44 protein-coding genes and 3 pseudogenes are annotated in these 55301 nt (G+C 41.2%); 23 read left to right on the top strand and 24 right to left on the bottom strand.

Annotation, left to right across the window (positions count from 1 at the left end):
* Window positions 1-93: 93 nt before the first annotated feature.
* Window positions 94-843 (top strand): annotated as a pseudogene (locus V7K89_RS21230) (serine/threonine protein kinase); the annotation flags it as partial.
* Between the two features lie 97 nt (window positions 844-940).
* Here V7K89_RS21230 and V7K89_RS21225 read toward each other — a convergent pair.
* Window positions 941-1681 (bottom strand): SDR family oxidoreductase, encoded by a 741-nt coding sequence (locus tag V7K89_RS21225; RefSeq protein WP_335190603.1) that lies wholly within the window; start codon window positions 1679-1681, stop codon window positions 941-943.
* Between the two features lie 270 nt (window positions 1682-1951).
* Here V7K89_RS21225 and V7K89_RS21220 point away from each other — a divergent pair, with 270 nt between their 5' ends.
* The gene (locus tag V7K89_RS21220; RefSeq protein ID WP_335190601.1) at window positions 1952-2908 is read left to right on the top strand and encodes an aldo/keto reductase; all 957 of its coding nucleotides are present in this window, start codon (window positions 1952-1954) and stop codon (window positions 2906-2908) included.
* Between the two features lie 86 nt (window positions 2909-2994).
* On the opposite strand, the gene V7K89_RS21215 is transcribed toward V7K89_RS21220, so the two are convergent.
* The 3 genes from V7K89_RS21215 to V7K89_RS21205 form a co-directional block, all read right to left on the bottom strand.
* Complete coding sequence (locus V7K89_RS21215; RefSeq protein WP_335190599.1) at window positions 2995-3651, bottom strand: class I SAM-dependent methyltransferase; 657 nt, start codon at window positions 3649-3651, stop codon at window positions 2995-2997.
* A 526-nt stretch (window positions 3652-4177) separates the two neighbouring features.
* Window positions 4178-4345, bottom strand: a complete 168-nt coding sequence (locus V7K89_RS21210; protein ID WP_335190598.1) for a hypothetical protein — start codon at window positions 4343-4345, stop codon at window positions 4178-4180.
* A gap of 239 nt (window positions 4346-4584) precedes the next feature.
* Window positions 4585-4914: a hypothetical protein gene (locus V7K89_RS21205; RefSeq protein ID WP_335190595.1), complete on the bottom strand. Its 330-nt coding sequence runs from the start codon at window positions 4912-4914 to the stop codon at window positions 4585-4587.
* Between the two features lie 470 nt (window positions 4915-5384).
* Here V7K89_RS21205 and V7K89_RS21200 point away from each other — a divergent pair, with 470 nt between their 5' ends.
* Window positions 5385-6467, top strand: coding sequence for a peptidoglycan-binding domain-containing protein (locus tag V7K89_RS21200; RefSeq protein ID WP_335190593.1), 1083 nt, complete (start codon window positions 5385-5387; stop codon window positions 6465-6467).
* A gap of 448 nt (window positions 6468-6915) precedes the next feature.
* Here V7K89_RS21200 and V7K89_RS21195 read toward each other — a convergent pair whose 3' ends face one another.
* A complete protein-coding gene (locus tag V7K89_RS21195; RefSeq protein ID WP_335190591.1) occupies window positions 6916-7056 on the bottom strand; it encodes a hypothetical protein in 141 nt (46 codons plus the stop codon).
* Window positions 7057-7327: 271 nt separating this feature from the next.
* On the opposite strand from V7K89_RS21195, the gene ftsH4 reads away from it, so the two are divergent.
* Window positions 7328-9193 (top strand): ATP-dependent zinc metalloprotease FtsH4, encoded by a 1866-nt coding sequence (gene ftsH4, locus V7K89_RS21190; RefSeq protein ID WP_335190589.1) that lies wholly within the window; start codon window positions 7328-7330, stop codon window positions 9191-9193.
* Window positions 9194-9284: 91 nt separating this feature from the next.
* On the opposite strand, the gene V7K89_RS21185 is transcribed toward ftsH4, so the two are convergent.
* The 3 genes from V7K89_RS21185 to V7K89_RS21175 form a co-directional block, all read right to left on the bottom strand.
* On the bottom strand, window positions 9285-10484 hold the full coding sequence (locus V7K89_RS21185; protein ID WP_335190587.1) for an MFS transporter: 1200 nt from the start codon (window positions 10482-10484) through the stop codon (window positions 9285-9287).
* Between the two features lie 138 nt (window positions 10485-10622).
* Window positions 10623-11795 carry a molybdopterin-synthase adenylyltransferase MoeB gene (gene moeB / locus V7K89_RS21180; RefSeq protein WP_335190585.1) on the bottom strand — a complete coding sequence of 391 codons (1173 nt, stop codon included), beginning with the start codon at window positions 11793-11795 and terminating at the stop codon, window positions 10623-10625.
* Between the two features lie 140 nt (window positions 11796-11935).
* Entirely contained in the window at window positions 11936-12394 is a 459-nt protein-coding gene (locus tag V7K89_RS21175; protein WP_335190582.1) for a M67 family metallopeptidase, read from the bottom strand.
* Window positions 12395-13033: 639 nt separating this feature from the next.
* On the opposite strand from V7K89_RS21175, the gene V7K89_RS21170 reads away from it, so the two are divergent.
* A complete protein-coding gene (locus V7K89_RS21170; protein ID WP_335190580.1) occupies window positions 13034-13237 on the top strand; it encodes a hypothetical protein in 204 nt (67 codons plus the stop codon).
* Entirely contained in the window at window positions 13179-13712 is a 534-nt protein-coding gene (locus V7K89_RS21165; RefSeq protein WP_335190578.1) for a hypothetical protein, read from the top strand. Before V7K89_RS21170 ends, V7K89_RS21165 begins: the two co-directional genes overlap by 59 nt.
* Window positions 13713-14444: 732 nt before the next feature.
* On the opposite strand, the gene V7K89_RS21160 is transcribed toward V7K89_RS21165, so the two are convergent.
* The 6 genes from V7K89_RS21160 to V7K89_RS21135 all read right to left on the bottom strand — a co-directional run bounded on the left by V7K89_RS21160 (window position 14445) and on the right by V7K89_RS21135 (window position 23003).
* Entirely contained in the window at window positions 14445-15584 is a 1140-nt protein-coding gene (locus V7K89_RS21160) for a peptidoglycan-binding protein (RefSeq protein WP_335190576.1), read from the bottom strand.
* A 217-nt stretch (window positions 15585-15801) separates the two neighbouring features.
* The gene (locus V7K89_RS21155; protein WP_335190574.1) at window positions 15802-16869 is read right to left on the bottom strand and encodes a DMT family transporter; all 1068 of its coding nucleotides are present in this window, start codon (window positions 16867-16869) and stop codon (window positions 15802-15804) included.
* A 280-nt stretch (window positions 16870-17149) separates the two neighbouring features.
* A complete protein-coding gene (locus V7K89_RS21150) occupies window positions 17150-18271 on the bottom strand; it encodes an ABC transporter permease (protein WP_335190572.1) in 1122 nt (373 codons plus the stop codon).
* A 39-nt stretch (window positions 18272-18310) separates the two neighbouring features.
* Window positions 18311-19417 carry an ABC transporter permease gene (locus tag V7K89_RS21145; protein ID WP_335190570.1) on the bottom strand — a complete coding sequence of 369 codons (1107 nt, stop codon included), beginning with the start codon at window positions 19415-19417 and terminating at the stop codon, window positions 18311-18313.
* Window positions 19418-19506: 89 nt separating this feature from the next.
* Window positions 19507-21633, bottom strand: a complete 2127-nt coding sequence (locus tag V7K89_RS21140; RefSeq protein WP_335190567.1) for an ATP-binding cassette domain-containing protein — start codon at window positions 21631-21633, stop codon at window positions 19507-19509.
* Window positions 21630-23003 carry an HlyD family secretion protein gene (locus V7K89_RS21135; RefSeq protein WP_335190565.1) on the bottom strand — a complete coding sequence of 458 codons (1374 nt, stop codon included), beginning with the start codon at window positions 23001-23003 and terminating at the stop codon, window positions 21630-21632. Before V7K89_RS21135 ends, V7K89_RS21140 begins: the two co-directional genes overlap by 4 nt.
* A gap of 115 nt (window positions 23004-23118) precedes the next feature.
* Between V7K89_RS21135 and V7K89_RS21130 the strand changes: the two genes are divergently transcribed.
* A complete protein-coding gene (locus V7K89_RS21130; protein WP_335190563.1) occupies window positions 23119-23760 on the top strand; it encodes a TetR/AcrR family transcriptional regulator in 642 nt (213 codons plus the stop codon).
* Window positions 23761-23807: 47 nt separating this feature from the next.
* The gene (locus V7K89_RS21125; protein ID WP_335190561.1) at window positions 23808-25148 is read left to right on the top strand and encodes a cytochrome P450; all 1341 of its coding nucleotides are present in this window, start codon (window positions 23808-23810) and stop codon (window positions 25146-25148) included.
* Window positions 25149-25694: 546 nt separating this feature from the next.
* Here V7K89_RS21125 and V7K89_RS21120 read toward each other — a convergent pair.
* The 3 genes and pseudogenes from V7K89_RS21120 to V7K89_RS21110 all read right to left on the bottom strand — a co-directional run bounded on the left by V7K89_RS21120 (window position 25695) and on the right by V7K89_RS21110 (window position 29267).
* Window positions 25695-26963: a bifunctional sterol desaturase/short chain dehydrogenase gene (locus tag V7K89_RS21120; RefSeq protein WP_335190559.1), complete on the bottom strand. Its 1269-nt coding sequence runs from the start codon at window positions 26961-26963 to the stop codon at window positions 25695-25697.
* A 234-nt stretch (window positions 26964-27197) separates the two neighbouring features.
* Window positions 27198-28010 (bottom strand): annotated as a pseudogene (locus V7K89_RS21115) (fatty acid desaturase).
* Window positions 28011-28595: 585 nt separating this feature from the next.
* Window positions 28596-29267: a LuxR C-terminal-related transcriptional regulator gene (locus tag V7K89_RS21110; protein ID WP_335190557.1), complete on the bottom strand. Its 672-nt coding sequence runs from the start codon at window positions 29265-29267 to the stop codon at window positions 28596-28598.
* 100 nt (window positions 29268-29367) lie between these two features.
* Between V7K89_RS21110 and V7K89_RS21105 the strand changes: the two genes are divergently transcribed.
* From V7K89_RS21105 to V7K89_RS21090, 4 genes are all read left to right on the top strand, one after another.
* A complete protein-coding gene (locus V7K89_RS21105) occupies window positions 29368-30024 on the top strand; it encodes a DUF3386 domain-containing protein (RefSeq protein ID WP_335190555.1) in 657 nt (218 codons plus the stop codon).
* Between the two features lie 162 nt (window positions 30025-30186).
* The gene (locus V7K89_RS21100; RefSeq protein WP_335190553.1) at window positions 30187-30690 is read left to right on the top strand and encodes a HugZ family pyridoxamine 5'-phosphate oxidase; all 504 of its coding nucleotides are present in this window, start codon (window positions 30187-30189) and stop codon (window positions 30688-30690) included.
* A gap of 306 nt (window positions 30691-30996) precedes the next feature.
* Window positions 30997-31881 (top strand): alpha/beta fold hydrolase, encoded by an 885-nt coding sequence (locus V7K89_RS21095; RefSeq protein ID WP_335190551.1) that lies wholly within the window; start codon window positions 30997-30999, stop codon window positions 31879-31881.
* 276 nt (window positions 31882-32157) lie between these two features.
* Window positions 32158-34467, top strand: coding sequence for an FAD/NAD(P)-binding protein (locus V7K89_RS21090; RefSeq protein ID WP_335190549.1), 2310 nt, complete (start codon window positions 32158-32160; stop codon window positions 34465-34467).
* 11 nt (window positions 34468-34478) lie between these two features.
* On the opposite strand, the gene V7K89_RS21085 is transcribed toward V7K89_RS21090, so the two are convergent.
* On the bottom strand, window positions 34479-37211 hold the full coding sequence (locus V7K89_RS21085; protein ID WP_335190547.1) for a zinc-dependent metalloprotease: 2733 nt from the start codon (window positions 37209-37211) through the stop codon (window positions 34479-34481).
* A 584-nt stretch (window positions 37212-37795) separates the two neighbouring features.
* On the opposite strand from V7K89_RS21085, the gene V7K89_RS21080 reads away from it, so the two are divergent.
* The 3 genes from V7K89_RS21080 to V7K89_RS21070 all read left to right on the top strand — a co-directional run bounded on the left by V7K89_RS21080 (window position 37796) and on the right by V7K89_RS21070 (window position 39743).
* Window positions 37796-37951, top strand: coding sequence for a hypothetical protein (locus V7K89_RS21080; RefSeq protein WP_335190545.1), 156 nt, complete (start codon window positions 37796-37798; stop codon window positions 37949-37951).
* 251 nt (window positions 37952-38202) lie between these two features.
* A complete protein-coding gene (locus V7K89_RS21075; RefSeq protein ID WP_335190543.1) occupies window positions 38203-38586 on the top strand; it encodes a hypothetical protein in 384 nt (127 codons plus the stop codon).
* Between the two features lie 665 nt (window positions 38587-39251).
* Complete coding sequence (locus V7K89_RS21070) at window positions 39252-39743, top strand: orange carotenoid protein N-terminal domain-containing protein (RefSeq protein WP_335190541.1); 492 nt, start codon at window positions 39252-39254, stop codon at window positions 39741-39743.
* Window positions 39744-40059: 316 nt separating this feature from the next.
* Here V7K89_RS21070 and V7K89_RS21065 read toward each other — a convergent pair whose 3' ends face one another.
* Window positions 40060-40839 carry a glucosamine-6-phosphate deaminase gene (locus V7K89_RS21065; RefSeq protein WP_335190539.1) on the bottom strand — a complete coding sequence of 260 codons (780 nt, stop codon included), beginning with the start codon at window positions 40837-40839 and terminating at the stop codon, window positions 40060-40062.
* Between the two features lie 236 nt (window positions 40840-41075).
* Between V7K89_RS21065 and V7K89_RS21060 the strand changes: the two genes are divergently transcribed.
* Window positions 41076-41759: an HAD family hydrolase gene (locus V7K89_RS21060; RefSeq protein ID WP_335190537.1), complete on the top strand. Its 684-nt coding sequence runs from the start codon at window positions 41076-41078 to the stop codon at window positions 41757-41759.
* A 104-nt stretch (window positions 41760-41863) separates the two neighbouring features.
* Here the strand turns inward: V7K89_RS21060 and V7K89_RS21055 are convergent, their stop codons facing one another.
* On the bottom strand, window positions 41864-42778 hold the full coding sequence (locus V7K89_RS21055) for an AraC family transcriptional regulator (RefSeq protein WP_335190535.1): 915 nt from the start codon (window positions 42776-42778) through the stop codon (window positions 41864-41866).
* A 207-nt stretch (window positions 42779-42985) separates the two neighbouring features.
* On the opposite strand from V7K89_RS21055, the gene V7K89_RS21050 reads away from it, so the two are divergent.
* Both V7K89_RS21050 and V7K89_RS21045 read left to right on the top strand, forming a co-directional pair.
* Window positions 42986-43735, top strand: coding sequence for an SDR family oxidoreductase (locus V7K89_RS21050; RefSeq protein ID WP_335190533.1), 750 nt, complete (start codon window positions 42986-42988; stop codon window positions 43733-43735).
* 48 nt (window positions 43736-43783) lie between these two features.
* Window positions 43784-44782, top strand: coding sequence for an aldo/keto reductase (locus tag V7K89_RS21045; protein ID WP_335190531.1), 999 nt, complete (start codon window positions 43784-43786; stop codon window positions 44780-44782).
* A gap of 94 nt (window positions 44783-44876) precedes the next feature.
* On the opposite strand, the gene V7K89_RS21040 is transcribed toward V7K89_RS21045, so the two are convergent.
* The 3 genes from V7K89_RS21040 to V7K89_RS21030 all read right to left on the bottom strand — a co-directional run bounded on the left by V7K89_RS21040 (window position 44877) and on the right by V7K89_RS21030 (window position 48776).
* Window positions 44877-45500, bottom strand: coding sequence for a PadR family transcriptional regulator (locus V7K89_RS21040; protein WP_335190529.1), 624 nt, complete (start codon window positions 45498-45500; stop codon window positions 44877-44879).
* Window positions 45501-46720: 1220 nt separating this feature from the next.
* Complete coding sequence (gene tsaE, locus V7K89_RS21035; RefSeq protein WP_335190527.1) at window positions 46721-47176, bottom strand: tRNA (adenosine(37)-N6)-threonylcarbamoyltransferase complex ATPase subunit type 1 TsaE; 456 nt, start codon at window positions 47174-47176, stop codon at window positions 46721-46723.
* 196 nt (window positions 47177-47372) lie between these two features.
* On the bottom strand, window positions 47373-48776 hold the full coding sequence (locus V7K89_RS21030) for a gluconeogenesis factor YvcK family protein (RefSeq protein WP_334906942.1): 1404 nt from the start codon (window positions 48774-48776) through the stop codon (window positions 47373-47375).
* A 175-nt stretch (window positions 48777-48951) separates the two neighbouring features.
* On the opposite strand from V7K89_RS21030, the gene ruvC reads away from it, so the two are divergent.
* Entirely contained in the window at window positions 48952-49443 is a 492-nt protein-coding gene (gene ruvC / locus V7K89_RS21025) for a crossover junction endodeoxyribonuclease RuvC (protein WP_335190525.1), read from the top strand.
* Between the two features lie 750 nt (window positions 49444-50193).
* Here ruvC and V7K89_RS21020 read toward each other — a convergent pair.
* On the bottom strand, window positions 50194-50571 hold the full coding sequence (locus tag V7K89_RS21020; RefSeq protein ID WP_335190523.1) for a hypothetical protein: 378 nt from the start codon (window positions 50569-50571) through the stop codon (window positions 50194-50196).
* Window positions 50572-51494: 923 nt separating this feature from the next.
* Between V7K89_RS21020 and V7K89_RS21015 the strand changes: the two genes are divergently transcribed.
* The 4 genes and pseudogenes from V7K89_RS21015 to V7K89_RS21000 all read left to right on the top strand — a co-directional run.
* Window positions 51495-51665, top strand: coding sequence for a hypothetical protein (locus V7K89_RS21015; protein WP_335190521.1), 171 nt, complete (start codon window positions 51495-51497; stop codon window positions 51663-51665).
* Window positions 51666-51755: 90 nt separating this feature from the next.
* Complete coding sequence (locus V7K89_RS21010; protein WP_335190518.1) at window positions 51756-51893, top strand: hypothetical protein; 138 nt, start codon at window positions 51756-51758, stop codon at window positions 51891-51893.
* A gap of 236 nt (window positions 51894-52129) precedes the next feature.
* Window positions 52130-52663 carry a translation initiation factor IF-3 gene (gene infC / locus V7K89_RS21005; protein ID WP_012412604.1) on the top strand — a complete coding sequence of 178 codons (534 nt, stop codon included), beginning with the start codon at window positions 52130-52132 and terminating at the stop codon, window positions 52661-52663.
* Window positions 52664-52954: 291 nt separating this feature from the next.
* A pseudogene (locus V7K89_RS21000) lies at window positions 52955-55210 on the top strand (MFS transporter); the annotation flags it as partial.
* Between the last annotated feature and the right edge of the window lie 91 nt (window positions 55211-55301).

Raw genomic sequence — 55301 nt, 5'->3', positions numbered from 1 at the left:
TCCCATCCTTTTGAAATTTGCGAGCGCTTGTGGGTGAAAAATCACCTTGAAGAAGATGAGGAAAAACTACGGGTTTCAAGATAGACATGGTTTAATAATGCACCTGCATACTCAGAAACAGATACTTTATATAAAGCCACAAAAGAATATCAAGCAGGAGATTTGGAAGAAGCGATCGCACTCGCTAAATCAATTCCCTCCCACAGCAATGTTTATCCAGAAGCACAGGCTACAATTGAAGAATGGCAAGAGCAATGGCAAGTAGCTGCACAGCAATACGAAATTGCACAAACAGCTTTTAATGAGAGCAAATGGTCAGATGTTATTCATGCTGCTGCTAAAATTCCAAAGATTTTATATTGGCAATCTAAAATAGATAAAATAGTTCAGCAAGCTTCCGTAAATATTGAAATACAGACGCAAGCTTTATTAGCAAAAGCTTACGAAAAAGCTGCTGAAAAAGATTTTTCGGCTGCATTACAATATTTACGGGAAATTCCTCAAGAAAGTCATGCAGGTGCTTTAGTTCAAGACAAGTTAGCTGAATACAATCGAAAGCGGCAGATTAGAGCAGCTTACTTTTTACAGAAAGCTAATAAACAAGCATCTATTGGTGATTTCCAGCGAGCTGTAAAATTTCTGAGAAATATTCCCCAAGATACTTTAGTTTATACTCAAGCTCAAATCAAATTGAATGAGTATACTCAAAAACAACGCATATTGACTAACAATCAAAATATAGATTCTGGGAAAAAAACAAATTTCTTCCTCCCGAAAAACTTAATTACTAAGGTTAAATATCTTCAAGAAGTAAATTATCTTCAAGAAGTTAATATTCGGTAAATTTAGTAATTCGTAATGATCCTTTTGCTAGCTTGCTTCCCCGTAGAGGTACGATGGGAGATAAGGGGAATAACCCATGTCTAACGCCCTCTAATTTTTACCAAGGAACCACACCATCTTCATCGAAAAAACCTCCGCTAGAACCATCTTCAGGTAGAGTAGCTAGTCTTACTGCTGCGATCGCACCCTGCTCAACAGTGCGATACCCTTGGTATTGATTAATGTCAGTTGCTGTAAAACCAGGATCGGCAGCATTGATTTTAATTGGGGTGTCTTTAAGTTCGGTAGCCAATAAAACTGTGATTGCATTCACTGCTGTCTTTGATGAGTTATAAGCAAGAAGTTTAAAATCAGCAAATTCATAATTTGGATCGGAGTTCTGAGTCAAAGAACCTAAACCACTTGATAAATTAACTATTCGCCCAGCTTTTGATTTCTTTAACAGTGGTAACAACGCTTTTGTAACTGCAAACAATCCAAATACATTCGTTTCATAAGTATGTCGCAATGTTTCAATATCAACTTTACTGGGTGGAAGGCGATCGCCATCACTTAGTATTCCAGCATTGTTCACAAGGATATCAAGTTTTCCAAATTCGCTCTCGATTTGTTTAGCCGCAGAGTCGATTGTTTTTTGGTCGCTCACATCAAGTTGAATTGTTTGGGCATTGACCTGGCTGAAACGAAGTTTATTCGCCGCTTCTTCACCACGTTTTATATCTCTTGCACCAACAAGAACATTAGCACCTCTAGAACCTAATTGGCGGGCAATCTCATACCCAATACCTTTGTTTGCACCTGTAATCAGCGCAACTTTACCTTTTAAATTTTCTGACATATTACTTCTCTATTTTGATCGACACTGACAACTGTTACTATCTTCGAGCAAGTTTAGTGTATGAGTAGTATGTATAACAATGGGGAGGAATGTACTTCATTTACTTGCAAAGTGCTGTATCAACATAACATTTAAGATTTAGTAATCCTACACAAGTAGTGATTGATTGTGATATTTACGCTAGTAGTAAGTCATACTTCAGATAGCTGTTGAGAGAATATTTGCAGCTTAAAGTAGCAGTTGACTCAAAAATTCTTGCAGAAGGTAGATATGCAAACCAAGCAGCTTGGTAATTCAGAGCTTAACATTACCCCAATCGGCTTTGGTGCCTGGGCGATTGGTGGAGGTGAGTGGGCTTTTGGCTGGGGAGAGCAAAATGACCAAGAATCGATCGCAGCGATCAATCGCGCTCTTGACCTCGGCGTTAATTGGATTGACACCGCAGCTGTCTATGGTCTAGGGCATTCTGAAGAGGTTGTTGCTAAAGCACTCAAAGGTCGATCTAATCGCCCTTACATTTTCACTAAATGCTCAATAATCTGGGATGAAAAGGGCGAAATTGGTCATAGCCTGAAGGCGGATTCTGTGCGGGATGAGGTTGAAGCCAGTTTGCGCCGACTCAACATTGAAACTATCGATCTCTACCAGATCCACTGGCCCAACCCTGACTCAGAAATTGAAGAAGGCTGGACGACTCTCGCCAAGCTCAAGGATGAGGGTAAGGTTCGCAATATCGGGGTTTCAAACTTCAATGTTGAACAGTTGAAACGTATCCAGGAGATTGCACCAGTTACGTCATTGCAACCGCCTTATTCATTGGTGAAGCCTGATGTCGAAAAGGAGATTCTGCCTTTTTCTAAGGAAAACAACATAGGTGTAATTGTTTATTCACCTATGCAATCTGGTTTGCTTACAGGAAAGATGACACCTGAGCGGGTTGCTAATTTTCCAGATAATGATTGGCGCAAAAACAATAGTGAGTTTCAAGAGCCACGTCTATCTCGTAACCTGAAGTTAGTTGAGGTGTTGCAACACATTGGTAAACAACATGATCGCTCACCAGGCGAAGTTGCGATCGCTTGGACTTTAAATAATCCGGCGGTAACTGCGGCGATCGTTGGTGGACGCAATCCCAAACAGGTGGAAGGAATCATTGGTGCTGGAGACTTTCGCCTTAATCAGCAGGAACTAAACGATATTGACACTTTCCTGCGCGAGAATCCATAAAATCTCTGCTGGAAAACCTCATAAACCCCACGGCTTTAGCCAGGGGTTTATTTAATATTTTTATTCAGCAACCGCTAAAAGTTCTTTCACTTTGTCGCTACACCGATAATCTGAGTACTAACAATTGGCAATTGTGCATCAAATCGCTCATAATGGATGCTACTAAAACCAGCATTTCCCAATGCTATCCAAATTTCTCTATCTGGATGACAACCATTACCTATCACTTTTGAAATCGGACTAACTGTGTTTTGTATTTGTCGTAATAAACTTCCTTGAGGTGCGGCGACATTTTCAATAAATAAGAAGCGTCCACCTGGTTTAAGTACTCTTAAAATTGCCTGTAATGTATAATCTATATTCGGCACTGAGGACAAAACTAATGTACTAACAACAGTATCTATACTGTTATCTTCGGCATCTAACCATTCAGCATTACCAATGCGGAGGTCGATATTTAAACCCAGTTTTTCTGCTTGTTTTTGGAGAGAGGAATGCGTATGTGGGTTTGGCTCAATTCCTATCCAGTGGATATTTTTAGGATAGTAGGGTAAGTTAGCGCCTATTTCAGAACCAATTTCTAACACTTTACCTTGAAGATTAGCAAAAAGATAACGTTTGCGATCGCTGACAATTTTATCGTATTTGCTGCTACTTGTAGCCATCATCCAAGCAAAGAAACGTTTTCCAAAGTTAGCAAAAATCTGATATTTTGAATCTCCAATAATTTGGTTTACAGTCATTATTTACTTCCTAATTTTTGAGCCGAGAAATTGGGGTGCTAAACAACCATTTCTAGCCTCAAGGTACAATACTTCGTATTTGTTATACCTCACCCATTAGACTCACCTGATAGGATGAATTTAATTAACGTATTACGCCTAGCAACTGACCGCAAGATACCACAAAAAGACCAAAAGGATAGAGGCGTCTATGTATAGGGCGATGAGCGATCACTATGGTTGTATGATTTTGGGTAATCATAGCCAAAGATTTTTGAATAGTCGCTCTGGTTTGACAGAGTGACAAAGGGACGCAAGCAAAGCAAATAGAGGAGTGTAACCGTTTTAAGGTAAAAAAAAGATTAGATATGAATCTAGCTAGAGATATTCGCGCACACTTTTTTGTTGAACAATCTCTCTAGTTAAAAATATAACATCCATGAAGGCATAGGTTAGCTGAGGAAATAGGCAAACAGAATCGCATTGGAATATGGGCTAATCCTAATTCAATTCCACCTTGGGAATGGAGAAAGCAATGTAGAAGAAATTAGAATAAAGGAATTTTACCCAAAACTATTTCTTTTCCAACTAGAGAAAGTATGCAAAAGTCGAAGAAATAGCGATCGTATCTAAGGCGGGTGTCTGAAGTCAGCCAAGTTAGAAAAGCTTTGGGATTGTCATCGACAACAGAGGAAAAAGTTAAAGTTGTTAACAACTTTATGGCTGACTTCAGACCGTGTGTTGAATTGATAAAATACCTTTATTAAGTTAGTATCTAACTGCATCTAAACCCCAACATTGCAGGAGCCAACTTTTAGCTACTGTACCGAAACCTTCTTGAAAAGCGCTTTTCATCTCTTCATGCCACTGGGCTAAGGATTGCCAATAACGAGTAGGGCGCCGAACTTTTGCAGGGTGTGTTTGGATATTATGTTTAGCCAGAAGTTCTAAAACTCATCTGCCTCCTCTGCCACCTTCTCCACTGTAGTTAAGATTGCAACAACCAACAGCAGCTAATACATTAAATTGTAGCAAAGAATTTTGCTCTTTTATAACTAAAAAAATATCTAGTCCCATTAACATTTTTTTATTATCCACATACTCTAAAAGTTCTTTTGCCGAATTATCAGCTAATGTTGAATCAGTAAACCAGTCTGGTAATTTTCCTTTTTCATTCTGTCCTAAAAGTACACATCCTACTATTAATTCTGGTTTGTGTTCAATTAGTGTCAGGATAGGAATGATAGATGGTGTTAACCCTTCAGCAAGAAAAATAAAGTTCATAACGGTACTTAAATTACAGAAAGTTTGAGGTTATTCATCATTGTGCTATGTCTGTTATCCAGTCTGCTTTGTAGCTTCTTTGTCACCCAGTCAGGGCTCCGTTTTCATTATCTACCGCAGAGGTATCCTCATCAAAAATCAGAATTGGCGGATCTTTGACAATAGTATGGGCGATGCCTGCGGTTTTTGCTAGTCTACGCAATTCGCTCTGGCTGACCTCCAGAAAGTTTCTGACCCTGTTAGTCAACAAGTCAAAGAGATTGCTGTTTCTATTTTAAGTATCCGTGAGAAAAGCTAGATAACTACGGATGTTATAATCCAAAGTGGGTTTTGCAAGACAGCGTTTCTTGGACTCCAATCGCTCTAATGAAGTACGAGATACCAAAATTTGCAGCGGTCATAACTGAAATTGTACAACGAATAGTGACAGAAAAATTAACTGAAAACAATTATTTCACTCAATAAAAACTATGAGCTTTAAACTTCAAGCTTTGCAACTTCCGACTCTCCAGAAAAAATCCGAAGGGCTGATTGTAACTGCTTGGCAGAAATTTCTTTTAGATTATGACTTCCCTATTGCTGCCGTTGATGGAGATTTTGGGAATATTACAGCTCAAGCAACTCGTGATTATCAGACTAGTAATGCTTTAACAGTAACGGGAATTGTCGATACTGCTACTTATAAAAAAGCGATAGAGCAAGGTTTTGCAATTTATTTCGCTATCTATACCGATGCCGGAAAAAAATTCTTAACCTATCTTAACTTTGGAGAGAATGAGGTCAAGGACTTACAAAAAAGTTTAACAACGATTGGTCGTTTGAATCCGCCGTTAGTAGCTGATGGGGACTTTGGCCCCAACAGTACAAAAGGACTAGCCGAAACTTATAAAATAAGAGACGTCAATTTTCGAGCCGAGTTAGCTCAACAGCTTTCTAATACAACAAAAACCAAGCTTGGCATTGATTTGGAGTTGGCTTTAGACAACATAACTGAATACGCCAAAAGATTAAGACAACGACTGAGTGGAAAAGCCTGGGTTAATTTTTTCCCAGACAGCGACTTAATTGATGATTTAGCTTCTCCCTTCCGTCAAAAAGTACAAGCTTTTGAGCAAGCCTTAAAAAATGCCGGAGCTAATATCGATATTGCTTCAGTATTCCGCCCATCAGAAAGAGCTTATTTAATGCACTATGCTTTCCGTATTAGTAATAATGAAATTGCTGCCAAAGATGTTCCACCTATGCCTAATGTAGATATTAATTGGCTACATTATACCAATGCTGGTTCTATCCAAGCTGCTAAAGAAATGGTGTCTGCTTATAATATTGCTTTTCGACCTGTTCTTACCTCTCGTCATACCCAAAGATTAGCAATTGATTGGGAAATTACTTGGTCAGGAACCTTAAATATCAAAAACGCTAGTGGAACTACAGTTAATATTAATCAGCCACGAACGAGTTATGAAAATTCTACTTTATGGCAAGTTGGCCGTTCCTATGGTGTGATTAAATTATCTAGCGATCGCCCCCACTGGTCTAATGATGGACATTAATGGATAGAGGAACCGCATATATGGAGAACGCAGTTCCAGAGTTGCAAGTGGAATTATTAGACCTCTTGCACAAATGCAAAATTCGCCCATTCTGCGGGAAGCTCGCTACATCCCCCAACTCTTTCTCCCAAAATTGGGGGGGAGCCAATTTCAAAGTCCCTCTCCCAAGCTTGGGAGAGGGATTTAGGGTGAGGGCTTTTGATTCATACAAGAAGTCTATTGAAGAAGAATCCAAAAGTCAGAATTCAGGAGTGGAGCAAGGAAAGCTCCGCCAAGGCTTCAGAATAACTCTTTGTGGGGGATTTCTATTTGCATCTCCCAATCTCTGCATATTCTTTGAGTACGGTAAACCGTATTTGCTCGTTAGTTCCCAAAGATTAATTAAATTGTTAAGTTTAGTTACATAAATAAACAAAAAAATGCTGCAAACATTGCTAAACGGGGGAAATTATGAGAAGCGGTAGTATCCTTGACGATCAAGACAAGCTGAACAACTTTGTGTCACCGTTAGCAAGTCTTCTCCTTTGGCTCTAGAGTCATCTCCCAAAGGGAGATGCCAAGGGCGATAGCAAGTCTGCGAGCGTCGCAAGCGTCATGAGCGTCACAGCCCATCGTTGACATTGCTTAGATTGGGCGAATATACCAGCATTTTGACCAGTCTTTAATCAAGTTTCTCAAAGCGTTAAGGAAAATGAGAAACAAGGGAGGCTGGGTAAAACCGATACCCAATGCCCAATGACGCCACTTGCTCCACTTGGGGAAACCCCTTGGGGCTAGCCTCTCCCTTTGGGAAAAGACCGCAGTGGTTCCCCCATACACAATTTTCAAATTAGTTTTCATTTTAAGGATTGGTAACATCTATGGGAATTAAAGAACAGCCTAAGTCACCTCGGTTTCGGATGGTTGCTAATATATTACTGGCAGTATCAGGACTATTCCTGCTCTTAAATTTATTTTTGCCTGGTTTATTTGCTTCTGGCCCTGCTGGTGTTCCCTATAGCCTATTTATTCATCAAGTACAGGAAGGGGAAGTCAGCCGCGTTTCCGTTGGTCAAAACCAGATTATTTACCAACTAAAAACAGAAAATTCCGAACCGGGCCAGGTGTTTGCAACTACACCAATCTTTGATTTAGAGTTACCCAAACTGCTAGAAGAAAAGGGAGTTGAGTTTGCTGCTACACCGCCACCCAAAAATACTTGGTTTACAACCCTCTTAAGTTGGGTGATTCCACCACTGATTTTTATTGGTATTTGGCAGTTCTTTGTCGCCCGTGGTGGCGGTGGTGGCCCTCAAGGTGCGCTTTCCATTGGTAAGAGCAAAGCTAAGGTTTACGTTGAAGGCGAATCCGCTAAAATCACCTTTGCAGATGTGGCTGGGGTAGAAGAAGCGAAAACTGAGTTAGTAGAAATTGTAGATTTCCTTAAGACTCCAGCACGGTTTACGCAAATTGGCGCTAGGATTCCCAAAGGTGTGTTGTTAGTTGGCCCTCCAGGTACTGGTAAGACACTTTTAGCGAAAGCCGTAGCAGGAGAAGCAGGAGTTCCATTTTTCAGTATCTCTGGTTCCGAGTTTGTAGAATTGTTTGTCGGTGTGGGTTCTTCTAGAGTGCGAGATTTATTTGAACAAGCCAAAAAACAAGCTCCTTGTATTATATTCATTGATGAATTGGATGCGATCGGTAAGTCTCGTAGTAGTAACGGCTTCTACGGTGGTAACGATGAGCGAGAACAGACCCTCAATCAATTACTAACTGAAATGGATGGGTTTGCCGCTGGGGATACAACGGTAATTGTACTAGCTGCTACCAACCGCCCTGAAATACTAGATCCTGCATTGCTGCGTCCAGGCCGCTTTGACCGCCAAGTGTTAGTAGACCGTCCCGATTTATCTGATCGTGAGGCAATTCTCAAAATTCACGCTCAAAAGGTAAAATTAGGAGATGATGTAGATTTAAAAGCGATCGCTACTCGTACCCCTGGTTTTGCTGGCGCAGATTTGGCAAACTTGGTAAACGAAGCCGCATTATTGGCAGCGCGCAATCTGCGTGAAAAGGTTGCTCAAGAAGACTTTGCCGAAGCAATTGAGCGGGTAGTTGCCGGTTTAGAGAAGAAGAGTCGCGTGATGAACGACACTGAGAAAAAGATTGTTGCATACCATGAAGTTGGTCACGCAATGGTGGGGGCGCTGACAACAGGAAACGGTCGTGTAGAAAAGATTTCGATTATTCCTCGTGGGATGGCTGCTTTGGGCTACACTCTGCAATTACCAACTGAAGACCGCTTTTTGCTGAATGAAGATGAACTGCGGGGTCAGATTGCAACTTTGTTAGGTGGACGTTCCGCCGAAGAGATTGTATTTAACAGTATTACCACAGGTGCTTCCAACGATTTGCAACGAGCAACTGACTTGGCAGAACGGATGGTAACAACTTATGGTATGAGCAAAGTCTTAGGACCATTAGCTTATCAACAAGGACAACAAGCAGCATTTTTGGGCAATGGTGCTACTAATCCTCGGCGGGCGGTAAGTGAAGATACATCCAAAGCCATTGATATCGAAGTCAAGGAAATCGTGGAAACAGCCCACGAACAAGCCCTAGAGATTCTCAGACAGAATCGAGACTTGCTAGAAGCGATCACTACTCAACTCTTAGAAACAGAAGTCATTGAAGGCGAGAAACTGCACAGTTTGTTAAGTCAGGTGAAACCTGTAACTAATTCGTAATTCCTAATTAAGAAAGTTAGGTTTCATCCACAGAGGTACGCAGAGAATAACTTTGCGTACCTACCCTGCAAGAAGTCGAAGCGCCGATGCATTAAACCTCTGTATTACTCTGCGTTTTAGAAATGCCACTCACCGCAATGCAAACACCAGCCAGGAAAAATGCTAATCCACCCCCAAGAGCACCAACAAAAGGTGTTATTTGTTGCAGTTGAGGAAATATAACGCCAAACAAACTCATAGCTAAAGCAAACCCACCAAAATACGTCCCAACTCCTAATCCCACCCACCGCTGGGGTACTAGCCCCAAAGCAAAAGGAATTACCCCGTTGACAATTAAACTAAAGCTAGCAACGATTAATATAATTATCGGAATTTGTGCGCCCACAGATATCATTATCAATAACGAAGGAATGATTGCACAGATTCCACAAAGCATTGCTTGACGATTACCAATTTTGACGGCGAAAATTCCAGCTGGGAGGCTGGCAATTGCGATCGCTATTCCAATCCACACCATCAGCACATCAATATTATCAGTATTCAGTTGGGTCTTGAGTACTTTACCCAAGACATCCATGAGAAATCGGATACCCCACGCAACACCGAAACCAGTTCCTAAAATCAAAGCCAATTTCTGTAAAGGCAACTTTACTGTTTCTGCTTGGTGTCTATCCACTGGTGCTTCTCTCGGATTGACTAACCGCAACATAGCCGCCGCCCCTAGTATCACAAAAGAACCGATCGCAAAGGTATAAACTGGGCCTAAGCTTAGAATAAACTTGGAGCTTATCGGTCTAAAAGCCCCAATTACACCGCCTACTAAAGTGACAAAACTTACTGCTAAAGGTAACTGGGCTGGTGTCGAATACATTCCCAATAGGCACATGGCTGGAGAGCGAAATATTGTCATTGCCAAAGCCCAAGCTACCAATACTATAGGTAAAAGCGATCGCATCACAATAGTAGGCGGGATCAAACTTACAACGCATGGTATGGCAACAAACAAAGCCGATGCAAGAATCATACCTACTGAGATAAAAGGAAACCGAGTTCCTACCCAGCGCCTAGCTTGGTCTGAAAGTCCACCCATCACTGGTTCCAGCACCGCACCCAAAGCATTTTCGACTAGCACCAAACCAACTGCCAATGAGGGCGGAAAACCAAATTGAGTCAGAAGTTGCGGCAAATAGATATTATAAATTAACCACGAGAGGGTAATTGCTCCCTGCACCGCTGCCAACACCCAAACTTGCACCCATAAAATATTGAAATGAGATTTTGAGGTAGTCATAAGGAGATGGGGAGTGTGGAGTGGGGAATGGGAGACAAGGGGGAAGGGGGAAATAAGGGAGAAAATTTTACCTTGTCCCTCTTGTCCCCCTTGTCTTCCTCATTCCCTCATCTACTCTTTAAAGAAAGCGGTGCATTTTTAATACTCCGGAACTGACGGATCAATTTCTTTACTCCAAGCGGTAATTCCACCTTTGACATTTGTCCCGACAATGCCGGCTTCCTTGAGAATGGCGAGGGCTTTTGCCGATCGCCCGCCCATCTTACAATGAGCAATTAAACGATGACCGTTTAATATTTCCTTCACCTTAGCAACGCCATTACCATTTTCAATGTCTGGTAAGGGCACCAACACTGAACCTGGAATTTTGGCAATATCGTACTCATGGGGGTTGCGGACATCCAGCAGTACAAAATCCTTCGCACCGCTATCCAACAACTCCTTCAAATCCTTGACGGTCATTTCTTGACTTTCCATCTGCTGTTTTGCCTCCTCTGCCTTAGCTTGTGGAATCCCGCAGAATTCTTCGTAGTCTATCAGCTTTTCAATCACTGGGCGAATTGGGTTCGGACGCAGTTTCAACTCCCGAAATTTCATATCCAAGGCGTTGTATAGCAGCAATCGCCCGCTAAGAGTGTTGCCTTGTCCCAAAATGATTTTAACAGTTTCAGTTGCCTGGATTAAACCAATAATTCCTGGCAAAATTCCCAATACGCCACCTTCTGCACAAGAAGGAACCATTCCTGGTGGTGGTGGTTCTGGGAAAAGGTCACGATAATTAGGGCCACCTTCGTAATTAAATACAGTAGCTTGCCCTTCAAAGCGTAAAATTGAACCGTAGACGTTAGGTTTATTCAGCAATACGCAGGCGTCGTTAACTAGATATCTGGTGGGGAAGTTATCAGTACCATCCACTACGATATCGTAAGGTTGAATCAGCTCCAGGGCGTTTTCGGAACTCAGACGAGTTTCGTATAAATCAACCTGACAATAGGGGTTAATCTCGTGAATGCGGTTTTTTGCCGATTCAATCTTGGGTTTACCCACCCAGGATGTACCGTGGATTACTTGGCGTTGCAGATTAGAAGTATCGACAACATCAAAATCGACAATCCCGATGCGTCCAATACCCGCCGCCGCCAAGTATAAAAGTAGTGGTGAACCTAATCCACCTGTACCGATACACATTACACTAGCGGCTTTCAGGCGCTTCTGTCCTTCTAGTCCTACTTCCGGTAAAATCAGGTGTCGGGAGTAGCGTTCGTAATCGTCTTTGGTCAACTGGATTTCGTCCAGATTGGGATTAAGCATAGCAGTTATGATGTGGGAAAGCGGAATATTAATCCTATCGAAAAATTGGATCTTATATAGAAATAGGAGTGGGAAAGACGAATTTTCATCTGTGATAGCGGCGAAAACCGTGATGAGTAACTGTCTTTAAACTAAGCCAGTTATTTTATATTTTCAATTTCCTCTGCTTGAAACTGATGAGTATTATCAAGGCTCCAACTTTTGAGTTCTCCAGCTTTGCCGTTTTGGACGGAAACTATTATATACGAGTATCCCTGCCAAGCGTATAAGCGATCGCATTCTGAGGGTATAGCAGGATGATCTGGATGAGAATGAAAAATGCCGATAATGTTCAGTGAGCGATCGCGTGCTTCCCTTTGTGTTTTTAACATAACTTCGGGTGCGATCGTATATTGCCGTCTTTTACTTTCTGTTGTGCGTTCTCCTGAAAACTCAGCAGCCGCTTCTGTATTCCAAGCATTTTCTGTTGGCATGACTTCTACCACAGTTTTGCCCTCATTAGCCAGATAGCCCAAAATTATACCACAGCACTCATCTGGGTAGGTGCTTTCGGCATGGGTGCAGATGGTTTGCAAATGTTCTTGGCTGAGTTGGATCATGTCTGCGTTTGTAATTCTAGTAACCTCTAACGATTCTGGCTTAGATTCAATTGATCTTGAACATAAGGTGTAACCCAACTCAGGCGAACCCAGCGATCGCAACGGAAAATATGTATTTTATATCACTCCTTCAAGTATTTCCCTACTACTTTGGGCTTTCTTATTGCCTATAAACTAAAAGAATATGAAGATTGCACAAAGCTCAGTATTTATATATACATTTCTTGCTAATTAAAGTAGGCAGTCTTGCTGGAGACAGAAGGCTTTTATGTTTTAGTTCAGTTAAAGATTCAGACCCTTCCTGAACAAGAGCTACCAAATTTTTAATTTGGTGGGGGTTTTAAACCCTTGCTCAATGAGAGAGAGGTCGCGACAGAGAGCAGGAAACAGTATTCCTCCTGCCTCCAGCAAGACCGTCTTTCTTGATAATGTGAATATTATGTAAAGATAGTTATTTTGGCATAGACATCTAAGTAGGATAAAGCCAGTCAAAGAGTGAATCTTCAATAAATTTACTGATCCTCAAAGGAGACGTATAAAGTATACAGTTTTCGGTGAATTTTTGTACCTCAAAACAGCACAAACTGCAAATTGACAACTGAAATTACTGAAAAAATCGATTTAGTCAAATAGCAAGTTATGGCAAATATCATTGGAACCAACGGTAACGATACACTAGGGGGCAATAACAACGATACTTTGACTGGTGAAAGCGGCAAGGATATATTTACATTTGTTTCCGACTACGGCGACTACAGCGACACTAATACCATCAGCGATTTCGGTGGCATTGGTAAAGGAACGAACCCAACAGCAGCAGTCATTGCCGAAGTGGACACTTAACTATAAAAATATCGAACAATTAAATATCTCAGGTACATATAACGACGACTTTATTGTGGGAAGTAATGGCAACGATACGATCTCTGGGGGCGATATTGGCAATGATACGATTATTGGCGGTGCAGGTGCAGGTGATGATATCCTTTATGGAGGGTATGAGGGTTATACTAAAACCTTTGGTTTCAATAGTTACAATGAAGGAATTGATACTATTTATAACTTCAAAGCCACTGATGAACTGATTCAGGTATCGGCTGCTGGTTTTGGTGGCGGGTTATCAACACCTTCACTCTCAGCTAATCAGTTTACTATCGGAATATCTGCAACGACAAGCAATCAACGATTTATCTATGACTTCACTACAGGTGCATTGTATTTTGACCAAGATGGCAGTGCAGGTGCATTTGCTCAAGTAAAATTTGCACAATTCTCTGGTAGTGTAACACTAACCGAAAACAATTTTGTGGTTGTTTAATCGAAATCAGCGCTCTGTCATCACTACTAGGGATCGAATGGGAGGTACTTAAAATTGCACTTCTTATTCGATTATTGAATGCAATTACTGTTAACAGGAAGAAGATATTATATCAAGTCCGGCCAATTAGTTATGATTCCCGAATCTATGCATAAACCCAAAAAATCTTCCCCTCTGCTGCCTTAATGATAAGTCTTGAACCGGACATGATATTAGGTTTGCTTCCTTAACTTTCGGCATGGGTATAGAACGAGTGTGACAACAGATATCAGAGCTATTTCGTAATTTTTCCTGATTATATTGTTAGAGAATGTCATAAATTAAAACGATTACTTTTATCAAAAAACGCCTATAAAACCTAGCACGATTAGCAGTTACACTTAAAATTGTAATTTTTACTGTAAATTAACTGTATATTGTTTCATAGTAATATCATGTCCGGCTGATTAGTTATGATTCTTGCATCTGTGCAAAAATCTGAAAACTCTTTCTCCCCCAGCAATAACTGTGTTCTTAATGATAAGCCTTTAACCGGACATGATATAAACCATAGTTAGTAGCTATTAGGAAGATTGCCAACCAATTAAAAAAAGTCTTAGTTCATACAACCAAGACTTCAGGTGGAATTATTCAACTTACAACTTGAACCGAACTTTTTATCCTAAATTGCTTTCTCTCATGAGAGTGATGAAGAGCGTTAAGTCTTTAACCGCACACGATATAACTCCTACTCTATTGTTGTGAATCATTATCCGAATCTTCCTGTAGATTCTGTTGTTCCGGCAAGTCACGTATTCGATTCATCTGAGTTAAAGCATATCGTGCTGTTGCTTGTACATCGGCATCTGGGTCTTCTAGCGCATGGCGCAACATCTGAGTCATTTGACCCATCATGTCATAAACGCGCGTCAAGTCACGGATCGCATTTTGCCGCACTTGTGGACTTTCATCTTGAATTGAAATTGCTAAAGCACGGTTCATCGGTTTGAGTGTGCGGATGCCAATTTCTGACAAAGCTGCTAAAATTAAGCTGCTTTCTTGAGAATCAGCATCAATTATCAGGTCAACTAGATGCTGAATTGCCCGCGAATCTCCCTGCTGACCCAAATCCCAAATAGCCTTGCGCCGCTTCGTTGGGTCAGAACTGCGTAAATCTTGAATTAATTCGTCAACGATATTGAGTTTAGCAAGACGGGAAGTTTTTTCTGGTAGCAGTAATTGTGGGGAAAGTGGTGGTGTAGTTGTTTGTAAACTAGTGACAGTCTCCAGTAAAGGTGGTGTAATCGGGTCTTTGTTAGCTTCACTCAAACTTTTAGGCTCTGATATTTCGGACTTTTGCACTTGCTTGACCTTCTGAAACCACCTCAGTAGATAAATAAGTGCGCCAGTACATCCTAGAACTCCAATGGTAAATAGTAACCACCAGACAAAACCTCTTTCCGTTGGTTTGGGTTTTGTAGAAGTTGGAGCAGTAGTAGAGCTAACAATTGGAGAGGTGACAAACTGCTTTTTAGCTGCCAAAGCTGCTTGCAGTTTCTCTTGAGTGGCCGGGCCAGCAATCCCATCCACTTTTAAACCCTTTACTTTCTGGAATTTAGATACAGCAATTTGCGTATTGGCGTTGTACTCTCCATCTACCACACCACTGTAGTATCCCAACTGCTTTAATTGGGTTTGTAGTCTCTGCACATCTGATTTTCGACGACTACCATATCTCAAAACAGCCGGACTAGCAGTAACTGTCGAACTAGCTTGTGCAAGTTCTAAAACTTTAGGTGCTAGGTTAGGAGTAGCTGCGCTTGAGCGATTTGGGTAAAAACCCACGCAAGAAAAACAGGTAAATATCAGAATTGAGGAATGGCATAGCCTCATATTGCAAGTTTCAGCCTGAACGTGCTTTTCAAATCTTCGATACCACAATAGCTTCTAGACGACCAAATGTTAACTGTCATTTTTAATTGGGAATTGCGAATGGGAATGGGGTATTGGGAAAAAGGAGGCAGGAAGCAGAATTTCTTTAATTTTTAATTTTTAATTGATTTCTCCCTCATTCCCTACTTAATTACTAATTAAAAATTATTTTAACAAGTTAGGGTAATATTTCTGGTTCAGATTCTCTAACTGCTAGGCTTATGGGGTTCAATTTTTTAGCAGATGCTTCTGAAACTGGTTGCTGTATATTAGCTAGTTCGCCGACAGTAACTGTGTCGTTTTGTCCTGCTAAAGTATCACGTTGGTTAATGAGATAGATGCTGATTAAAGTAAGAAATACTCCTACCCACTGCAACGGACTGAGGACTTCTGAGAGGAAAAGATTGCCGAATAGTAGTGCAAAGACGGGTGTCAAGAAGGTGAGAGAACTGAGACTCGTGAGACTGCCACTAGAAGCAAAGTAGAAGAATAACCCATAAGCGATCGCACTGCCAAATACGGTAGCATAACCCAAAGCCATGAAATCAGATACTCCCAGATTTTCCCACTGCTGGGATTCAACAACTGATGAAATTCCCCATAGTGGCAATCCGCCTAAAATCATGTGCCATCCTGTAGCGCTTACAGGGTCAGCATGTCGGCACACAAACCGAATCAACACTGTTCCTACTGCCATTGATAGTGCTGCTAACAGCATTAACCACTCGCCACTAGCAAACAAATCTTGCCAGTTGCCGATTGTCATATTTGCACCTGAGTCGAAAAAATGTAAAATCCACTCATCAGGTAAGCCAATTAAACTAATGCCTGTGATTCCCAAGCCTAGCCCCAGCCATCCCCAAAAACCGATGTGTTCTTGGAATAGCCACAACGACAGCAAGGCAACAGCCAAGGGTTGCGAGTCAATCATCACAGACCCTAACCCTGCACTGGTTTTGACTAATCCCTCTGCCAAAAAGCCTTGAAACAGTGTCCCATCTACTAGGGCAAATAAGGCAATCCACAGCCATGCAGTCCAACCCTTCGGCTGAGGTTTACCCATGAATACTGCTGCAATCAAAATTAACATCCCTGCTGGTATCAGACGCACACCTGCCATGAATAGCGGTGTAGTATGGGGTATCACTCCTTTCATGGCTACCATTGCCGTCCCCCATAGGAAAAAGGGGGCGATTAACAAGAGGGGGGCGAAGGGAAGTCGAGATGCACTGAGTTTCAGTTGCATGGGTTTGCTGATGCCTTTGTTTAACAAGCGCAAAAATTGCTTTACCCAATTTTACCGAATTATGTAGTTTTGTGATCGCATCTGGTGGGTGCTTTGCGCGCTCGCATAGTCTCTTGGAGACAGTGAAACTCTCCAGCCTGAGTACACGGGTAGGGGCACAGCCACTCATCGGTAGTATAATAACATACAAATTATAGAACACTGAATTTTTTTACCAGAGTGATGAAAGAGCTTTATCCACAACAGTGACAGTATCAAAGCAATTTTAAGGACATGTCTTTTAGCTTAACTGACTGCGGAACTTACTAATACTAATAGTTAATAACACAATAGCAAAGGCGACTAAAGCCAAAACATTCATCCACAGTACATCTAAGCCAACACCTTTGAGCAAAATACCTCGAACGATCGCAATGTAATGGCGCAGGGGATTGAGTAAGGATAAGATTTGAAACAAAGGTGGCATGGCTTCAATGGGTGCGATCGCTCCAGAAGTTTGGATCATTGGTAAATTAATAAAGAAAGCTGTCAAAACTACCTGTTGTTGGGAACTATTCACAGTAGCTAACATAATACCCAAGCTAATCCCGACAAATACATATATACTTGATAGGGCGAAAAATAGCAGGAAATTGCCTCGAAATGGTACATGAAATATTACTGTTGCTAAAGTGATAGCTAATAAAACATCTCCTGTTAATAAAAATGCTAAAGGGACAATTTTTGATAGTAATATTTGCCAGTTAGCAGCCGGAGTCATTAATAATTGTTCTAAAGTTCCTGTATCTTTTTCCCGAACAACTGTAATTGCTGATACTAATGTGCCAATTAATGTTAAAACTAAACCCATAACTCCTGGGACAAAAAACCAACTACTTGTCAGTCCTGGATTGTAAAGAAATACGACCTCAGGTGAGACTGGGGGACTTGCTTGACCTTGAGTTAATTGGAGATTATATTGCTGGATAATTTGATTCATATAATTTACTGCAATCCCGGCTGTATTAGCATTTACTGCATCAATAAATACTTGAATTTCTGCTGATTTTTGTGCCAGTTGACGTGGAAAATTGGGAGGAATTATTACCCCAACATCTAGCTTTCCTTCTTCTACCTGACGACTCAATACTTTTTCACTGCTTGGTACAGATTCTAAGGTGAAAATTCGATTTGATGTCATGGCTGAAACTAACTCCCGACTAGCGCTGACGTTGGCATAGTCAATGACACCTAATCGTAAGTTATGAACATCGGGATTAAGGATGAAGCCATACAGCAATAATTGGACTGTTGGCGGGACAACTAAGAGAATAATTAATTGCTTATTACGAAGAATTTGATTAATTTCTTTCCGCATTAAGGCCCAAAATGGACTATCAAATAATCGCTGAATAAATTTCATAAAGTTACTTTTTATCAAACCACAGAAAATACAGAGAGATTAATTTGGTAATTGCATTCGGCTTAAAACTCGGCGTGATACATTGAAAAAGATTAATCCCAAAGCTGCAAGCATGAGTAAATCAAACCAAACTCCGCCGAATCCTGTACCACGCACGAAGGCATCACGAGTGATATCGATGTAATAACGTGCTGGAATTATGTTAGGTAGTAGTGATAAGGGGAAAGGAATATTGTTCAGGGGATAAATAAAACCTGAAAGTAAAAAGGATGTGATAAAGCCCACGAGAGAAACGCCTTGTACAGCAGCATTTTGGTTACTACTGCGGACTCCTAAAAGTAATCCGAAAAAAATACTATCTGTCAGAAATAGTAAAGTGCCAATTATTAATATTATGGGGTTGCCAACTATGCCGAGTTGAAAAATAATTGAGCCTAATATCATCACTACTAATGTTTCAAGGATAGCAATTAATAGATATGCTAATCCTTTACCAAGTAATAGTTCAGTGGCGTTAATACTAGAAGCGTAGACTTGTACAATTGTCCCTTTTTCTTTTTCCCGTACCATTGCGATCGCACAGAGCAATGAAGGAAAAATCCATAGTACAACTCCGTAAGTTCCTGGCACAATATATAGCGATTCTAATCTCCCTGGATTAAACCATAAACGCATTCGTGCTGTAATACTACTAGTAGCAGGTAGCAGTCCATGCTCTTGCATAAAAAAGTTTGTCACTCTTTGAATACTATTTCTAATTACACGGGCATTATTAACATCAGTAGCATCGATTAATACTTGCACATTTGTACTTCTACCTGCTTGAATATCACGGCTAAATTCTGGCGGTATAATTACTGCGGCTTTGGCGATTCCCTTATCTATAACATCGCGAGTGGGATTGCCACCAAACCATTGTTTAGCTACAAATTGATTAGTGGCATACAGTCTTTCAATATAGCTATTACTTAGGTTTGTGCGGTTAAAGTCTTGCACAATTAAAGGAATATCTTTACTCTCTAATCTAATGGCAAAGCCAAAGATTAATAAGGTAATAAATGGCAATAAAAATGCTAGTGCCAACGTCAGGCGATCGCGGCGAAATTGAGCTATTTCTTTGACACATTGAACAAAAATTCGTTTCATATATATTAAGTATGGCTTTGCCAAAAACCGTAACGTTTTTAAACGTAAAAAAGCGCAGAGTAATGCGAAGTTTTTTGGAGTAGAATTCTCTATTGGATACTCTTTTTCTCTTCTTGCGATCGTTGTACTATACCAATAAAGGCATCTTCTAAAGAAAAAGGAATCGGACGTAAAGAATTGATGGTAATTTGATGAGCTTTTAAAAGTTGAGTTAGTTGATTTATTTCCTGTTCGGGACGATCGAGAACAACGTGTAAACTATCAGCAAAAATCGAGATGCGCCAAGACTCGAAGTGTTGTTTTAGGATTTTAGAAGCTACTTGGTTTTGATTGACAATAATTTCTATTAATTGTCCCGGTTGTGAGGCTTTGACAGAACTGGGTGAACCTTCGGCGACGGTTTTTCCTGCAACCATAAAACTCATGCGGTTGCACTGTTCAGCTTCTTCTAGATAGTGCGTTGTCACTAAAATGGCTGTACCGCTGCGGGCAAAATCATTAATCAGCTTCCAAAACTGGCGACGCGCCAACGGATCTACTCCCGATGTTGGTTCGTCTAAAAATAAAATATCTGGTTCGTGCATCACGCAAGCACCGAAAGCAACTCGCTGTTTCCAACCACCTGGTAGCTGCCCAGTAATCATATTTGCTTGTCCTTCTAACCCACAAGTAGCAATTACCCAATCAATTTTTTCCCGTCGAAGTTTGCGAGGTACGCCGTAAACTCCGCTATAAAATTCGAGATTTTGCAGAATAGTTAAATCGTCGTAAAGGGTGAATTTTTGACTCATGTAACCAATCCGTCGCCGTAAGTCTGCACTACGCAGATTTCCTGTTTCACCACCCAAGGAAATCTCACCGCCGCTTGCTTCTAGTAATCCACACAGCATCTTAATGGTGGTGGTTTTTCCAGCACCATTAGCACCTAACAACCCAAAAATTTCCCCATAGCGGACTTCGACATTGACATCTTTAACGGCTTGGAACTTGCCAAAAACACGGCTGAGATTGTGAGCATATATAGCTAAAGCATCTGTCCCCTTGTCCCCCTTCGGGTTCGCCAGTCCCCCAGACGCTCGTTCGTCGCTCTTAGCGTCTCCCTTTGGGAGAAGACTCGCTAACGCTGCGCTATCGTGACGGAGACCGCCAAGACGGGGGCTGGTCTCACCTTGTCCCCTTGTCCCCGTGCCCCTAATTCCCAGTCCTGTTTTGCGATAACGGGGAAATGGGAAAAATTGCGGTGCAGAACCTTGTTGTCGCAGGCGCGTGACAAAGACGTTTTCTAATGTGGGTTCGCCATGTTCAATACTGGGAGAAGGTAACTTATGTTGTTGCAGTAGTTCGCGGACTTGGGTTTCGCCAGAATTTATATCTTTAACGAGGACATCCAAGCGATCGCCAAAAGTTTGCACATCTACTATATTTGTTTGAGTAGTTTGGGAGAGTATTTTTTCTGTCGCTTCCAGGTTGGCTGTTCGCACTTCTAAGCGATGCAAGCCTAAATTAGCCCGTAAATCTGCTGGTGTACCAATTTCATGAATTTGCCCACTGTACATCAAAGCCACGCGGTGACAGCGTTCAGCTTCGTCTAAATATGGTGTAGCAACTACAATTGTCATTCCCTCGGCTGATAATTCTCCTAGCACATCCCAAAACTCTCGCCGGGAAACTGGATCGACACCCGTGGTAGGTTCATCTAATAACAATACTTCTGGTTGCGAAACCAAAGCACAACACAGCGCCAGCTTTTGTTTCATCCCACCAGAAAGTTGTCCCACTAAGCGATCGCCAAATCGCTCTAAATTCATTAATTTTAAATATTTATTGCGCCGTTCCTTTAATAAATCATCTGCTACTTGCCGTAATCCTGCTGCATAACGCAAGTTTTCATCAATACTCAAATCCAAATACAGGGAAAACTGTTGAGTGAGATAACCTGTTATTAATCGGGCATCTCGTGCAGGTTGATTAAATATTTGCACCTCCCCTGCGGTTGCTTCCATCACACCGCCCAAAATGTGAAATGTGCTAGTTTTCCCTGCACCGTCAGGGCCAATTAATCCAAACATTTCACCTTTGTGGACACTCAAATCAATTCCCCGCACAGCAGCTAAGTTTCCATAGTGCTTGTGCAAACCGCGAACTTCAATTGCTGTAGTTGGCAAACTAGATGATGGGGGTAAGTTTAAAGAGAAAGTAGTAATTTGTTGTTTCATTCCCTTCTACCTCCTGCCTCCAAATTAATTTCAGCATCTGCTGGCATCCCCATTTTGGCGCAGGGTAAATCTGATTCACTATAAGGTTTTTCGGGGTTAAAGCAGCTATCAGGGTTTTGAACTTTGATCCGAATTCCTATTACTTGTCTGACTCGATCTTTTTGAAAGTAAATATTTTCTGGTGTAAATGAAGCTTGCGGATCGATGGCAATTACTTTACCTTCTAATGGTTTCTCTGGTGCAGAATCAATGAAGATTTTTGTTGTTTGTCCTAGACGCACTCTGCCAATATCGCCTTCGGGAATAAAACCTCTAAAATAGACTGTTTTCGGGTCAACAATTGTCAAAATATTAGTCTGACTGCTAACTATTCCACCTGGTTCGACACTCCGGGCTGTCACTACTCCATCTAAGGGACTAACTACATTTAAATCTTTTTTGGAGTCTGCAATCTGGGTAAGAATTTGCTGATTTGATGCTTGGGCATCTTTCACTTTGGCACGGGCAGAGTTAACTCTCGCCTGTGCAGATTTAAGTTGAGCATCACTTTGCTGCTGCTTTCTGACTAATGCTATCAACTGGGCGTTGCGAATGTCAGGATTGAAACCTGTAGTTTTGGCTTGAGTTAACGCCCCTGACACCGCACTTAACTGTTGGCGTTCGGCATTAACTGCTGCAACTCGTGCTTCTAGGGTTGCTATTGCTGTATCTAAAGTGGTTTGGGCTTGATCGAATTGTTGTTGATTGATCGCTCCTTCTTTTACCAATTGAGCATAGCGATCGCGGTTGATTTTTGCTAAATTAACTTCTGCTGCTGCCTGTTTTACTTGCGCTTGTGCTTGCACTAGTGTGGCTCTGCCTGCTGCGACATTTGCTTGTGCCTGCTCAATTCTTCCTTGGGTATCTCCTTGAGACTGCCGTAAATTCAGTTTGGCTTCGTTAATTTGGCTGTTAATTTCTTGAATTTCTCTGGTAACTCGCTCTACATCTGAAATTGCTTGCTGTTCATCATACTTAGCAGATGTTACTCTCGCTTGTGTACCAAGTAGTTGTTGTTGCAGCAATTGATCGTCTGTGCCGTCTAACTTAATTAACTGTTGCCCCTTTTTAACTGCTGCCCCTTCCCGCACGGCAATTGTCTCAATTCTTCCAGAACGCTTGATGCCAATCTCCGTTTCATAACCCTCAATCCGTCCACTAACTTGCAGTAGATTTGGTGATACTTGCGGTTGAGAGCGCCATACCGCGTAGCCAATGCCACCCGTCACCAACAGCACCCCAATCGCTAAAAGGATCGGTTTCTTGCGGCTTTGCTGCTTCGATACTGCATCTTTGAGATTTTCCGGGGATGTTGAGATAGTCTGAGTCATAGTAGCACCCTGGATTGTGAAAAATATTTTGTAAATTGAAAATTTTGAATTCAGTGTCATATACTAGACTGTCTAGTATGATAAAACAAGATATACGTCAAAAAATTTACTCTTCATGCCGATAAACCCTACTTTTCAACTAGAAAATCCTTTACCTGCGATCGCTCCCAAGCAGGAGCAAATCTTGCTTGGAGCTATACAGGTATTTTTAAAGGAGGGTTACGCTAGAACAAGTATGGATCGTGTCAGCGCAGCAGCTGGAGTATCTAAGCAAACAATATACAGTCACTTTCAAGATAAAGAAGGGCTATTTAAAGCGTTGATAGAACGATTGACGCTCGCTTGTTTTCAAAGTGTTTTTTGCACAGAAAAATTACATGGTGAACCAACGATTTTTTTGCGTCAAATTGCTGAAATTTATTTAACCGAAGTCGCTGATAATCCCGATTATTTGGCATTGTTGCGTTTGATTATCACCGAGTCACAAAACTTTCCAGAACTAGCCAAACTTTATACCCAAACTGTTGTGCTACGCGGTCGGCAAATACTGAGTCAGTATTTCGCATCTCATCCAGAATTAAGAATCACTGACCCAGAAGCGATGGCTCATATTTTTTTTGGTTCTTTGGTATCCTACGTGATTGTACAAGAAATGTTATATGGAAAAGAACTTACATTTTTATCACGCGATCGCTTGCTAGATAGCTTAATAAATGCAGTCATCAGCCAGTCCATAAATACGGTTACTCAGGCATAATGGGTGTATTTGTTTGAGATTATGAAGTGGCATCACAGGTAAATATTATGCTTAGTCAATTACCGAATTGCATTACTAGCCCTTCGTGGTGGCAACTGATCGGATGGATTGCCGATCCGATTGGATTTCAGCAAAAGTATAGTCAAGAGTATGGAGATATTTTTTCCATGCAACTGGGTGGACTCGGTTTTTATGTAATTCTTAGCCATCCCCAAGCCATTCAAGAAATTTTCAGTCAAGATTCTAAATTTGATATTGGTCGTGGGAATAAACTTGCAGAACCTTTGATTGGGCAAAATTCTCTCATGTTAATAGATGGTGCCCGCCATCGACGAGAACGAAAATTATTAATGCCCCCCTTTCATGGAGAAAAGCTACAGACTTATGCTCAACAAATCTGCTTAATTACCGAGCAAATCGCCAGCCAATGGCAAATCAATCAACCTTTTGTGGCTCGGTCTGCCATGCAGAAAGTTAGTCTAGAAGTAATTTTACAAATTGTCTTTGGTTTAAGTGAAGGGGAACGCTATCAACTAATTTTACCTCTACTTACTAGTTGGTTGGATATGACTGATTCTCCTTTGCGCTCCAGTATGCTATTTTTGCCATTCTTACAACAAAATTGGGGAAAATGGACTCCTTGGGGGCAGATGAAAAGTAGACAAAGCTCTATTCATCAGCTACTTCAAGCAGAAATTGCAGAAAAAAGAATAAAGAACAATCACCAGGGTGATGTTCTGAGCTTGATGATGGCAGCACGGGATGAAAATGGGCAAGCAATGACCGACGATGAATTAAAAGATGAATTGCTGACAATTTTATTTGCTGGACATGAAACTACTGCAACAACGCTAGCATGGGCTTTCTATCAAATTCACCGAAATTCAGATGTTCTTGTAAAATTGCAGCAGGAACTTGACAGCTTGGGAGAAAATCCTAACCCCATGGAAATTGCCCAACTTCCTTACTTAAGCGCAGTTTGCCAAGAAACCCTGCGGATGTATCCTGTCCTGCCAGGGCTTTTCCCACGCATTACCAAATCATCCATAAATATTGCCGGATACCAGTTTGCTCCTAACACAACCTTAATGCCAAGTATCTACCTCCTGCATCACCGGGAAGACTTGTATCCAAATCCTCAACAATTTAATCCCGAACGTTTTTTAAGACGTCAGTATTCCCCTTGGGAGTTCATTCCGTTTGGTGGCGGAAGTCGGCGCTGTTTAGGATATGCCCTTGCTCAGTTAGAAATCAAATTAGTCCTCGCAACAGTTTTATCCAATTATCAACTTACCTTACTGGAAAATAAACCTATTAAACTGCAACGACGTGGATTTACCCTTGCTCCTAATGGTGGAGTTCGGATGATGGCTATTAAAAAACGATAAACTTGCTTGGGAGGAACTTCCGTAGCGATCGCTTTCTCAAGTTTATCCAAATTCTGTTTCAATTTGGATAAGCTTGCGCCCTTGCTTCCTCCGTAATTTTATGCCCTTCTGTCAAAACTATTGCAAGGCTAAGGGTCTCACTTTCACTCCTCAACCGGAAACCGTCGCATCATCTTTTGCCATAGTCCAGTTTTAGATCGATCTTATCAAGCAGTTTCTAATACCAATTTGAAAAAAGAATGCGACAAATAGACCATTTGTAGAGACGCGATTCATCGCGTCTTTACCCAAGGATGTGTTGCAATCATTAATTGAATTGGTATTATACCAATTCTCTAAAATAAGGCAACAGATGTAAGCAGGGATTGCCTTGCTGCATCTAAATTTCTCAATTGCAAATTGCGAATTGCGAATTGCGAATTGGTATTAAATGTTATATCTACGAAGAACTAGCCAGCCGCAGGCATCGCAAATCAAACTTCGCAAAATTACACCCGCTCAGGGACAATTCATGAATTGCCCCTACCTGAAAATCATTCTTTTCGACTATTGTTTGCGTAAGTCCTGTTCATTTTTCGCTGTCCGGCTGAAGACTCGATAGTATAGTGACGTACTAGTTTCCTTTAAGGGAAACATCAGATAAGTGAGAGGATTTATTGTCACAATCATATTTCGGAAGTCGCGCCGTGCCAAAAATAAGATCGCACGAGCAACTTGCTGTGCAGACATTACTCCATAAGGATTCAGTTGACTCTTAAATGGGCCAAGAATTAACTTGCGAATTACACAATCCCCATCCAAACGCTTGAGGGTAACAATATCTCCTAACGCTCTTTTGCTGAGTTCATAAAGTGGACTTAGTGCTGGAGAAACCTCAGCCTCAGAAGTGTTTACCCAGATTTCCTTGGTTGCTTTTGCTTGTGGGCTTTTTACAGTTGTCAAAAATATATCTATCAACCGCAATGCTGAAAAGGTATTTACTTCATAAGAAGAGTTGATAGCCTCCGATGTGCGGCTGGCGTAGACATTGACTCCGTGATTGATAATTAAAATATCTACTTTCTCTAAATTATCCTTCAGATTGGCTTCGTTGCCCAACTGCCAGGAAACCACCTTTACCCCAACTTGCTCTACTAATTTTTCTGGATTAGTAGTTAATGCCACTACTTTAGCATTATTCTTTACAAGTTCAGCCGCCAACGCTTGCCCCAATGCTCCTGATGCTCCGGTTAAAGCGATGGTTTTACCTTTAAGAGATAGTCCTGTACCAAGAATTTTATCTACTAGGGGAAAGACACCACTGTAGTAGGCGTTAACATTATCAAAATGATGCCGCCAATGGTAAGACCGATTCACCCACCAAATGGATGGAATTGTCTCTAAAGGGCCGGGTAGGTGGTTGTAATCTGTATCAATTTTTCCTTGAAAATATCGCACAGACGCGCCATACAAAAAGGTGCAAGCGTAAGCTACTCCTAACCAGAATCCTTTATGCTGGATAATTAAGGCAATGACTATCAATACCACCAGCAGTAGACTCGATTCTAAAATGTCATGATAGAGTTGCGATTCTTGGTAAACTTTTAGGGAAACTATCGATAAATCGCGGCGATAAGCCATGTGGTGCTTGTTGTGCCATTTAGCAAGCCAATTTACTTGGTGACATAAAGCATGGTAGCTGTCTCTCAAGACTTCAGCAAGTAAAAGTGAGAAAAGTGCCCAACTAGCAAACTGTAAGCTGGCATTTAGCCAAACCCAATTAATTTGTAAGCTTGTCTCAATTCCTATCAAGTTTTCAGCTAGCATTTTTATCATGTTTGTCTATACTCGTTTTTTTTAATCATTCTTTATAATCTGATAAAGGTGTGTTTAGGTCGAGTCTAGAGCAAATTAAAATCAAAACGGGAATGGAGAATGGAGAATGGAGAGTGGGGGAGCAGGGGAGACAAGGGGGACAAGGGGGACAAGGGTGAATTATTGAACAAGTCTCTCCCTTATCTCCCCCTTCTTCCTTGTCTACCTTGTCTCTTTCCAATACCCAATGCCCAATTAGGAATTAGTTATAATATTCCAGTTGACTTTTAGATAACCAGGTTCAATGTGGGTAAAGTGTTTGCTCAATTGCTGATGTGCTTTTGGTAGCGCGTGGAACGGAATTGATGCGTACAAATGATGCTCTGCATGAAATGGCATATTCCACATAAAAAATCGTACAGGCCAGAGTGTGAGCGTTGTGCGGGTATTTGTGAGCAGATTTGCGTCAAGAGTGCAACCTGTATGTTCTGCTAGCAGAATGAAACGGAGAATTGGCTGACCGACAAGCAGAGGTAGCAGCCAATATAGGAAAAACCAAGGCTGATTAACTACAATTGAAAGAGCGATGTCTACGACGGGCTTCGCCTACGCACCTGCATAAATACCTAATTGCCAACGTATAGAACGCATAACTTCGGCTCGTGCTGCTTCTGGCACAAATGGAAAATTGTCAAATTGACCAGTCGCAACTTGAAAATGTCCGCGTATTTTACCCCACCACCACGGTAAACCGCTAATTATCAACAAGTATTTGCCCAGGTTGCTTGGTTTGGGATCGGTCAATTCTGGATCTTTGTCAGGAACGCGAGTGTAACGGTGATGCCATTTATGATAAAGACGAAAAAACGTGCTGTTGTAAAATGAGAGCAAGCCGGAAAACCAAGCTACAGCATCATTCAAACGATTGTTAGCGAAAGCTGTTCTGTGAACGCATTCATGCATTGGTGCAAACATCGAAGCCAGACTGAAGCCGTAGATTATCAGTGCTGGTATAGCCACCAACCAATTACCAAAGTTTGTTGCCCATAGGTAGCTACTGCAAACCATGACTGTAAGGTACAAAGCCAATTGAACTAGCCCTTTGCTGTTGGAGCGATCGTTTAGAAGCCTTAATTCTTGTACACTGAGAATTTTACAGAAGTTTTGCTCTTTATCAGTTTTGTCATCCAATAATTCAGATTGAATAATTGTGTCATTAGACATAATTTGAAGTAAATTAGCGTAAACAGTTGTGTGTGGGTTCCTTTGTGACTCCTGAATTCTAATGTAATTTTAATAGACACTCTAAATTTAGCTGACCACACCAGCGCGAAAAATTTGTTCTGTGGTTAAATTCAACTCTGGCAAAGTTGGTGATTGTTCATCTCATTTATCACTCTTTCTAAAACCTGGATAACGCTCAAACCGAGAGATTCATGCGACAAATCTTCCATTATTTCTGCCAAACGGTTGCAACCTGGGTATTTTGATTCTGCTAGTAAGAATTGTATCTCGCTACAGTCCACTCAATACAATTCTTGTTTTAAAACTGGGTTTTATAACGAGAATTACAGTTTTCATATCATGTCCGGTTAATTAGTTATAATTCCCGAATCTACCTAGAAAGCCCAAAAACCCTGCCCCCTGTCCCATTCAAGAAACTTGTATCTCTTGTAGCTTTGCCACCATTTCTGCACGCGCCGAAACTTTCAACTTCCGGAACATCCTCTTTAAAGCTTGTTTGACGGAATTTTGCGTAATCCAAAGTTTTTCTCCGATTTCCGCATTCGTTAACCCCTGTGCCACCAACTCGGCAATTTCTAACTCACGCGCTGTTAGAGGACTTATTAAAAGGGAATTGGATATTTTAGGTTTTGTCCGTAGGGTTGCCATTTTTGCTGACAAATGAATACATAAAGCGCTCAAGTCAGCTAAATCGTTGCCATTAAAGGCAGGATTTCCCTTGTCACGTGCCAAGTTAAGCGTTCCTACCAGACGACCATCGCAAACAATTGGCCCGGTCATCACGTGTTCGTGGTCGGAACGCGAACAAAAATGCTTCCAGTCTCCTGGCGATAATAATAACTGTTCATGAGCGGGAGCATGACGCTCAACCACATAGCGCCCGACTGGATTGCTCTCTAAGCATACTGCCGGAATGCCTGGAACATTAATCTCAGTGGTTGGCTGCTCATCTAAAAGATAAATACCCCAATTTTGCACGCCAAAATGCTCGCTAATTTGATCCGAAAGAGCAAGTCTTAACTCTTGCTCATTTTGGACATTAGCGATCGCCTGAAATACAGCGTGTAGAGAATTAGCCATAAGTGTACCCAGTTGGGGACTATCCAAGCCTCAACAATTACTTCTATGCTAATACCAAGGAAACTAAAACGCTAATTACAGTAGCGACTAGGAGAAGCACATGACAGTTACACAACTCTCTGCTCAGGAACTTTTCCGGGCTGCTTATGAAAACCGCTATACTTGGGACAAGAATTTCCCTGGTTATACCGCAAATATTACCTTTAAGCATGATGATAAAGTGTTTACAGGCAAAGTTATCATCAACGCCAATCTCAAAGCCGAAGTTTTGGATGTAGATGATCAGTCAGCCAAGCAGGCAATTCATGGTCAAGCCTGGGAAATAGCAATTCACCGCATCCGCCGCAGCTTTGAAGACACTCACAGCGCCAATACGTTTAGCTATGGTAAAACTGACGAAACTGGTGCGGTTGAGCTTTTAATGGGTGGTAAGGCTGAAGGCGATAAATACAAAGTCCGCAATAATGAAGTCTGCCATGTTCACCGTCTAATCCACGGTACTTTTGTTACCATTGACACCTTCAGCAGTCACGACACTGGCGAAGGTTATCTATCCCATACCTATGACTCTGTGTACAATGACCCCAAAAGTGGGGAACAAAAGGGCGGTAGAAGCGAATTTATTGATGAGTATGAAAAAGTTGGTGACTATTTCATCCTAAATCGTCGGGAGATTCGCACCGAGACAGCAGGACAATTTTCTACTCAGGAATTTATTTTCTCTGACATTAAATTGTTGGAACCTGTTGCTGCTTAAACTGTATTCTGTAATTCAAAAATTAGCGATCGCTCTTGAGTTCAAGGGAGCGATCGCTTTTATTTTTTGGGCATTCCATGCATAGCTGTAGCCCATCCTAGACATCGCTCAATCACGTTAAGATACTTAATTAGGTGTTCCTAATCAAGCGGTAATCTACTTATGAGTCAACTTGAAAACATTCAAGCTGAGTATGAAAAGTTTCCTGAAATATTTGAGAGTGTGATTATTAGCACTGTCAGCGCCCAGGCAATACCCAATGCTAGTTATGCTCCCTTTGTAATGGATGATTCCAAAAATATTTACATTTATGTCAGTGGTCTTTCGATTCATACCAAAAATCTTTATGCCAATCCTCATGTTAGTGTCTTGTTTATTGAGGATGAAGCTAAAAGTAATCTAATTTTTGCCCGTCGTCGTTTGAGTTTTGATTGTACGGCAACTTTGATAGAGCGTGAAACTGACAATTGGAATCAAATTGTTGAGCAATTTCAAGGGCGGTTTGGTGAAATTATCGAGGTTTTGCGTGGCTTATCTGACTTTCGGATTTTCCGGCTAACTCCAAGTGAAGGTCGTTTTGTTATTGGTTTTGGGGGAGCATATCATATTAGTGGTGATAACCTTCATCAACTCGTTCAAATCACAGGAGATGCCGATAAAAAATAAAGGTAAGCTATGAATTAGGAATTGTAAGAATTGAGCAACCAAGAGTCAGGAACTATAATTTAGTAGTAATTGATATATTGATTCATCGAATGCAGGACTTACGCAAAATTAGGAAAAAACGAACTGTAAAGAACGTAAACTAAACGTTTGTACAGCGTCTCGCAAAGAAGAATAGAGTGTTTTAGAGAGTTATTGCGTAAGTCCTAAAATGTTCTCCTGATTCTTGAACTATTTAGACAAATGTATTTTAATTCCTGAATTAGTTTGACTGTATGCAAATTCAAATAAACTAAACTTTTTAATTTTATGCTTCAGTTTCAACCTCCTGGCTTTGGACATAAAGTCATCCATACATTCTTGGGGGCAATGGTTTACTATACTCAAACGAATGCACCTTGGGCGATTACTGACGCTGAAGATTTACCCCCATTACTATTTCTCCATAACTTTGGTGGGGGAGCATCTGCTTATGAATGGTCTAAAGTTTACCCAGCTTTTGCCGCTAATTACCACATTTTAGCCCCTGATCTCATCGGCTGGGGAGAATCGGCCCATCCAGTGCGGGATTATAAAATTAGGGATTATCTCAGTACGATCGCAGAGTTTATCATCCAAACTTGTCGCCAGCCAGTGACAGTGGTAGCCTCATCTATCACAGCCGCTTTTGCTATCCGCCTAGCTATTGTTCAACCCAATTTATTCAAATCACTGTTTTTGGTTTCTCCATCTGGATTTGATGATTTTGGCCAGGGTGCTGGACGCAGACTTCCGCTTTCGGTAATTAATGCGCCTCTATTAGACAATTTTATTTATCTGCTTGGTGCTGAAAATGAAATTGCAGTCCGAAATTTTTTACAAAGTTTTCTCTTTGCTAAGTCACAACGAGTATCTCAAGAAATGGTGGAGGCTTATTTAACCTCAGCACAACAATCTAATGCCAAGTTTGCTGCTTTAGCATTTTTGCGAGGTGATCTTTACTTCGATCTGAGTTTATATATTCAACAACTAACAGTTCCCACCGTCATTTTTTGGGGAGAAAAAGCACAATTTACCAACATTAAACTAGGACAACGCTTGGCAAATTTAAATCCAAGGGCAATTCAAGATTTTTATGCGATCGCAGATACTGGAATATTACCTCATTTGGAAATACCAGAAGTTTTTATTGGTCTATTGCAGCGGTATCTTTAAGAATTAAAAGATATTTTCATAGTCAACCAAAGTAATCTCGTTACAATAGACAATGACTGAAATTATATCATGTCCGGTTAAAGACTTATCATGATTGTCCGCTTCAGGGGCAGGGGTGCAGAAGAGCAGAAAGGAACGGTTTTTGGACTTTCTGCATAGAGAAAGGAAATTATAACTAATTAACCGGACATGATATTATACTCCCAAAAACCGACCAGTATATAGTAGTTAAATTAATTGCGAAAGTAGTCACCATACACTCTATTTAGCACAGTGATGCATTCTAATGTCCTGATCGCACATCCTTCAACCACCACGATCGCCCTTGTTGGTGCTGGCTTTAGTGGTTCTTTAGTAGCGGCTCACCTATTAAAAACTGCCAACCGTCCCCTATTAATTAAACTGATTGAGCGCAGTCACGACATTGGCAAGGGAGTCGCCTACAGCACGGACACCATCAGCCATTTGCTGAATGTATCCATAGGTAAGATGAGTGCCTTTCCCAACGATCCTAGTCATCTGCTGCGCTGGTTAAACTATAACCGCAGTGAGTTAGGGACATTTCTACCTAGTGACTTGAATGCCAGCAGCTTTATTCCCCGTCAGATATTCGGGCTTTATATCCAGTCGATTTTGGAGGAAGCTGAAGCCACGGCATCGAGTAACGTCCGGCTAGAGCGCGTCATCGATGAAGTAGTGGCAGTGGAGCCACAAGCCAAAGGCGCGATCGTCTCCTTAAGTAGCAGCCGTACTTTCGTGGCAGACAAAATTGTACTGGCACTGGGAAACGCTCCTTCTCCCCCTCCTGGCTCGCAATCCTCTAAGGACAATGACACCCCCTACCTACGTCATGCCTGGTCAGCTGAGGCGTTGGCAGAGCTGAAGCCTGATGCGCCTGTATTGCTGATTGGCACTGGATTGACGATGGTGGATATGGTGGTGTCACTCCATGATCGCAACCATCAAGGCAAAATTTATGCCGTGTCTCGCCGGGGATTGTTTCCGCTACCGCATCAATCGACTAAACCCTACCCCGCCTTTTTGACCCCAGACACCGCGCCGAAAACAGTTCGCGGCTTGCTGCGGCGCATTCGCAGTGAGATGGAAACGGCAGCAGCGCAGGGCTACAACTGGCGATCAGTAATTGATTCCCTGCGTCCGATCACCCAGCAACTCTGGCAACAACTGCCGCGCCTGGAGCAAAAACGGCTTTTGCGCCATGTCACCCCCTATTGGGATGTACATCGCCATCGAATTGCCCCCGAAATTGGCAAGATTGTCCAGGCAATGTTGGATTCCGGACAACTAACTATTACCGCAGGGCGCATTCAGGGCTATCAGGCGGCATCTGACGCGGTGGCAGTGACCGTTCGCCAGCGCCAAACGCAAAGTAATCAAGTTTTGCAAGTCGGTCGCGTGGTGAATTGTACTGGAGTACAAGCAAATTATCAGCGATCGCCCCAATCTCTAATTGCCAATTTACGCACCCAAGGATTGATCCGCCCCAACGATATTGGCTTGGGTTTGGATACTACCCTCGATGGTGTTGTATTAGATGCTCAGGGTAAACCTTCAAGTCTACTCTATACCTTGGGCACTCCCCGCAAAGGCAATTTGTGGGAAACGATCGCTGTTCCCGAACTACGCGAGCAGGCCCAGGCATTGGCGACAACGGTGTTGCAGTCCTTACCAGTGCGGGTACGTCCCGTTTCGCCCATTTCTCGCACCGCTGAACAAGACTATAGTGACCTTCAACTTGCCATACCCCAGTCAACGCTATTGTTTCGCCAATTCTTTGACCCAGAATCTAGCACCTACACCTATCTGATTGCGGACAGTCAGACTAAAGATGCGGTACTAGTAGATACAGTATTGGAGCAGGTTGACCGTGATTTACAAGTGTTGGATGACTTGGGGTTGAGTCTTGGCTACTGTTTGGAAACTCACATTCATGCTGACCATATCACTGGTGCTGGCAAACTTAGACAACAAACGGGTTGTCAAGTGATGGTACCTGAGAATGCCACTGCTAGTAGGTCTGCGGATCACTCCCTTGCCGATGGTGAAACCTTAATCGTGGGGGCGGTGCGGATTGAGGCGATCGCTACACCAGGGCATACCGACAGCCATTTGGCTTATTTAGTCAACAATACCCATCTGTTAACGGGGGATGCTTTGTTGATTCGTGGTTGTGGACGCACAGACTTTCAATCGGGCGATGCAGGTACTCTGTACGAGACAGTGACACAACAGTTATTTACTCTCCCAGAGGACACCCTGGTTTATCCCGCCCATGACTATAAAGGGCGCACTGTTTCCACTATTGGTGAAGAAAAACGTCTCAATCCCCGATTTGCCAATCGCAGCCGCGATCAATTTATCGCCATCATGAGCCATCTGGGTTTGAGCTATCCCAAAAAGATGAACCAAGCCGTACCCGCCAATGAATACTGTGGCGATTTCATGCCCGAAGAGAGTCTGAGCAATGGTACGAGTTCGGCGATTGATGTAGATCGTGAAAAAGTAGAAAAAACGCTATCAACTAATACTGAAATTTATGAGGACTACTTTGCTATGTACATTTAAGAGTATTGTGGCTACCTAGAAACTAACTGCGCGTTTAATGCTTTAGTAATGCGATCGCCAGAAGATTCTAAGTGAGCTAAGGTGTAAATATCAAGACTTTCGCCAAGTTGTTTGAGTCTGACATCAATGGCTTTTTGCAGTTGGCGCAGTTTATACCAAGCCAATGTCCGCCCATCTTCAGGTGTATTAGTAGTACCCAACATCATCTGTAACAAAATATTCAGATGTTCCCGTTGCAATGAACGGCGGATGCTAGAAATTGGCTTTGGTTCTCCTGGGGCGAAAACTTCTGTCCAGATACCTGTTTGCAGACTGTCGAACAATTCTGGTATGGAAAGCGCTTCTCCAGGCAGGGTTTTTAATTCTATATCTTGTAACCGATTCAGGCGATCGCTGTCTAATAGCGATCGCAATATCCCACTTTGAAAACTCAAAATGCGATCGTGAATTGGATAATCAAGGCGGTTATTAGGTGCAGAACTACCCCAGTGTTCCCAATGTGACGGTGCTAGTTGATTGAGCAATTGTGGTGAAAAGCTGAAAGCATCTTCAGAAAATACATACTCTTGTAACTTTGTCAACGCTTGACGTTGTTTTAAAAGCGAAACTGGTACAAATGCCCAAGCATCATCATTGGGATAGAGACGCCGAAACGATTGTCCACCAATGTATTTAGAAAGCAAAGTGGCGTTACGAAAATAATATTTAAGTACTCTATTAAATTTCAGGCGTAGGTTACTATAGCTTTCTCTTTTCGATAAATAACCCTGATCAAGACACTGCCACATAAAACGAGCATTATCCATTTGCCACTGTGAATAAAGTAGCACATCATTACTCATATCCCAGACATTTGCCAAAGGATTGATATCCCAAATATCTTCATCACTTGCGTAAGATAATTCTGGTTGAGGCGATGCTAGTGCAATCTGGTCTAAAAAACTTTTTTCTGATTCTGGAATCGTTACCTCAAGTGCTGTTGCTGGAAATTTTTTATAACCATACTCAATTGCCCATTCGTCATAAGGCCCAATAACTCCGGGGAAATAATCACCTTGCCGTACTCCCTGTGGTGCTATATTCACAGGTACATAGTCCATCACCGAACCTACTAAACCTTTGGTGTGAGTGATTTCAGTATTATTTAATTCTTGTGGCGCTAACATGGTGCTGCCATAAAAGTTGTGACGCAAACCCAGAGTGTGTCCGACTTCGTGAGCGATGAGAGAACGTAAATATTGATGTACATACTCCTTCATCGTTTCACTACTAGGTGTAGTGTTTGGCAACATTGATAACGCCAACGCCCCCATAGCTGCTTGATTTGAAGACTCCATACCATAGCAGGACTCAGAGGAGAAAAACAGAGCAGAGGAAGATGATGCAAAAAATCTATCCAGATATTTCCTTGCGTGTTCATGTCCTTTCATCTTTTCAGGACATGAATTTGCCTCGATTAATGCATGATATTCTTGCTGAACTAAACGCACCATATTGGCATCTACAATAATATCTGCATCCAATATTTCCCCAGTAAATGGGTTGACGCGCATCGGGCCTTTGGCAAAACCTGCATCTAAAGAATTGAACCAGCGAATAGTGTTGTAATGTACATCTGCTGGTTTCCAATCAGCATCATCTGGCATTTGCTGCACTTCAATCGCATTTTTAAATCCGGCTTTTTCAAATGCTTTGTTCCACATCAAAACGCCTTCACGAATCGCATCTCGGTATTTTAGTGGTACAGCATTTTCAATCCAATACACAATTGGTTTTTTCGGTAGAGATAAAAAGGCGTTAGGATCGGATGGTTCTAAATGCCAGCGATTAATGTAACGTACAAATGATTCACGAGCATTATTATCAGAAAAGTCTTGGAAAGCAGTAGTAAAATATCCAACTCTATCATCGGCAAGTCTGGGAATATAACCATTGTTTTCTCTTAACTGAGAAAAACTGTAGTGTACCTTTAGAGTGAGTGACCTACTATCAGGTACGGTGATTAAATTTGAGCCTTCTAGCGATGAAAAACCATAAATCGAATCAATCTCTATGTTTTCTGGGAAACTGTTAACATCACCAAAATATGATTTGTGTGCATCTAAGCGGTAATCGGCTTGCAAAGAGTATTTTAATAGAGGAGTTAATCCAGGAAAATCCTGCATTAGTAGTCCATTCAGGTCGATTAGAATATTTTGATTCTTTGGATCGATAGTAGCTATTTCGAGTGAATAAAGAACTGAATCGCTAAATGAACGAGCAAGCGATCGCTGTTCTGCTATACTGTCTGTACGGAATTTTACATTACGCACAACAAAATGCAATCTATTATTTATTCTTCGGAAGTAAAAGATAAAATCAGAAAGAGGTAATCCACTATAAATCCCACTTTCCCCAATGCCTGATTCCAATGTCACTATAGCTAGGTAGTTTTTATTTAACTGCTCTGGCTTAAGTTCTAAGAAAACTTTTCCCGAATCCTCGCTGCAATAAAGTGTGAAGAGTCCTTCAAGTTTATCTATCCGATTAACAATCCCATTAAATCGGCAAAAATCTTCCTTTTTAATCTCAGTAAGATACTTGTTAATACTTGCTACGTTTTCAACTCCTGGCAGTGGATTTAATTGCTGTATATCAATATTAGAAGTATTTGAAAGTTGGTTTGCTCCGGCATAATCATTTGATAGCAACAAGCTATACAGTAATACTATATAGATTGCTAATTTCGTTATCCAGTATTTCATCCTTTAGCTTTCCACCTGAAGCAGTTCTCGTGTTAAAGAAAAATGTCGAGTAGTTTTTTATCTGTAAGCCCTTCAAATATCTAGGGATTACAATATAAATTCACTCAGTCAGATAAACAATACTTCTAGTACAGCACAGCAGAAATCCAGCTACCATCTTAATTAACTAGACAAATTGTTCAAGCAACTTGTTAAAGGTAGGCAAACTTTTGCCACAGTGTACTAGTCTAAAAGTCATGTGACTGTTGATTGTTATTAGTAACTATTTCGGAATTATCCATAAGTATCTATCTTTTAAGGCTGATAATTTTTACAACCAAAGATATATGTTTTTTTTATTTATACTTGTATTAAAAACCAAATGTTGTATGAAAAATGTATTTAGTGCTACATTTATCTAGACAAGGAATCTCAAGCATAATTTATAAACAAAGAGTAATACCGTTCAGAAAGCTATTATTAAGCATTTAAATGCTTTTTTTTGAGTGAATTTTAGAAATTTATGCTAATCTCAACCGTTTTCTCACATCGTCAATTGTTCTCAATGGTCTTGAAAGCCTTATTCTTACGCAAAATCAGCTTTTTTGCCTAATTATCGACCATTTACTCTAGGCAACCACAAACCAATTTTGAGTGATTTGGAGTTATTTTGTGTATTAAGTAAAAGTGAGTACACCAATTTCTACCGCTTGGGTGATGTCAAAATCAAGCAATCTATGAAAAATATCGTGGCTAACTAAATATTGCTGTTAATACATATCTGGCGAAATTGAATATGCGTTATCCAGAACCCTTGTAGAGACTTAGCATTGCTAATTTCTAGATTTTTTTTCACCTCTATGAATGGTTTGATTTAGTTGATTTGCTTGCGGATGATTGGTATAGTATCATCTAGGATGTTTCATCACTGAGATATGCCTTTTGTTAGAAGGATAATTATTTTTTTATAGGTAATCTTTAATTTGTACTCCAAAAAACAAACTAATTCGGCATGATAAATTTGATTTCTAGGACTATTAGTCAAATCAGTTCCCTCCTTAAAGGACTTAAAATAAAAGGTTTTTTGGCTGTTGTCATAGTTGGTTTTCTAATACTGACAACGAATGTTGCTCCTGGGCAAAGTAACACAGGCTTAAAAGAAAGAGTTCGCGAACAGATAGAGCAAAATGATTCTCAAAGACCGAGAACAATCGGGGAGTGGAATAAAGAAGCTCGTGAAACCGAAGGTGCTCCTGGTGAACGACTTAAAAAGATTGGAGAAGAGTCAGCAGAAGCCTTTAAACAATTTGGATCTGGCTACGTAGAAGGTGCTGAAAAAACTGCTAATGATGTTGGGGAAAGTGCAGCACAAACAGGCAAAAAAATCCTTAAATAAGTTCGACGTTAAATGCATTCCAATCTTTACTTGGCAGTAAGTACTAATAACTTTTTGCCAATAAATGAGTAATATTACGAAGGCTGGTATCTAACCAACAAACTCTTCTAATATTTGGGTAAAGCGTTCACCCTTACTGATGATAGATTGTAGCGTTTCGTCAGTTGCATTAAATATAGGTTTTTAGTAGGGGCGTACAGTTAGCTGTATACCCCTACTGCGTATTATAATTTCACGTCCGTTTGATTTCCTATTAAACTCGAAGAAACCCAAAGACTCAAAACTATACTTTGTTTGCCGTTGCTTTGGCTTATTAAAGGCTGCGACCAAAGGTAGTAACTCACTTACAAGAGAATTATAATGCAAAGCCTTCCAACAAGATTTAATCCACAGTTGATTGCCTCTGTCAATGCATAAATTATAATTAAAACCACTATTATAATCAAGCTAACATCTACCCAAAGAAATACCTTTTAATAATCTTTTAATTTGGCAACAGACTTATAATTGCTAACTCTTTCATTTGGCACTTGTCAAGCATTATTTTAGCTTTAAACGATCTTCTTTATGATTTTAAGACATCTGTCTTCAGTAGGGTAGAACTCCAAATGTACATTTGATAACATTTTTAAGAATAAATAAATAATTGCGATTTGGAGTTAATCATGACATCTACACAAACCAACGATCCAACTATTCGCGAACACGTTCAAGCTTGGCAAAATTTAAATGCAGATCAACAGCTTGCATTGTTTTGGTTTATCTATAAAGAAATGGGAAGTACAATTACTCCGGCCGCTCCTGGAGCCAGTACTGCTTCTCCAGAAATAGCTGAAGGTTTATTTAATCAAGTTAAGGAATTATCTCAAGAACAACAATTACAAGTTCAGCGTGATTTAATCAACAAAGCGGATAGCGAAATTTCTCGTCAGTATGGCTCTTTGGGTGATACCACAAAACTCCTATTTTGGTATCGATTATCTCAAGGGATGGACGATGGGAGTATAATTACTGTACCTGCTGATTATGAACTTCCTTCCGAAGCTAAACCATTGTTTAGCAAAATTCAACTATTAGAGTTTGAACAGCAAATTACTCTTTTCCGTGATTATGTTTCGCCAATGGGTACTGAAGCGAAATCAGGTGCTGAAATTTAGCACTCTTGAACTTTTTAAGATACTGAGGGTATCTATTAAGCTATTTATACCCTTCTCTTAAAGCTTGCTAGATTCGTCAGTCGCTTAATATAAAGCTAAATTTTGATGACTGGCGTATTTAGCAACTTTTATTTTATTACTTTGAGATGTTGATGACTTCTATAAATATCCAATTTGTAGAAGAAAGTATATCATAATTTGCGATGCATATAGAATATCGCTTGATAGTTATAGCTTTATTGTATACTGAAACTACTAATGCGATTCCAGCGATCGCTCAAATAATTAGCTTGGAAGATTGAGGATGTAAATAAGTTTAAGTTGCTTTTAGTAAGCTAGCAGAATTAACATCCAAAAATAACGTTGCTTGGGGTTGTTGACGAAGAATGGAAGCTGGACAGTCTGTACTAATATCTTCTTGCAGCATCTTTTGTACTACATTCGCTTTACGTTTCTCTGGAGCAAGACAGATAATTTTTTTAGCCGAACAAATCGTCGGGATAGTGACAGTAAAAGCATACTGCGGGACAGTTTCTAGATTCGGAAAGTGACCTGTACTTACTTGTTGCTGACGATTCACAGTATCCAGTTTTACCAGTTTCACGCTGTAAGGATCTTGAAAATTTACTACAGCAGGATCGTTAAAAGCTAAATGTCCATTTTCGCCTACACCAAGACAGCATAAGTCAATCGGTTGTGCTTGCAATAATTTAGTGTAGCGATCGCACTCTGTTACTGGTTGTAATGTATCACCTTCTATATAGTGAAATTTTTTAGGATTAACTCGCTTCTCTACACGTTCTCCCATATAATGCCGAAAACTAGCAGAATAGTCAGCAGTAATTCCCAAATATTCATCTAGATGGAACAGAATAATCCGTGACCAATCTACACCACCCAACGCAATCAAAGCATCAAGAAATTTGAGTTGAGAGTTACCTGTAGCTAATAATACAGCAGCTGTATCCTGCTGCTTAAGAACTTGCTGTAAATACTTTTGCACGATTTCGGCAACATCCTCGGCCATTTCGACTTCAGAGTTATAAATCTGCACTAATAAATCATCAACGCGAAAAGAGTTTGTGGCGGCTACCATTTGCTTACGAAGAAGGTTATCGATTATACGGCAGTATTCCCTTGAGGTTTTATCTATCTGCCCTTGTATGCCCTATCCAGTATAGATTTTAGGATTTAGCAGATTAATTTCTGACTCTTGAAATTTCTTTTCCAGTCCCTAATCCCCGTATTAACGAAGGAACAATCACTAAAGACAAAAAACAATGTAAACTATTCAAATTAAGTTAACAATTATTTACATTTTACCCAAAAATTATGCTGGCTGCAATTCTCTTTGACCTAGACGGGACTATTGTCAACACTGACCCTATACATTACCGAGCTTGGCAGGAAATGTTGTTAAATTACAACATAGAAATAGATGAAACATTTTATAAATCTCGAATTAGTGGAAGGCTAAATCCAGAAATTGTTAAGGATATTCTGCCACAATTATCAGCATTAGAAAGGGAAAGATTTGCAGACGAAAAAGAGACGCTTTTCCGCAAACTCGCCCCAGATATCAAACCGCTAAGTGGATTTTCTGAACTAATAGCATGGACAGATATATATAAATTAAAACGTGCATTAGTAACTAATGCCCCTAGATTAAATGCAGAATTTATGCTAGAGGTTTTAGGAATAAAAGAAGCTTTCCATACAGTTGTTTTAGCGGATGATTGTATTGCAGGTAAACCCGACCCTGCACCCTACCAAGTTGCCTTGAATAAATTGGAGATTACAGCAGAAGAAGCGATCGCTTTAGAAGATTCTCCCTCTGGTATTCGTTCAGCAGTGGGCGCAGATATCCGTACCATTGGCATCGCCTCCACCCACGATCCGCAAATTTTGCAGTTAGTCGGTGCTTTTATGGTAATTCCAGACTTTACTGATTTGCAATTGTGGACATTCTTAAACTCACTTATACAGCAATCAAGTGCGATCGCTTCTAATTTTTGAGGACATTAGGCATTGGGCATTGGGCATTGGGCATGATTATTCTTGTTGTCTCCCTTGTCCCCTTGTCCCCTTGTTCCCTTTGTCCCCTTGTCTCCCCTGCTCCCTCATCCCTCATCCCCAAAAACTCCACTTTTGAACCGAGCCATATCACGCAACGGTGGTGCGCCAAACAACCGACTGTATTCACGGCTGAACTGTGAGGGACTTTCATAACCCACGTAATGACTAGCTGTTGCCGCATCCATACCTTGCCCCAGCATCAGGCGACGGGCTTGTTGAAGCCGAAGCTGTTTTTGATATTGCAAAGGACTCATGGTGGTGACTGACTTGAAGTGATGATGTAGGGACGAGGGACTCATGCACGCTTCACGAGCGATCGTATCGATCCGAAATGGTTTTTCGTAGTTCCATTTAAGCCAGTTGATCGCTTTGCTAATTGCTTGGAGTTGTTTATCGACTAAAGCAATCTGTTGCAATCTAGCACTGTGTTCGCCTGATAACAAACGATAGAGAATTTCTCGAACAATCAAAGGTGCGAGGATAGCAATATCTTCAGGTGTTTCCAACAATCGTACAAGTCGGATTGCGGCATCAAGCAGTTGGGGGCTAACAGGATTAATAGACAAAGCCGGTTTTAGTGGTTGGTTAGTGGGAGTGTCTAGTTTTGTCTCCATCATTAATGTGCTGAGTTCTGCCGGATCTAAATCGAGGCGAAGGCACAGATACGGAACGATTGGCGTTGCCTCAATCACTTGACTGACGACAGGCAGATCGATGGATACCACCAAATATTGGTCTTGACCATAAACATATAAATTGTTTGCCAACATTACCTGTTTCTTGCCTTGAGCGACAATGCACAGGGAAGGCTCATGCAGGTCATGAAGAGGCGGAGTTGGTTGTGAGGAGGAAAACAAGAACAACCGCTCGATCGCTGTGGGATGGACACCATCACCATTACTGTTCTGTGCAATCAGAGCGGCTAACTCGGACTGCTGTTTTCTAACAGTCTGTTCCATAATGTCGTTTGAAATCCTTATGAAACTAATATTCAGAGCAGCCGTAATCTATTCAGCCGCTTAGGTCAGCTTATCTTTTTATGAAAAACAATAAAGGAAAATGCAGGATTAGGCAAGAATTCCGCAGGTTCAGATTACCGCATCAAGCTTTGACTCTCTTAGATTAAAAGTGTGCTAGAAAGTACAACCATTTGGAGATACGGTTTTATGACTACCAACGAAAAGACTGGCAAAGAACAGAAAGTCGTACTGATTACAGGTGCAAGCAGTGGTATCGGTGAGGCGACAGCACGTCTACTCGCTCGTAAAGGCATCCACGTCATCCTGGGCGCACGACGTACCGAGCGGCTAGAAACCCTCGTAGCGACAATCCGCTCTGAGGGAGGCTCGGCGGAGTATCAGATCCTTGATGTCACCGATCGCGCCAACTTCCAAGCCTTTGTAGAATTTGCTCAGAGCAAGTTTGGCCGTATTGATGCGATCGTCAACAATGCAGGCGTTATGCCGCTCTCGAAACTAGAAGCACTGAAGGTTGATGAATGGAACTGGATGATTGACGTGAACATCCGTGGCGTACTCAATGGCATTGCTGCTGGGCTACCGCTGATGAAACACCAGGGATTTGGCCAATTCGTCAACTTGTCCTCCATTGGCGGACATGCTGTGTGGCCAACCTCCGCTGTTTACTCAGCTACCAAGTTCGCCGTGCTGGCAATTTCGGAGGGGCTGCGTCAGGAAAATACTGACATTCGCGTTACAGTTATTTCGCCAGGTGCAACAGAGTCGGAATTGGCAGATAGTATAACTGACGCAGAAGCCGGCAAAGGAATGGTGGAATTCCGCAAGATTGTGCTTCCGGCTGACGCGATCGCCAGAGCGATCGCCTTTGCAATCGAGCAACCGGATGACGTTGATGTGAATGAGATCATTGTCCGCCACACGGTCAGTCCATATTAAAAAGAGTTTTAAACCCAGCAAAAAAGCAAAACAATTGAAAATCTAAATATGACTACCCAAAATCAAATTCAACCTCGCCAACTTGGTTATAAAGGTCTAACTGTTTTTCCACTGGCTCTCGGATGTATGGGTATGTCTGGTGTGTACGGTGCAGCAGACGAAAACGAAAGCATTGCAACTATCCAGGCAGATCTCGACCACGGGATGACATTATTGGATACTGGCGATTTTTATGCCAGCGGGCACAATGAGATGTTAATTGGTCGAGCAATCAAGGATCGTCGAGACAAAGCCTTGGTTTCAGTGAAATTCGGCGCTTTACGTACTCCTGATGCTGGATGGCTTGGTATAGATGCCCGTCCATCTTCAGTGAAAAATTTTGTCGCTTATAGTCTTACCCGATTGGGAGTAGACCACATTGACATCTACCGCCCGGCTCGATTAGACCCGCAAGTTCCCATTGAAGACACCATCGGCGCGATCGCCGAACTAGTCACGGCTGGCTATGTCCGATATATCGGATTATCGGAGGTGGGAGCGGACACCATCCGCCGCGCCCACGCTATTCACCCCATCAGTGACCTACAAATCGAGTACTCCCTAATTAGCCGTAGTCCTGAGAGCGAGATTTTTCCTGTACTAGAAGAACTTGGTATTGGCGTGACTACTTATGGTGTGCTGTCACGAGGACTGTTAAGTGGCTCCACTCCAGGCACACAGGGCGATTTTCGTGCTTATTTACCACGCTTCAGTAAAGAAAACCTTGCCCAGAACCAACGCCTGATCGAAGAACTAAACCAAATTGCTGCCGAGAAAAAAATTCTTCCTTCGCAGTTGGCTATTGCCTGGGTACTTGCAAAAGGCAAAAATATTGTGCCAGTTATCGGCGCACGCAAGCGTACTCAACTTTCTGAATCGTTGGCGGCTTTGCATGTGAACCTATCCCCAGAAGAATTAACCCGCATTGAAGCAGCAATTCCCGCATCTGCGATCGCAGGCACTCGTTATGACAAACATCAGATGCAAATGCTGGACAGCGAACGCTAATGCGATCAACAACGTAGGCAAACTACTAGAGGGTTGGAGTAAGCACTAAAGTGCTTAGAAAATAAGGATTAAAGTCTTTACTACGAGCCTATACTTATTTTTCAGCTAGAATCGCGTAAATTTCCCGTTTAACTTGGTCTAAAAGCTCACGCACCCGATTTATCCGCTCCATATTCCCACTACGAGCAACCTGCACCACCGCAGCAGCTAATTCTGTTGCGGCATTCCGTAACTCAATAAACTCTTGGGGCTTACCTGTAACAAAACTTTTGAAGGTATCCCAAGGAGAGTCTGAAGGTTCTTGTTGGGCACGTTCTGCCAATAATTGTCTACCCTCATCCGTAATCGTGTAAATCCGCTTGCCACCTTCTTGTGCGCTTTTGAGATAACCGCCTTCTTCCAGCAATTGCAGTGTTGGATAGACTGAGCCTGGACTGAGGCGACGGAAACCACCATAGCGAGTTTCCATCTCTTTAATCAGGTCGTAACCATGACTAGGATGCTCGGATAACAATTCCAGCAGAATGAACTTGATGTCACCCCGACGAGTCCGATATTCATCTCCCCAACCACGACCAAACATTTCATTATCAAAGCGTTTGTCATGATGTCTACCATGATGCTTACCATGTTGAAACCAAGACCTGAGCAATGAATCCTCTTCGCTAATTCCTGCCCATGCAGGTGCGCCAAAACGTGACCGAAAATGTCTAAACATAAGTGAATCTCAAATCAACTTTCTCTAATATACGATATATCGGAACATATCGCGATATATCGGAATAGAATTTTGATGAAGATTTGTAACGAAAGCAACTTTGACTAGCTAAGAATCTGTACTTATTTGACAAAAGACTCTATCTACGACGTTTAATCGTAGATTAAGCATTTTTGCTCAACGATGAAGTAATAGGTGTAACAAAGAGTTCACTCCCAGACCAAACCCTGTATTTTTACATGGTTTGGTTTTTTCATGAAAACAGCTGTAATACATCTATCAGGAATTAAACATTTTTGAAGAATAAATAAGCCTTAAACCCTTGTGGGGTAAGGTAAATACACCCAATGCCCGAAAACGCCTGAAACATAGATATATCAATAAACCAAGCAAAACGATGTCAAAATCCTTTGGGATATACGTTTGAGGTCATTTTATCGGTGTTTTTTGCCTAAGTCCCACTATCTTGTATTTCTAAATAAAATATGTATAAATACGAGATATTTTAGTTAATATTTTCTTGAAATTGGTGCTAATTACAGATGTGAATATAAGAATTTATTGCTAGTTAAAATTATTAAAACTAATTTTGTAAATTTATAAAATACTTTATTTTTTTGTATAGATTGTGAACTAAACTTGGGAATACTAAGTATAAGAAAAGTTAAAATTATACAGAAACTGATGATTGCTTAACTTTTTTTACTAGCATTCACTGCTAAATAATCTAAATTCCTTTTTTGAACTACAGTAGGGAACTAATCGGGTTCAATCGAAGCTGACTAAGTTCTCTCAAAACTCTCATTGAACCCAACAACAGTTTATTTACACTTGCTTAATTCGTATACCAACCATCTAAATCAGTTTTTAACTGCTGATTACAGCAATAAAACTAGTAGATGCCTGTATCCCGTTTAGTTAAAACTCACTTTTGATTTAATACTATTCGGATAATATAAACTCACCTGGATTCAAGGGAGTGAAAGAAAAAATAGTCTCCCTTTTAAAAAAGCCAGTGTGTTGCCAACTTTCTTAAAGTTATAGGGACAGGTGTTAGCAAAGCTTACCACCAGTTTTCTATTAAAGAAAAGCTGATTAAATATTTTTTTGGTTGAGATAACAATGTTAGTAACTGACAGTGGCGAACGTGGAAGTGGCAGATAGAACGAGTGTTGCAGTCAAAAAAGTGAAATACCTTCTACTTTAGTCGTGAGATGAATTTAAATCGCGGCAATGACTTTGCTAATGGCGTAATTGAATGGTGTGAGTTCGACTTGACGAGTGCCTTCATGTCCATAAGTCAAACCCACGCTCAGATAACTATCTGGCTTGTAGGGTAATCGTTCCGCCCATTCAACTGCCACAATTCCTGGTATGACTTCAATACCTTCCCAGTAACTTTCTAAATTTAGGGTTGCAACTTCTTGCGGTTCTAAGCGATATAAATCTAGATGGTAAAGGGGAAAGCGCCCTTCCGTGTACTCATTAATCAGCGTAAAAGTCGGACTGACAATGGGTTCAGTAATTCCCAAACCTTTACCAATACCTTGAACTAAAGTAGTTTTACCAGCGCCTAAATCACCTTCTAATAAAATTACACTGCCAGGTGTTAGAGATTCGCCAAGAGTAATACCTAAGTGCAGGGTTGCTTCTGTATCTGCAAGAAAAATTTTCATAATTTGTCATTTGTCATTTGTGATTAATCCTTTGTTTATAGAACTTACGCAAAAATCGCTTAAAAGCTTAATTTGTCGAACCGCCTTTCCTTCTCTACGAGAGGCTGCACCAACGGAACGCGTAGCATCTCGTAGAGAAAAATTCATAGAGTGTGCGTAAGTCCTAGTTTAGATTAATGACTAATTTTCATTTTCCTTAATTTTGAATTTTGAATTTTGAATTTTGAATTCCCCGAAGGGGCTGACTTCTACCGTACCACCGCAATAATACTTGTGCTAGTTTCTGGGGATTGTGACGTACAAAACCTGTTTCATCTTCATACAAAACATTAGCTGGAACAATCCGTCGCCCTAGCTGAGTTACTGCTTCTCTATCGAGGAAAACGGGATGAGAGTTTTGTTGGGCGTAGCGGATGAGTGATTGCTCTGAGGGGGATTTTTTGTGTATCAGTACAGCATCAAATAGCCGTCTTTGTCCACAAGCAGCATCAATTGCTCTGATGTGGTCGGCAACAGTGTAGCCTTCAGTTTCTCCTGGTTGAGTCATTATATTGCAGATATAAATACGGGGGGCATCTGATTGAGCGATCGCATCGGCAATTTCTGGTACTAGTAAATTAGGAATTAGGCTTGTATAAAGGCTACCTGGGCCAATAATGATGTAATCAGCTTCTTTAATTGCCTTAATAGCTGCTGGCACCGCCGGAGGATTAGCCGGAATGCAGCCAATTTTGACAATTTTACCGCCAGCTTTGGGAATACTAGACTCCCCCTCAATACGACGACCATCGGCTAATTCTGCCCAGAGGCGAACATCACTGAGAGTTGCTGGTAGTACTTGTCCTCGCACCGCTAGAACTTTAGAACTGGCTGCAACTGCTTGTTCTAAATCTCCAGTAATATCACTCATTGCCGTTAAAAACAAATTGCCAAAACTGTGACCCGTTAACCCATCTCCAGCCCGAAAACGGTATTGAAACAATTCTGTTAATAACTTTTCTTCATCTGCTAGTGCAGCCAAACAATTGCGAATATCCCCTGGTGGTAGTACTCCAAATTCTTGACGCAAACGCCCAGAAGATCCACCATCATCGGCAACAGTGACAATTGCAGTAATATTAGCGCTGTAAGTTTTCAGTCCCCTCAACAACGTAGAAAGTCCTGTACCACCACCAATTACCACTATTTTTGGGCCTCGGTACAATCGACGATGAGCCAGCAAGACATCAATGAGTTCCTCTCCGCCCTCAGCTCTTAGTACCTTAGTAATTGAGCCTACGGTGCGAGTTTGTCCCCAAAGCACTAACAGCAAGCCGCCAAGCAGCACCAAAGGTCCACTAATATAGTTCGGTAAGAGGTTGGTAATCACTCCCAAGAAACCTCTAACCAACTCAATCATCCAAAAAATTGGAGTCAGCTTAATCCAAATGGCTAACCCCAAACTCGCTAGCAGTACACCCCCAACACTAATCAATAACCAACGTTTTACCGATAGTCCAGGGGATAACCATTTGAACCACTGGTTAACCCGATAAGAAGTACGAGAGCGCGACTGCTTTTGCAGGGCGTTGAGGGCTTGTCTGAGAAAACCAATTGACATACCTGATTTGGAGCAGTGCTACAAACAATAATTAACAGAAAATCTACACCACTTGGTTTAAAACACTAGGCGTGAAACTATTATATTTGTCTAATCCTATTAGACTAAGAACAAGTCGTGAAGATTGCCAGTATTTCTAGTTAAACAGTACCCTGGCTTGGTAAAAGTGAATTTAATGGAAAAACGAATTTTAGGATTAGATCCAGGACTGGCAATTTTAGGATTTGGGGCAATTAGCTGCACACAAAATCTCAACAAGGTGCAAGAGACTACAGTAAATATGCTGGATTTTGGAGTAATTAAAACGTCAGCAGATGTAGAAATGGAACAGCGCTTATGTACCTTGTTTGATGATTTACACACCCTGATAGAGGAATTTCAGCCAGATTTAGTAGCGATCGAGAAACTATTCTTCTATCGTATGTCAAGTACAATCTTGGTTGCACAGGCGCGGGGTATAGTCATTTTAGTGTTGGGTCAGCGTCGTCTTCCTTATGTAGAGTTTACTCCAGCTCAAATTAAGCAAGCTTTAACAGGCTATGGTAATGCTGATAAGTCAGAAGTGCAAGAGGCGGTGGCGCGGGAGTTGGATTTAGATGAAATTCCTAAGCCAGATGACGCTGCTGATGCTTTGGCAGTGGCTTTAACGGCTTCTTATCAGCTGTAGTTATGTAAGTAGGTCGGCGTAAAAATTTGTCGTTGGGATATGGCAGAAGGCAGGAGGGTTTTGGTCTACTTTATCTTTATTTACATAATTTGGTTTTATGTGCCAACTTACTTAGCATCTGTTGTTTCTATTAATTCGTCTTCATTAATTATGTGGAGATGATTTGTGGATTTCAGTTTGACGATAGTCTAGCGTTCGTTGTTGAGCAGATTGTTGAAGTTTCCATTAATTCCACTTCTCCTAAGAGCTAATTTGTAAACTCAAGTAAAGTACTTGTCTAATAAGGGTTTCAGGTATTTAAGTCAATACAGCACTTATTCGCTGAAACTCAGACATAGCAATGAATTGAGTACCCTTAAGATTTTCTTTACGAATCAGCTCTAAGAGAAGCAACGTTTGAAAAGTTGGTTACTTCGCTTTCTCCAGGTACAAAAGTTTCCATTAATTCCACTTTTCCTAAGATAAGCGATTCAACTTCTGCGAGTAAGAACAATGGCTACATACAAACACGGATTTAGTTTCCATTAATTCCACTTCTCCTAAGAGAAGCAACTCGACATACAAGGTAGCGTATGGCTGAAGGGCAAGTCCGGGCATTTATCAGGAACCGGGATAATCAGGGATTGTAAAAAGCTATTCGTCGCCCAGGAATTAAATTACAAAATGTTTTTCCTGACGGATTCAATGATTACCATTGCATATTTGCGAAATATTGCAGAGGTCATTAAAAGAGAGTCATTAGTTAAAGTGTTACTTTAATCTAAATCCATTACTCTTTGCAGCCTGGCAAGCTAGTACAAGGTTTTTGTCTTGTGCTAGCTTGCTTTGATAGAAGTTTCTCGCATATACAGGTTTCCCATCTTTTCTTGCTGGTACAAATTTACCAGATGGATAAGGTAAAATGCCTTGATAATATGCTTCACCCATTGAGCATTGCACTGGTGAGAAGCTTTGAAACCATAAGGTATTGTCATATATATCTAGCTCCGCCATTGCTACCACTAAATAGCCTTCACTTGATACATCGTACCTCTCTAATCTAACTGTTATTCCTGTCTCTTCATCTACAAAACCATTATGAGAAAAAGTTGATTCTTTCTCTGCTTTTACTGGTGACGATATAGCCAAGGTACAAGTGATTGCAAGTATGTTTAAGAGCTAATTTGTAAACTAAAGTAAAGTACTTGTCTAGTATTGGTTTCAGGAATTTAAGCCAATAAAGCACTTATTCGCTGAAACTCAGACCTAGTAATGAGTTGAGTACCCTTAAGATTTTCTTTACGAATCAGCTCTAACAATAATTTTTTCATATAATTTAATTTCATATCAATGCAACTATCTTGGCTTATTTTTCGGTAATACATAATGATATTTTCACTGAATATATACAATAGTTTACATTAATTTCATTTCTCAATTTGAATGTATTCTTAACAAAAATAAATATAATGATCTGCGAAAAAGACTCTATAAACAAGTGAAAGTTTCAGAAGACAGCCTACAGTTTGATCCCCTCAGCCGACACACGTTTAACCCAAATTGAAACTTGGGGAGAACCACCAGTTACAGAACTACCAGGTTCAACTATTATCTGATTTACTCCTCTTAGGTCACTCTTAGAGAAGGAAAATTAGTTTCAGTAATTACCATATTTAATGGGTATTATTTACGGTACTATCTATATAATTGATGGCTATGAAGGCGATCGCCTGAACCGATCAACTTTGATTGGAAATGAGCGATCGCTTTTTGCTTGAAGGTTAACTTGTGATGTGTAGCTAGATGTCGCTGGGCTTAATTTACTGTATGGCAATAACTATATTTAAGTGTAACTGTCAACTACCAATGCCATAAAGTCTAAGTTAATCTAGCTTATGTAACTGGGAATAATCATCTAAGTAGCTTAGATTATAAAATATACAACTAAGTAGAATTCCCGACTGCTTATAGGGTTGGACTTAGAGTAAATACTTGCTATGTCTGATTTTCTCCTATCTTGCAATAGTGTATTAATTCGCTAGTCCATAATCTGTCATCTACAGCGATCGCTCATGCCATTTAGCAATTTCACAAATCCTTACAAAAATCCAGCTGACATACCAGAGATATACCGTCAGCACATGAACTTCCAGAAGTTATTTAAATCATTTTTTCAACTGATGCCTGGTGTGTTATGTGTACTGATGGATGGACTCTACAGACGACAAGGCGAATCTTATTAACTATCGTGGAGAAGAATAGATCACGAGTATACTGGGTTTTGGCACTACGAACAAAAATAGTTCATCAAAGATTTGGGTGTTGGGGACATAATGCTTTCTCTAAAAGCCCACGAACCATCACTGATACTGGACTCTCTTTCACAAAACGCTCAAGGGCTAGTCCTGATGATGTTACTCAATGCGCTCACCTACGGTGGGTGGTTACGCCATCGCAAAAAGTTTTACTAAATAATTGTAATAATATTTAATATGAGTCTAGGTTGTCTAATTTAGATTAACTATTGCAGAGAAATTCTCTCAGACTGAGTAAAATGACAAATACAACGAGGCAACTATTTTATAGATTAGTTACCCTAGAACTGGAGACTATGTTTTCAGTCCTGAGTTACTTCTGTATTTTGCCTCTGAGGCATACCAATTTAGACCACACCAAATCCTTCATTTAAGAGCTCCCACAAATCATAATGCCTGTGATTGAGAAGAAAAGAACTCGCGATCTGCCCCAAATTAACGAACGAATTCGCTTCCCGAAAATTCGGGTGATTGACACTGACGGTGCCCAACTGGGAATTATGCCCCCACAGGAAGCACTACAACTAGCAGAAGAAAAAGAGCTAGATTTGGTGCTAATCAGCGATAAAGCTGACCCGCCAGTTTGTCGGATTATGGACTACGGGAAATACAAGTTTGAACAGGAAAAAAAGGCGCGGGAAGCCCGGAAAAAGCAGCACACGGCTGATGTCAAAGAAGTTAAGATGCGCTACAAAATAGAAGAACACGACTACAACGTGCGTGTTAAGCAAGCAGAGCGCTTTTTGAAAGATGGCGATAAAGTCAAAGCGACTGTGATGTTCCGAGGTCGAGAAATTCAACACAGCGACCTAGCAGAAGATTTGCTCAAGCGAATGGCAACGGATTTGGAGCCTTTTGGTGAGCTTCAACAAGCGCCTAAAAAAGAAGGACGAAACATGATGATGCTCATCTCGCCTAAAAAATAATTCTTTAACTGTTTAATAGACCAAGTTTGAAAATCCCCTGACTTTTAACCAGGGGATTTTTTGATGTTGTTTCCATGCAACATGCGCCCAATGTGAGGTTGTATCAATTTATCTAAAATCGATAATTCTGAAGGCTGAGTGGGAAACATAATACTCAGTTGCTCAGGATTTTTGCTATTTCCAGGGCTGGGAGGACAAGGGGAGACAAGGGGACAAGGAGGACAGGAGGTATATTTTTTCCCTGCTCCCCGCTCCCGATTGCGCGGTGATACTACCAGAAAATAAAACTGCATGGAACTGAAAAATCACTGGTTGGCTGCAAATAAAGTTGCTTTACCACGACTACTACAGTGGGTGAATCTCCGACCAGAGGAGAGCGAACGAACCCAGATAATGTTTCTTTTTTATACAATTGTATGTGTAGGATTGCGGTGGGCAGAAGACAGTACGGTGGCGCTGTTTTTGGATGAATATGGGACTCATCTACTGCCATGGATGTATATTGCTAGTGCGGCAATGAGTGCTGGACTGGTTTTTTTATACTCTTGGCTGCAAAAGATTTTTCCCTTACGTCGGGTAATTGTGGCGATCGCACCTTGCATGTTGATGCCATTAGTTTTATTAGTTGTATTACGTTGGGGATCGCATTTTTCCTACCTGGCAGTGATATCGGCATTTCTGCTGCGGCTGTGGGTAGATGCACTTTATGTGGTCAATGACCTCAACACTTCCATTGTTGCCAACCAAATATTTAATATTCGGGAGATTAAACGGACTTACCCACTGGTGAGTAGTGGTCTTTTGGTAGCAGATGTGATCAGTGGCTTTAGTTTGCCTTGGCTATTGCAATACACCACACTGAATAAGATCATCTTCATCGCCTGTATGGTGATTTTATTAGGATCGGGGATTCTATTCTATTTAACTCATCACTATCGAGCAGCTTTTCCGGAAACTCCACAAAGACTAATTCCCGAACAACAAGCTTCACGAGAGCGTTTCATTAAAAGTCCGCTGAAGCGGTACGTTTGCCAGTTGTTTGCTTTTGTGGGTCTATTGCAAGTTATTGGGTTGTTAATAGATTTTCAGTATTTACGCGAACTCCAATCTAATTTGAACGACCGAGAACTTGCGAGCTTTTTGGGTCTTTTTGGTGGAATGTTAGGACTGTGTGAGTTGTTGTTGCAGTGGTTTTTTTCCAGCCGCCTCATCGAACGAATGGGGGTATTTTTCACCGCCACGCTTTTACCAATCACTGTCGGCTTTTCACTCCCAGGAATGCTGGTATTGCTACATTTAATTCCAGCCATCCAATCGCAAAGCTTTTTCTGGGGTTTGATAATTGTCAAATTCTGCGACGAACTTATGCGCTACACCTTTGTCATGAGTAGCGGTCCCATCTTGTATCAACCAATTCCAGAGGCAATTCGCAGCCGGATGCAGACTTTATCTGGTGGAACAGCCGAAGCGATCGCTACAGGTTTGACAGGAGCGCTAATTTTTGCAACTATCTTGTTTTGTGGGCAGTTTGTACCGGAACCACTACAAAAATGGGTGTTAGTAGCAGAAACAATGCTGATAACTGGCACTTGTTTAACAGTAGTTTGGGAATTGCGATCGCGCTATGTGGAACTGTTAGTCTTGAGTGTGGCGCGGGGTCACTTGAGTGCAACCAATGTCGGCTTACGATTTTTCAAACAGGGTGTAGTCAAAGCTTTAGCAGAAAAAGGCTCTGAGGCTGATAAACGCTCTTGTATTGAACTTTTAGCCCAAATTGACTCCCAAGGAGCTGCGGAAGTTTTAGCACCTCTACTATTAAAGTTAACCCCAGATTTGCAGCGCCAAAGTTTAGAAGTAATGCTGATGGGGGGTGTAAATCCGGTTTATTTAGCCGCCATCCGTCCTTTGTTAGAACAATCCCAAGAAACTAATCCTGAAGTTTTTGCCTTAGCGCTACGCTACGTTTGGCTGGCTGAACCAAATCCCAATTTAAGCCTCTTAGAAGGATATTTACATCCCCGGCAAAACTCACTCATCCGCGCCACCGCCGCCGCTTTAGTCTTACGCCAGGGAACGCCGATGCAAAAGGTAGCAGCTACTCAAACCATGCGCCGGATGCTGACTCATAAGCAAGAACGGGAACGGATGAATGGAGTTAGAGCGCTCAGAGAAGCAGTTTATTTGCAGGCATTGCGGATTCACATCCCGAATTTATTACAAGATGAGTCCTTACGGGTGCGCTGTGCCGTATTAGAAATGATTGCCGCCACCCATTTAGAAGAGTACTATTCAGCACTGATTGCAGCACTTTATTACAAATCAACCCGCACTACAGCCATGTCAGCCCTAGTGCGACTAGAAAATGAAGCTTTAGAAATGCTGTTGCGGTTAGCAACCAATATTTACAAACCAGAAGTAGTACGGATGTATGCTTGGCGTACCATTGCTCAAGTCGGTACCCAGCAAGCATTGGAGATTTTATGGGAAAAGTTGGAAACATCCTGGGGTACAACTAGAGATCATATTCTCCGCAGCTTACTAAAAATAACCTGAGTTCGGGATAAGGAAAGGAGCAGGTAGTAAGCTGAAAATAGCGTTAAATCCAGCACCTGCCCTATGTTTAGTTTAGAAGCATTAT

The sequence above is a fragment of the Nostoc sp. genome (assembly GCF_036917515.1).
Taxonomy (GTDB): Bacteria; Cyanobacteriota; Cyanobacteriia; order Cyanobacteriales; family Nostocaceae; genus Nostoc.
The sequence above is the reverse complement of the archived record's forward strand: the minus strand, read 5'-3'. Positions and strand labels throughout refer to the sequence as shown.

What these genes read in the sequence shown, in the direction of transcription:
- V7K89_RS21155 (WP_335190574.1), bottom strand. Translation starts at nt 16,869, where the DNA reads ATGCAACTGAAACTCAGTGCATCTCGACTTCCCTTCGCCCCCCTCTTG.
- moeB (WP_335190585.1), bottom strand. Translation starts at nt 11,795, where the DNA reads ATGCTTAATCCCAATCTGGACGAAATCCAGTTGACCAAAGACGATTAC.
- V7K89_RS21085 (WP_335190547.1), bottom strand. Translation starts at nt 37,211, where the DNA reads ATGAAATACTGGATAACGAAATTAGCAATCTATATAGTATTACTGTAT.
- V7K89_RS21120 (WP_335190559.1), bottom strand. Translation starts at nt 26,963, where the DNA reads ATGATAAAAATGCTAGCTGAAAACTTGATAGGAATTGAGACAAGCTTA.
- V7K89_RS21075 (WP_335190543.1), top strand. Translation starts at nt 38,203, where the DNA reads ATGATAAATTTGATTTCTAGGACTATTAGTCAAATCAGTTCCCTCCTT.
- V7K89_RS21135 (WP_335190565.1), bottom strand. Translation starts at nt 23,003, where the DNA reads ATGACTCAGACTATCTCAACATCCCCGGAAAATCTCAAAGATGCAGTA.
- V7K89_RS21015 (WP_335190521.1), top strand. Translation starts at nt 51,495, where the DNA reads ATGCCATTTAGCAATTTCACAAATCCTTACAAAAATCCAGCTGACATA.
- tsaE (WP_335190527.1), bottom strand. Translation starts at nt 47,176, where the DNA reads ATGAAAATTTTTCTTGCAGATACAGAAGCAACCCTGCACTTAGGTATT.
- V7K89_RS21225 (WP_335190603.1), bottom strand. Translation starts at nt 1,681, where the DNA reads ATGTCAGAAAATTTAAAAGGTAAAGTTGCGCTGATTACAGGTGCAAAC.
- V7K89_RS21110 (WP_335190557.1), bottom strand. Translation starts at nt 29,267, where the DNA reads ATGGCTAATTCTCTACACGCTGTATTTCAGGCGATCGCTAATGTCCAA.
- ftsH4 (WP_335190589.1), top strand. Translation starts at nt 7,328, where the DNA reads ATGGGAATTAAAGAACAGCCTAAGTCACCTCGGTTTCGGATGGTTGCT.
- V7K89_RS21030 (WP_334906942.1), bottom strand. Translation starts at nt 48,776, where the DNA reads ATGTCAATTGGTTTTCTCAGACAAGCCCTCAACGCCCTGCAAAAGCAG.
- V7K89_RS21070 (WP_335190541.1), top strand. Translation starts at nt 39,252, where the DNA reads ATGACATCTACACAAACCAACGATCCAACTATTCGCGAACACGTTCAA.
- V7K89_RS21010 (WP_335190518.1), top strand. Translation starts at nt 51,756, where the DNA reads ATGCTTTCTCTAAAAGCCCACGAACCATCACTGATACTGGACTCTCTT.
- V7K89_RS21175 (WP_335190582.1), bottom strand. Translation starts at nt 12,394, where the DNA reads ATGATCCAACTCAGCCAAGAACATTTGCAAACCATCTGCACCCATGCC.
- V7K89_RS21090 (WP_335190549.1), top strand. Translation starts at nt 32,158, where the DNA reads ATGCATTCTAATGTCCTGATCGCACATCCTTCAACCACCACGATCGCC.
- V7K89_RS21095 (WP_335190551.1), top strand. Translation starts at nt 30,997, where the DNA reads ATGCTTCAGTTTCAACCTCCTGGCTTTGGACATAAAGTCATCCATACA.
- V7K89_RS21170 (WP_335190580.1), top strand. Translation starts at nt 13,034, where the DNA reads ATGGCAAATATCATTGGAACCAACGGTAACGATACACTAGGGGGCAAT.
- V7K89_RS21105 (WP_335190555.1), top strand. Translation starts at nt 29,368, where the DNA reads ATGACAGTTACACAACTCTCTGCTCAGGAACTTTTCCGGGCTGCTTAT.
- V7K89_RS21050 (WP_335190533.1), top strand. Translation starts at nt 42,986, where the DNA reads ATGACTACCAACGAAAAGACTGGCAAAGAACAGAAAGTCGTACTGATT.
- V7K89_RS21160 (WP_335190576.1), bottom strand. Translation starts at nt 15,584, where the DNA reads ATGAGGCTATGCCATTCCTCAATTCTGATATTTACCTGTTTTTCTTGC.
- V7K89_RS21145 (WP_335190570.1), bottom strand. Translation starts at nt 19,417, where the DNA reads ATGAAACGAATTTTTGTTCAATGTGTCAAAGAAATAGCTCAATTTCGC.
- infC (WP_012412604.1), top strand. Translation starts at nt 52,130, where the DNA reads ATGCCTGTGATTGAGAAGAAAAGAACTCGCGATCTGCCCCAAATTAAC.
- V7K89_RS21185 (WP_335190587.1), bottom strand. Translation starts at nt 10,484, where the DNA reads ATGACTACCTCAAAATCTCATTTCAATATTTTATGGGTGCAAGTTTGG.
- V7K89_RS21220 (WP_335190601.1), top strand. Translation starts at nt 1,952, where the DNA reads ATGCAAACCAAGCAGCTTGGTAATTCAGAGCTTAACATTACCCCAATC.
- V7K89_RS21125 (WP_335190561.1), top strand. Translation starts at nt 23,808, where the DNA reads ATGCTTAGTCAATTACCGAATTGCATTACTAGCCCTTCGTGGTGGCAA.
- V7K89_RS21040 (WP_335190529.1), bottom strand. Translation starts at nt 45,500, where the DNA reads ATGTTTAGACATTTTCGGTCACGTTTTGGCGCACCTGCATGGGCAGGA.
- V7K89_RS21045 (WP_335190531.1), top strand. Translation starts at nt 43,784, where the DNA reads ATGACTACCCAAAATCAAATTCAACCTCGCCAACTTGGTTATAAAGGT.
- V7K89_RS21200 (WP_335190593.1), top strand. Translation starts at nt 5,385, where the DNA reads ATGAGCTTTAAACTTCAAGCTTTGCAACTTCCGACTCTCCAGAAAAAA.
- ruvC (WP_335190525.1), top strand. Translation starts at nt 48,952, where the DNA reads ATGGAAAAACGAATTTTAGGATTAGATCCAGGACTGGCAATTTTAGGA.
- V7K89_RS21140 (WP_335190567.1), bottom strand. Translation starts at nt 21,633, where the DNA reads ATGAAACAACAAATTACTACTTTCTCTTTAAACTTACCCCCATCATCT.
- V7K89_RS21100 (WP_335190553.1), top strand. Translation starts at nt 30,187, where the DNA reads ATGAGTCAACTTGAAAACATTCAAGCTGAGTATGAAAAGTTTCCTGAA.
- V7K89_RS21055 (WP_335190535.1), bottom strand. Translation starts at nt 42,778, where the DNA reads ATGGAACAGACTGTTAGAAAACAGCAGTCCGAGTTAGCCGCTCTGATT.
- V7K89_RS21205 (WP_335190595.1), bottom strand. Translation starts at nt 4,914, where the DNA reads ATGAACTTTATTTTTCTTGCTGAAGGGTTAACACCATCTATCATTCCT.
- V7K89_RS21065 (WP_335190539.1), bottom strand. Translation starts at nt 40,839, where the DNA reads ATGGTAGCCGCCACAAACTCTTTTCGCGTTGATGATTTATTAGTGCAG.
- V7K89_RS21215 (WP_335190599.1), bottom strand. Translation starts at nt 3,651, where the DNA reads ATGACTGTAAACCAAATTATTGGAGATTCAAAATATCAGATTTTTGCT.
- V7K89_RS21060 (WP_335190537.1), top strand. Translation starts at nt 41,076, where the DNA reads ATGCTGGCTGCAATTCTCTTTGACCTAGACGGGACTATTGTCAACACT.
- V7K89_RS21150 (WP_335190572.1), bottom strand. Translation starts at nt 18,271, where the DNA reads ATGAAATTTATTCAGCGATTATTTGATAGTCCATTTTGGGCCTTAATG.
- V7K89_RS21130 (WP_335190563.1), top strand. Translation starts at nt 23,119, where the DNA reads ATGCCGATAAACCCTACTTTTCAACTAGAAAATCCTTTACCTGCGATC.